Annotated in this window: 50 protein-coding genes (2 of these 50 running past the window's edge); 18 read left to right on the top strand and 32 right to left on the bottom strand. The window is 58.5% G+C overall.

The window, feature by feature from the left end; translation table 11 throughout:
• Positions 1-1,840, top strand: partial view of a hypothetical protein gene (locus AC2TDA_RS08010; protein ID WP_480877465.1) — the 3' portion only. Its footprint begins 317 nt before the window's first position; only the last 1,840 of its 2,157 coding nucleotides appear in the window; its start codon lies off the left edge, out of view; the stop codon is at positions 1,838-1,840.
• A gap of 228 nt (positions 1,841-2,068) precedes the next feature.
• Here AC2TDA_RS08010 and AC2TDA_RS08005 read toward each other — a convergent pair whose 3' ends face one another.
• Complete coding sequence (locus AC2TDA_RS08005) at positions 2,069-3,430, bottom strand: MmgE/PrpD family protein (RefSeq protein ID WP_480877467.1); 1,362 nt, start codon at positions 3,428-3,430, stop codon at positions 2,069-2,071.
• On the bottom strand, positions 3,427-5,871 hold the full coding sequence (locus AC2TDA_RS08000; RefSeq protein ID WP_480877468.1) for a GcvT family protein: 2,445 nt from the start codon (positions 5,869-5,871) through the stop codon (positions 3,427-3,429). The genes AC2TDA_RS08005 and AC2TDA_RS08000 overlap by 4 nt, the downstream gene beginning before the upstream one ends.
• Positions 5,872-6,298: 427 nt before the next feature.
• On the opposite strand from AC2TDA_RS08000, the gene AC2TDA_RS07995 reads away from it, so the two are divergent.
• The gene (locus tag AC2TDA_RS07995; RefSeq protein WP_480845271.1) at positions 6,299-6,628 is read left to right on the top strand and encodes a hypothetical protein; all 330 of its coding nucleotides are present in this window, start codon (positions 6,299-6,301) and stop codon (positions 6,626-6,628) included.
• 15 nt (positions 6,629-6,643) lie between these two features.
• On the opposite strand, the gene AC2TDA_RS07990 is transcribed toward AC2TDA_RS07995, so the two are convergent.
• Both AC2TDA_RS07990 and trhO read right to left on the bottom strand, forming a co-directional pair.
• Complete coding sequence (locus AC2TDA_RS07990) at positions 6,644-7,144, bottom strand: ion channel (protein WP_480845270.1); 501 nt, start codon at positions 7,142-7,144, stop codon at positions 6,644-6,646.
• Between the two features lie 65 nt (positions 7,145-7,209).
• Positions 7,210-8,115, bottom strand: a complete 906-nt coding sequence (trhO, locus tag AC2TDA_RS07985) for an oxygen-dependent tRNA uridine(34) hydroxylase TrhO (protein ID WP_480877471.1) — start codon at positions 8,113-8,115, stop codon at positions 7,210-7,212.
• 96 nt (positions 8,116-8,211) lie between these two features.
• Here trhO and pncA point away from each other — a divergent pair, with 96 nt between their 5' ends.
• Positions 8,212-8,805 carry a bifunctional nicotinamidase/pyrazinamidase gene (gene pncA, locus AC2TDA_RS07980; protein WP_480845267.1) on the top strand — a complete coding sequence of 198 codons (594 nt, stop codon included), beginning with the start codon at positions 8,212-8,214 and terminating at the stop codon, positions 8,803-8,805.
• A 3-nt stretch (positions 8,806-8,808) separates the two neighbouring features.
• Here the strand turns inward: pncA and AC2TDA_RS07975 are convergent, their stop codons facing one another.
• Positions 8,809-9,342 carry a hypothetical protein gene (locus tag AC2TDA_RS07975; protein ID WP_480845266.1) on the bottom strand — a complete coding sequence of 178 codons (534 nt, stop codon included), beginning with the start codon at positions 9,340-9,342 and terminating at the stop codon, positions 8,809-8,811.
• 165 nt (positions 9,343-9,507) lie between these two features.
• Between AC2TDA_RS07975 and pncB the strand changes: the two genes are divergently transcribed.
• A complete protein-coding gene (pncB, locus tag AC2TDA_RS07970) occupies positions 9,508-10,800 on the top strand; it encodes a nicotinate phosphoribosyltransferase (RefSeq protein ID WP_480845265.1) in 1,293 nt (430 codons plus the stop codon).
• 3 nt (positions 10,801-10,803) lie between these two features.
• On the opposite strand, the gene AC2TDA_RS07965 is transcribed toward pncB, so the two are convergent.
• From AC2TDA_RS07965 to AC2TDA_RS07940, 6 genes are all read right to left on the bottom strand, one after another.
• Entirely contained in the window at positions 10,804-12,255 is a 1,452-nt protein-coding gene (locus AC2TDA_RS07965; protein ID WP_480877473.1) for an aldehyde dehydrogenase family protein, read from the bottom strand.
• Positions 12,256-12,268: 13 nt separating this feature from the next.
• Entirely contained in the window at positions 12,269-13,888 is a 1,620-nt protein-coding gene (locus AC2TDA_RS07960) for an ABC transporter ATP-binding protein (protein ID WP_480877475.1), read from the bottom strand.
• The gene (locus AC2TDA_RS07955) at positions 13,885-14,700 is read right to left on the bottom strand and encodes an ABC transporter permease (RefSeq protein WP_480877477.1); all 816 of its coding nucleotides are present in this window, start codon (positions 14,698-14,700) and stop codon (positions 13,885-13,887) included. The genes AC2TDA_RS07960 and AC2TDA_RS07955 overlap by 4 nt, the downstream gene beginning before the upstream one ends.
• Complete coding sequence (locus AC2TDA_RS07950; RefSeq protein WP_480877479.1) at positions 14,697-15,644, bottom strand: ABC transporter permease; 948 nt, start codon at positions 15,642-15,644, stop codon at positions 14,697-14,699. The genes AC2TDA_RS07955 and AC2TDA_RS07950 overlap by 4 nt, the downstream gene beginning before the upstream one ends.
• A gap of 40 nt (positions 15,645-15,684) precedes the next feature.
• Entirely contained in the window at positions 15,685-16,755 is a 1,071-nt protein-coding gene (locus AC2TDA_RS07945; protein ID WP_480845260.1) for a ligand-gated ion channel, read from the bottom strand.
• Positions 16,756-16,818: 63 nt separating this feature from the next.
• On the bottom strand, positions 16,819-18,306 hold the full coding sequence (locus tag AC2TDA_RS07940; protein WP_480877481.1) for an ABC transporter substrate-binding protein: 1,488 nt from the start codon (positions 18,304-18,306) through the stop codon (positions 16,819-16,821).
• Between the two features lie 170 nt (positions 18,307-18,476).
• Here AC2TDA_RS07940 and panB point away from each other — a divergent pair, with 170 nt between their 5' ends.
• From panB to glpK, 3 genes are all read left to right on the top strand, one after another.
• The gene (gene panB, locus AC2TDA_RS07935) at positions 18,477-19,316 is read left to right on the top strand and encodes a 3-methyl-2-oxobutanoate hydroxymethyltransferase (RefSeq protein ID WP_480877483.1); all 840 of its coding nucleotides are present in this window, start codon (positions 18,477-18,479) and stop codon (positions 19,314-19,316) included.
• Entirely contained in the window at positions 19,313-20,164 is an 852-nt protein-coding gene (gene panC / locus AC2TDA_RS07930) for a pantoate--beta-alanine ligase (protein ID WP_480877485.1), read from the top strand. The genes panB and panC overlap by 4 nt, the downstream gene beginning before the upstream one ends.
• A 70-nt stretch (positions 20,165-20,234) precedes the next feature.
• The gene (glpK, locus tag AC2TDA_RS07925; protein ID WP_480877487.1) at positions 20,235-21,713 is read left to right on the top strand and encodes a glycerol kinase GlpK; all 1,479 of its coding nucleotides are present in this window, start codon (positions 20,235-20,237) and stop codon (positions 21,711-21,713) included.
• Here glpK and smpB read toward each other — a convergent pair.
• From smpB to AC2TDA_RS07875, 10 genes are all read right to left on the bottom strand, one after another.
• Positions 21,710-22,186 (bottom strand): SsrA-binding protein SmpB, encoded by a 477-nt coding sequence (gene smpB, locus AC2TDA_RS07920; protein WP_480845254.1) that lies wholly within the window; start codon positions 22,184-22,186, stop codon positions 21,710-21,712. The genes glpK and smpB overlap by 4 nt on opposite strands.
• A gap of 58 nt (positions 22,187-22,244) precedes the next feature.
• Positions 22,245-22,787 (bottom strand): isopentenyl-diphosphate Delta-isomerase, encoded by a 543-nt coding sequence (gene idi / locus AC2TDA_RS07915; RefSeq protein WP_480845252.1) that lies wholly within the window; start codon positions 22,785-22,787, stop codon positions 22,245-22,247.
• 157 nt (positions 22,788-22,944) lie between these two features.
• The gene (locus AC2TDA_RS07910; RefSeq protein ID WP_480845251.1) at positions 22,945-23,358 is read right to left on the bottom strand and encodes a c-type cytochrome; all 414 of its coding nucleotides are present in this window, start codon (positions 23,356-23,358) and stop codon (positions 22,945-22,947) included.
• Between the two features lie 113 nt (positions 23,359-23,471).
• Complete coding sequence (locus tag AC2TDA_RS07905) at positions 23,472-24,488, bottom strand: P1 family peptidase (RefSeq protein WP_480877489.1); 1,017 nt, start codon at positions 24,486-24,488, stop codon at positions 23,472-23,474.
• A 29-nt stretch (positions 24,489-24,517) separates the two neighbouring features.
• Positions 24,518-25,264 carry an SDR family oxidoreductase gene (locus AC2TDA_RS07900; protein ID WP_480877491.1) on the bottom strand — a complete coding sequence of 249 codons (747 nt, stop codon included), beginning with the start codon at positions 25,262-25,264 and terminating at the stop codon, positions 24,518-24,520.
• Positions 25,265-25,324: 60 nt separating this feature from the next.
• On the bottom strand, positions 25,325-25,744 hold the full coding sequence (gene arfB / locus AC2TDA_RS07895; RefSeq protein WP_480877493.1) for an alternative ribosome rescue aminoacyl-tRNA hydrolase ArfB: 420 nt from the start codon (positions 25,742-25,744) through the stop codon (positions 25,325-25,327).
• A 263-nt stretch (positions 25,745-26,007) separates the two neighbouring features.
• Positions 26,008-26,652, bottom strand: a complete 645-nt coding sequence (locus AC2TDA_RS07890) for a queuosine precursor transporter (protein WP_480845246.1) — start codon at positions 26,650-26,652, stop codon at positions 26,008-26,010.
• A gap of 90 nt (positions 26,653-26,742) precedes the next feature.
• Positions 26,743-27,627: an esterase-like activity of phytase family protein gene (locus AC2TDA_RS07885; protein WP_480877494.1), complete on the bottom strand. Its 885-nt coding sequence runs from the start codon at positions 27,625-27,627 to the stop codon at positions 26,743-26,745.
• Complete coding sequence (gene mepA / locus AC2TDA_RS07880; RefSeq protein ID WP_480845244.1) at positions 27,600-28,463, bottom strand: penicillin-insensitive murein endopeptidase; 864 nt, start codon at positions 28,461-28,463, stop codon at positions 27,600-27,602. The genes AC2TDA_RS07885 and mepA overlap by 28 nt, the downstream gene beginning before the upstream one ends.
• Positions 28,460-29,827 carry an MFS transporter gene (locus AC2TDA_RS07875; RefSeq protein ID WP_480845243.1) on the bottom strand — a complete coding sequence of 456 codons (1,368 nt, stop codon included), beginning with the start codon at positions 29,825-29,827 and terminating at the stop codon, positions 28,460-28,462. Before AC2TDA_RS07875 ends, mepA begins: the two co-directional genes overlap by 4 nt.
• Positions 29,828-29,956: 129 nt before the next feature.
• Here AC2TDA_RS07875 and AC2TDA_RS07870 point away from each other — a divergent pair, with 129 nt between their 5' ends.
• From AC2TDA_RS07870 to yaaA, 3 genes are all read left to right on the top strand, one after another.
• Complete coding sequence (locus tag AC2TDA_RS07870) at positions 29,957-30,244, top strand: YggT family protein (RefSeq protein WP_480845241.1); 288 nt, start codon at positions 29,957-29,959, stop codon at positions 30,242-30,244.
• 78 nt (positions 30,245-30,322) lie between these two features.
• Entirely contained in the window at positions 30,323-32,362 is a 2,040-nt protein-coding gene (gene recQ, locus AC2TDA_RS07865) for a DNA helicase RecQ (RefSeq protein ID WP_480877496.1), read from the top strand.
• A gap of 33 nt (positions 32,363-32,395) precedes the next feature.
• Positions 32,396-33,166, top strand: a complete 771-nt coding sequence (gene yaaA, locus AC2TDA_RS07860) for a peroxide stress protein YaaA (protein ID WP_480877497.1) — start codon at positions 32,396-32,398, stop codon at positions 33,164-33,166.
• Here yaaA and AC2TDA_RS07855 read toward each other — a convergent pair.
• From AC2TDA_RS07855 to AC2TDA_RS07835, 5 genes are all read right to left on the bottom strand, one after another.
• Positions 33,157-35,373 carry a response regulator gene (locus tag AC2TDA_RS07855; protein ID WP_480877499.1) on the bottom strand — a complete coding sequence of 739 codons (2,217 nt, stop codon included), beginning with the start codon at positions 35,371-35,373 and terminating at the stop codon, positions 33,157-33,159. The genes yaaA and AC2TDA_RS07855 overlap by 10 nt on opposite strands.
• 66 nt (positions 35,374-35,439) lie before the next feature.
• Positions 35,440-37,482, bottom strand: coding sequence for a hypothetical protein (locus AC2TDA_RS07850; RefSeq protein WP_480877501.1), 2,043 nt, complete (start codon positions 37,480-37,482; stop codon positions 35,440-35,442).
• Positions 37,479-40,241 (bottom strand): DUF4159 domain-containing protein, encoded by a 2,763-nt coding sequence (locus tag AC2TDA_RS07845; protein WP_480877503.1) that lies wholly within the window; start codon positions 40,239-40,241, stop codon positions 37,479-37,481. The genes AC2TDA_RS07850 and AC2TDA_RS07845 overlap by 4 nt, the downstream gene beginning before the upstream one ends.
• The gene (locus tag AC2TDA_RS07840; RefSeq protein WP_480877504.1) at positions 40,238-41,113 is read right to left on the bottom strand and encodes a DUF58 domain-containing protein; all 876 of its coding nucleotides are present in this window, start codon (positions 41,111-41,113) and stop codon (positions 40,238-40,240) included. The genes AC2TDA_RS07845 and AC2TDA_RS07840 overlap by 4 nt, the downstream gene beginning before the upstream one ends.
• Positions 41,110-42,117 (bottom strand): AAA family ATPase, encoded by a 1,008-nt coding sequence (locus AC2TDA_RS07835; RefSeq protein ID WP_480845231.1) that lies wholly within the window; start codon positions 42,115-42,117, stop codon positions 41,110-41,112. The genes AC2TDA_RS07840 and AC2TDA_RS07835 overlap by 4 nt, the downstream gene beginning before the upstream one ends.
• Before the next feature lie 64 nt (positions 42,118-42,181).
• Here AC2TDA_RS07835 and AC2TDA_RS07830 point away from each other — a divergent pair, with 64 nt between their 5' ends.
• Positions 42,182-42,763, top strand: a complete 582-nt coding sequence (locus AC2TDA_RS07830) for a DUF1285 domain-containing protein (RefSeq protein ID WP_480877506.1) — start codon at positions 42,182-42,184, stop codon at positions 42,761-42,763.
• Here AC2TDA_RS07830 and AC2TDA_RS07825 read toward each other — a convergent pair.
• Entirely contained in the window at positions 42,732-43,694 is a 963-nt protein-coding gene (locus AC2TDA_RS07825; protein WP_480877508.1) for a DMT family transporter, read from the bottom strand. The genes AC2TDA_RS07830 and AC2TDA_RS07825 overlap by 32 nt on opposite strands.
• A gap of 180 nt (positions 43,695-43,874) precedes the next feature.
• Between AC2TDA_RS07825 and AC2TDA_RS07820 the strand changes: the two genes are divergently transcribed.
• Entirely contained in the window at positions 43,875-44,630 is a 756-nt protein-coding gene (locus tag AC2TDA_RS07820; protein ID WP_480877510.1) for a hydroxypyruvate isomerase family protein, read from the top strand.
• A gap of 91 nt (positions 44,631-44,721) precedes the next feature.
• On the opposite strand, the gene polA is transcribed toward AC2TDA_RS07820, so the two are convergent.
• The 3 genes from polA to AC2TDA_RS07805 form a co-directional block, all read right to left on the bottom strand.
• Positions 44,722-47,526 carry a DNA polymerase I gene (gene polA / locus AC2TDA_RS07815; RefSeq protein WP_480877512.1) on the bottom strand — a complete coding sequence of 935 codons (2,805 nt, stop codon included), beginning with the start codon at positions 47,524-47,526 and terminating at the stop codon, positions 44,722-44,724.
• A gap of 115 nt (positions 47,527-47,641) precedes the next feature.
• Positions 47,642-48,325: a YrbL family protein gene (locus AC2TDA_RS07810; protein ID WP_480877514.1), complete on the bottom strand. Its 684-nt coding sequence runs from the start codon at positions 48,323-48,325 to the stop codon at positions 47,642-47,644.
• Between the two features lie 47 nt (positions 48,326-48,372).
• Positions 48,373-48,552, bottom strand: a complete 180-nt coding sequence (locus AC2TDA_RS07805; protein WP_480878095.1) for a zinc-finger domain-containing protein — start codon at positions 48,550-48,552, stop codon at positions 48,373-48,375.
• An 87-nt stretch (positions 48,553-48,639) separates the two neighbouring features.
• On the opposite strand from AC2TDA_RS07805, the gene AC2TDA_RS07800 reads away from it, so the two are divergent.
• Positions 48,640-49,629, top strand: a complete 990-nt coding sequence (locus AC2TDA_RS07800; RefSeq protein ID WP_480878097.1) for an ABC transporter ATP-binding protein — start codon at positions 48,640-48,642, stop codon at positions 49,627-49,629.
• On the opposite strand, the gene AC2TDA_RS07795 is transcribed toward AC2TDA_RS07800, so the two are convergent.
• On the bottom strand, positions 49,626-50,090 hold the full coding sequence (locus AC2TDA_RS07795) for a DUF1203 domain-containing protein (protein ID WP_480877516.1): 465 nt from the start codon (positions 50,088-50,090) through the stop codon (positions 49,626-49,628). The genes AC2TDA_RS07800 and AC2TDA_RS07795 overlap by 4 nt on opposite strands.
• Positions 50,091-50,200: 110 nt before the next feature.
• Between AC2TDA_RS07795 and AC2TDA_RS07790 the strand changes: the two genes are divergently transcribed.
• The 3 genes from AC2TDA_RS07790 (at position 50,201) to AC2TDA_RS07780 (ending at position 54,674) form a co-directional block, all read left to right on the top strand.
• Complete coding sequence (locus AC2TDA_RS07790; RefSeq protein ID WP_480877517.1) at positions 50,201-53,119, top strand: error-prone DNA polymerase; 2,919 nt, start codon at positions 50,201-50,203, stop codon at positions 53,117-53,119.
• A gap of 50 nt (positions 53,120-53,169) precedes the next feature.
• Entirely contained in the window at positions 53,170-53,583 is a 414-nt protein-coding gene (locus AC2TDA_RS07785) for a group III truncated hemoglobin (RefSeq protein ID WP_480877519.1), read from the top strand.
• Positions 53,584-53,738: 155 nt separating this feature from the next.
• On the top strand, positions 53,739-54,674 hold the full coding sequence (locus tag AC2TDA_RS07780) for a DMT family transporter (protein WP_480845222.1): 936 nt from the start codon (positions 53,739-53,741) through the stop codon (positions 54,672-54,674).
• Between the two features lie 74 nt (positions 54,675-54,748).
• Here the strand turns inward: AC2TDA_RS07780 and AC2TDA_RS07775 are convergent, their stop codons facing one another.
• Complete coding sequence (locus AC2TDA_RS07775; RefSeq protein ID WP_480877521.1) at positions 54,749-55,861, bottom strand: S-(hydroxymethyl)glutathione dehydrogenase/class III alcohol dehydrogenase; 1,113 nt, start codon at positions 55,859-55,861, stop codon at positions 54,749-54,751.
• A 130-nt stretch (positions 55,862-55,991) separates the two neighbouring features.
• Between AC2TDA_RS07775 and AC2TDA_RS07770 the strand changes: the two genes are divergently transcribed.
• The gene (locus AC2TDA_RS07770) at positions 55,992-56,279 is read left to right on the top strand and encodes an I78 family peptidase inhibitor (protein WP_480845220.1); all 288 of its coding nucleotides are present in this window, start codon (positions 55,992-55,994) and stop codon (positions 56,277-56,279) included.
• 72 nt (positions 56,280-56,351) lie between these two features.
• Positions 56,352-57,541 carry the 5' portion of a DUF6504 family protein gene (locus AC2TDA_RS07765; protein WP_480845218.1) on the top strand. It continues 463 nt past the right edge of the window, so 1,190 of the gene's 1,653 nt are visible here — the first part of the coding sequence; its start codon is at positions 56,352-56,354; the stop codon falls past the right edge of the window.

Below are 57,541 nucleotides of genomic sequence, written 5' to 3'. Positions count from 1 at the left end.
GCACCGCCAGACAATGGTCGTCGTGGATATTGCGCCGGGTAAATACGCGCCACCTCCTGAAACCGCAGCCCTCCCGCCAATTTTGCCGGGAAGGGGCGGCGGCGGGCGCAAGACCGAGCCACCAAAATCCCTGCGCTCGGATCTCTCGGTCTTGTTGCTGCAGACAAAGCGTCGTGGATTTGAAACCCAATTGATGTCGCGGATCTTGCAAGGGTCCGACCGAGAGGTCGTTGATTTGGATCTGGCCGGTGTCGGCACGCGGCAGTCGGGATACTTTGGGCCGACACAGATTCCCGTTGAACTGCCGCGCAACCTGAAGGTTTCGTCGATTCTGGATGAGTTTTCAGGGTCAAAAAAATCTCCGTTGCAGCAAGTTGACACACGGCCAACCTGCATCGCGAACGCAGAGTTGGGGTTTGAAAACTGGTCGGATTCTCGACCTTTCCCGCAACAAGTGGCCGAGTTGAGAACTAGCTTGTTCCAGGAATTTGACCGGCTGGACACGACAAGAGCGGAAATGCTGGCAAAACTCTATACCTACTATGGCTTTGGCGCCGAGGCGGTTCAGGTATTGAAACTGGCTCCTCAGCGTATCGAGACATGGGACCGGATCGAGGCGATTGCACGGATAATGGACGGCCAGAAGGCAGTCAGTCCGAACCCATTCGCGGATCAGCAGCGTTGCGGAGGCGACGCAGCTTTTTGGGCATTGTTGTCGGAAGGCCGTTTGACTGCGGATGACCAGTCAAACGCAATCGAGCATTCCTTTGCTCGTCTTCCCCCTCACTTGAAACACCATCTGGGACCGATCCTGTCCGATACATTCGTAGAAGCCGGAAAGCTGGAGGCATCGCGACGTGTATTGCGGGCGATCAAACGGCTTGATGGGAATGATCGGCCTGAACTGGCATTGGCCAACGCTGGCGTGGCGGCAGCCGAAGGAGACAGCGAACAAACCGACTACTTTTTGACCGCGGCAGCGACGGCCCCGGACGCTACCATAGAAGCGCCCCTTGCGCTGGCTCGTTTGATCGACAAAAGATGGTCCGATCGAGGTGCGATTACGGGACAGGAACTGGATCTTGCAGCGGCTTATGCGGTTCAGTTTCGTAGATCAGAGATTGGTCCCATGATGGCCCGCGCGCATGCGGTGGCCTTAGGTCTTAATCAGGAATTTGAAGCCGCAATGAAACAAGTTCCGTCATCCCCGAATGACAAGGGTTGGCGCAGAACGCACAATCAAATCTTGCTACTTCTGGCCGAGCGCGCGGACGACGTGACTTTTCTGAGTCACGTATTGAGCCTTTCGGAAGAACGGCGTGAAGCCATGAAGACGGATACAGCCATTTCCCTTTCTGAACGTCTGACAAGTTTGGGATTTGCAAAGCTTGGGTTTACCCTGGCGAACCGGAAAACGGACAACGCGCGCCGCTTGGACAGATCTCACCTTCGTGCCCGTGCGTCACTACATCAGGCGCGACCGCGACAAGCCTTGTTGGAGCTATCCGGGGATAACTCGGAGGCCGCCCAACGTATACGGGCGCAGGCGCTCGTGGTCAGTCAGGATTTTGCCGGCGCGGCGATGGTTCTGAAAGATATCGGCGAAACCACTGAAGCCGACCGAAACTTCTGGCGGGCAGGGTTGTTGGAGAACACCGAGAGTGATGCCTCAGGAATGTACAGCGCTCTGGCCAAATTGAGTCTATTGCTGGAAAAACCGGTTGATCGCCAGCCAGATAAGCCGATGGCCGATGCGATGGAATTGTTGCAGGATAGCGCGACTGTTCGAAGGAAAATCGGCGAATTGTTCGCCATTCTGGGCGAAGATACAGCTGATTAGATAGCAGGAAACGTTCTTAGAATCCGCCGAAATCAAAAGCTGATCGCAATCCAAGCCAGTTCGGCATTCCTCGTAAAACTTGGGGGCACGGTGCGTTCTTTTGGAAGTTCTGTTCGGTGTCGCACCAGCAATTTTTCGCGGAAAGTCCGGCGCACAGCCCAAACAAACTACTAGTTTCTGAAACAGTGAAAACAGACACTAACGCTGGCTTTTTGACAAGTAACCGGCTTAGGCGCTTCGTCCTTCCGGCGGATCGAAAAGCAGCTTCGATAACTCGGAATACCGTGCGTTCGTCTCAACAAGCCCAAGGATAGCTGCCTCGATCTTGTCCGCACGCGTCTCACCGATGAAAGGAACCGAGAATTCCTTGAACTTCTCGACAATTTCCTGCCGGCTAAACGGCACGTCGGGGCCGCCTCGGGCATTCAGATCTCCAGAACGAAGGTTCCGACCATCTTTGGTGATAATTTGGACATCGGCCCAACGTCCTTGCGGGAAACGCGCGTTGTGGCGGTCACTTTCGGCGACTTGAATGCGCTTGATCAGGTCTGCAACAACCGGATCTGACAGGCCTGTTCCTGAAATATGCTCGACACCAATTCGACCGTGAATTGTTTGAACCGCAACAGCGAATGGCAAGGAATACTGTGCCTGGGATGTGGTTTCCGGCAGGCCCGGAAACAAGCAGGCGGCTTCGTGGAAACTGTTGATTTGAATGCTTTCAATCTGCTGGTGGCTCAGGTCGTGCTGCCGCATCAAAAGCCGGGCGCCGTCTATGGCCGCATGAGCCCATCGGCAGATCGGATAGGGTTTCACATACTGCTGACTCATCTGCCAGACTGTGCCCAGATCGTCCCAGAAGGGAGCTGCACGATCTTCTTCTATAGTAATCGCCGGCGCACCGGTGAATCCGCGTTCTGCTAGAATTGCAGCCGACATGCCCGCCAAGGCACCCCAACCTGATCCGTCATGCAACATGGTAGGATTGGAGATCTCGCGCATCATCTGACTGCGCGGTCCGTGATACTCCGCAATACCAAAAGCCTGACGCAGCTGATCAGGCGAAAAACCACGCAGCCGCGCGGCCATGGCCGCAACCCCCAGTGCATTCCAAGCACCCGAAGTGTGGTAATCACTGACGGTAGCGTGCAACGCCAGACCCGCGCGTCCAGCAATCTCATACCCGGTTATCACCGCAGATAGCGCGTCGCGACCGGTCAGATCAGGGCAATGCTCGGCCAGTGCTGCAAGGGCAGGTACCACGACCACGCCGATATGGCCTTTGGTCGGATTGAAGCCGTCATGGGCGTCGAGATTATCAGTCTGGGTCGCGGCCGCGTAAGCAGCGCCGGCCAGACTGACCGTGCGGCCGTCAAACAACATGCGCGCGCTGTAAGTCGGGTCGGAGCTGGCATAAAGTGACGCCGCCGTTTCGCGGGCAATAACTCCTGCCTCCATCGGACCTGCAGCGATCAGAACACCCATCGTGTCCAGCAACATCAGCGCGGCTGCCTCGTGGGCGCTGTCGGGCATCTCGTCAGCAGGACGGGACAGCGTGAATTCTGCGACGCGATCAAAAGTGCTGGTCATTCGGCTGTTTCCATCTGAGCGGTTGAGATTCCCCTAAGACGGTTTCCTTTCGGGTCGAATGGCGCGTTTGAGAGGATCTTGGCTGTGTGTGGTTTTCCGAGGATGAATATCTCGACGGTGTCACCTGGTTGTGCTGCGTTCGGATCGGCATAGCCGATGGCAAGGGATTTACCTACCGAATAGCCATAAGCGCCAGAGGTCACGCGGCCTACAGGCTTTCCGTCGGCAGTAAAGATCGGCTCGCCGCCGGTCGCGTCTGCGTTGTCCTCTTCAACTTCAAAGATCGACAACACCTCGCGCGGTGCGTTGTCCTTGACCGCCAGATACGCCTCCTTGTGCAGGAAGTCTTTGTCGAGCTTGATCAGCCCGGACAATCCGACCTCTTGCGGCCAGTATTCCTGTGAATACTCGCGACCCCACGATCCATAACCCTTCTCGATCCGCAGCGAACCCAAAGCTCGGCCCCCAACCGGACCGCCGTCAAATCGTCTTACAGTCTCCAATAGCGCGGAATAGAGCCTGATCTGGTCTTCTTCGACGCAATGAAGCTCCCATCCCAGATCACCGGAAAAGCTGACTCGGATCGCCAGGCAAGTGACGCCGGCAACTTCGATGGTTGACGAGCGCATGAATCGGAACGCCTCGTTCGACAAATCTGCGTTGGTCAACTGTTGCAGGGCATCCCGCGCCCTTGGACCAGCGACGTTGAAGCCCGCGATGCGATTGGTGGCGACCTCGAGCGTTGTGCCTTCCGGCAGCTTCACCATGTTGAAGAACCGCTGATGGTAACGCTCGGCCATACCGGACCCGATCATCATGTATTCGTCTTCGGCCACCTTGGTGATCGTGAAATCACCGGCCACCCCGCCACGCACTGAAATCAGCGGCGTCAGGCACGAGCGTCCTACCTCGGTCGGCACCCGGTTTGCGACGAGGGCTTCCAGCCAGTCATGGGCACCCGGTCCCTTGATCGTGTAATTGGCGAAATTCGAGATATCGATGACACCAACATGTTCGCGCAGCATTCGGACCTCCCGCCCGACGGGTTCCCACCAGTTCTGGCGAGTGAAGCCGTTGGTCTCAACCGTGCCGGGTTGATCTGCGAACCATAGCGGGTGCTCCCAACCGCAGTTCAGGCCGAAGACGCAGCCCATGTCCTGCTGCATCCGGTAGGCGGGCCGCACGCGCGCGGGGCGACCTGCGCTGCGTTCCTCGTTTGGGAAGTGAATCGCGAACCGGTGTGTATAGGCATCTTCGACACGTGCCTTGGTGAAGGCCTTATCAGCCCAGTCGCCGAAACGGGCCAGATCCCACGCGAACATGTCGTATTGCGGCTCGCCCTCGATCATCCACTGCGCGGCCAGCAGGCCCAGACCGCCGGATTGCGAGAAACCGGGGATGATGCCGGTACAGCAGAAGTAATTCTTCAGCTCTGGCACTGGCCCCCAGATTGCGTTCGAATCCGGCGACCAGATCATCGGGCCGTTGATCACCCGTTTGACGCCGGCCGTGGCAGCGGCCGGCACCCTTTCAGTGGCACGAATGACGTTTTCCATGATCCGGTCCAGATCGTCGGGGAACAGGTCATGGGCAAAGTCCAGCGGTGTTCCGTCTTCGGCCCAGAACCGCATGTCCTTCTCATAGGCGCCGATTAACAGACCGTTGCCTTCCTGGCGGAAGTAATACTCGCCGTCTCGGTCGGCGATGGACGGCAAGCGACGGCCTAGGCTTGCGACCTCATCAATTGCTTCGGTGACGAAATACTGATGCTCAGTCGGTTGCAACGGCAGTTCGATCCCGGCCAAAGCCGCGACTTCGCGCCCCCAGAGACCGCCCGCATTGACCACCCATTGCGCGTGAATGTCGCCCTTCTTTGTGCGAACGATCCATGACCCATCGGGCTGCTGATCAGTCCCTATTACGGGGCAAAACCGCTCGATCGTGGCGCCCATTGCCCGTGCCCCCGCGGCATAGGCCATGGTCACGCCGGACGGATCGACATTGCCGCCATCGGGTTCATACATGATGCAGCGAATGTCATCGAACTGCGCCAACGGGTGCAGCTCTTTCGCCTGCGCGCGGCTGATTTCATAGAAGTTCAGACCATAGAACTTTGCCTTCGCCTCTTGCAGGCGCAATTGGTGCTCGCGATCTTCGGTCTGCGCCAAATAGAGCGATCCGGGCTGAAAAACGCCGCAACCCTGCCCGGTTTCTTTCTCCAGCTCTTTGTACAGATTCATCGTGTAGTGCTGGATGCGCGTCACGTTGTTGTTGTCATGCAGCCCGTGAATGTTCGCCGCTGCATGCCAGGTCGAACCGCTGGTCAGTTCATCCCGTTCCAGCAAAACAACATCGCGCCAGCCCAGCTTTGCAAGATGATACAGGATTGAACAGCCGACCAGACCGCCTCCAATCACTACCGCCTGCGCATGGGTTTTCATGGGTTCTCTCCTGAATGCATCCATTTCCGAAAGTCAGCCACAGACCGCACCCCACTGATGCTCTGTTCCCGACGCGAAATGTCGGGAACAGAGCATGAATGGCCGGAAGTGAAACAAACACGACGGGCTGGTCTTCTTCGAATGGGTGTTCTGCCAGTCTATCCCAGCGCGCCATGAGCGGAGCACCGCCGCTTGTGCCATCGGGCGCGAAGATATGACCGACCGTGGGTTGAATTATCGGAAGATCACTCATTGATAGGTATTGAGCGCGTGGAAAACGCGCCGTTGTTGGCCGCGTGACGGTGGGACAAGTTGGATTGAGAATGGCGCGACAAGTGCCTCCGCCAGCTGAAATCTTGAAAAAGTTCCTAAAATGTTCTATATTTGTTCCACAAGGTGTCGCAGGTGGAACGGAGGTTTTCGAGCTATGGCCAACGCAGCCCGTCAAAGCTGGTTCGATGCACCCAGCAACGATTACTACCTTCTTCCGGTCACGGATCGGCAGATGCGATATGCCCGCGCAATCGCACAACAATCGGCCCTGGAAATTCCGGTCGAGGCGCAGCGCGATCGCAAGTCTATGTCAGACTGGATTTCGGCGCACAAACCGCAGGACACGTCGCCCTTTTCCAATTACCCGACCGGCAAACAAGTCGCCTTCGCCGAGCGGATTTCCCGCAGCAAACGCCGCCCGATTCCAAGCGAGTGTTTTCGCGATAAACAGATGATGTCACAATGGATCGATCTGAATAAATAGCCCCGGTTTAGAGCCTTATTTGCCGTGATTGCGAGCGTAGAGGGCGACCGCAGCAGCGACAAACATGCCCAGCAGGATATACCCTGTCACGGCTTCGGCCACGGCCAACCCACGGCACAAGCCTGTAGGTGACATGTCGCCATATCCGACCGTGGTGAAGGTGACGTACGAGAAATACAAGATGTCGGCCGGTCCATGAGCGCCGATGACACAATGCTCGTTATACCCGAACGCGCCATAAACGGCTGCGAACAGGAAAGGTACAACCTGGATGAAGGACACTCCCATCAGGAACAATAGCCGTCGTGGCGATTCCACCTGGGTCATGTAGTACCAGGACTGTGACACGATCCAGATTACCAAACCCACCGCGGCGATTGTGCCGATCGTGTCCCCAGCGGTGGCTTCGCTAAGCCGCGACAGCCCGAACCACGCAAGAAAACTGGCCAGAACCAGCCCGAGTGCCGCCAAAAAGGTCGATTTCCATTCTTCCAAGGTTCTGGGCTCGTGGGACATTAACGATCCATCATGCTGGTTTGCGTGGGATCATCCGGTTTCCTGCACCAGCCTGCAAGCCGAAATCAATCCGAACCCAGATGCTCGTTCCCTCGCGAACGCGCCAACAGAATTTGCTTTTGCCGTTCGCGGAACCGCATCTTATCCGCCTCGGAGGTTTCATTGATGCATTGGTGACAAGACACGCCATGCTCGTATTCCGAGCGTTTCATGTCTTCGGGCAGGATCGGACGACGGCAGCCATGGCACAGTTTATGCGGCCCCTCAGTCAAGCCATGACCAACCGAGACGCGATTGTCGAACACGAAGCACTCGCCTTGCCACGTACTGTCTTCTTCAAGCATTTCCTCGAGATACCGCAGAATGCCACCTTTCAGGTGATAGACATCCTCGACCCCCTGCCCCAGCAGATAGTTCGTCGACTTCTCACACCGTATTCCGCCGGTACAAAACATGGCGACACGTTTGTTGTGAAACCGGTCTTTATTGGCCTCCCACCAGGTGGGAAATTCACGAAAACTGCCAGTATTAGGATCTATCGCACCTTCAAAAGTACCAACGGCCACTTCATAGTTATTACGTGTGTCGATCACCACTACGTCGTCCGAGCGGATCAGATCATTCCAGTCCTCGGGCTCGACGTAATGGCCTACGCTGGCGCGTGGATCGATATCCGGCTGGCCCATCGTTACGATCTCTTTTTTCAGACGTACTTTCATCTTGCCGAATGGAGGGTGTTCGGAAGTGGCTTCTTTCCAATCCAACCCGTCGCATCCGGGCAAGGCGCGGATATGTGCCAGAACCGCGTCAACTCCTGCGCGTGGGCCGGCTATCGTGCCGTTGATCCCCTCATGCGCCAACAGCAGCGTGCCCCTGACGGACTGCGCGCGACACAGGGCCAACAGCCCGGGACGCAAAGCTTCAGGGTCCGAAAACCGGGTGAAATGGTATAGTGCGGCAATCATGTACATGGGCGCGATTTAAGACCCGCGCGGATCAGACGCAAGAGAGCGGATTGACGACCACTGCCCCTCCCCATACCGATAGACCTTATACAGGAGGCCTCCATGACCCATGCTCTGATCGTTATCGACGTCCAGAATGACTTCTGCCCCGGCGGAGCCCTGGCCGTATCTGGAGGGGATCAGATTGTTGCCCCGATCAATGAGATGATGGACCAGTTCGACGCCGTCATCCTGACGCAGGACTGGCACCCGGCGGGTCATACCTCGTTCGCAAGTTCGCATCCGGGCAAGGCTCCGTTTGAGATGACCGAGATGTCCTATGGCCCGCAAGTGCTGTGGCCCGACCATTGCGTTCAGGGAACTGAAGGCGCAGCGTTTCACCCAGACTTGCGCACGGATGCCGATCTGATCCTGCGAAAAGGGTTTCGCAGCGCTATCGACAGCTATTCCGCGTTCTTTGAGAACGACCGGGAAACCCCCACAGGCCTCAAAGGCTATCTGGATACGCGCGGGATCCGACAACTGACACTGGTTGGGTTGGCCACCGACTTCTGTGTGTATTACTCGGCTGTGGACGCTACCCTGCTGGGCTTTGACGTGACGGTCAATATGGCCGCCTGCCGTGCAATCGACATGGACGGGTCGCTGGCCGCAGCAGAGCAAGCGATGCGCGCGGCTGGTGTATCGCTAGTTTAGCGGTTAAGGCGCCGCGCCGCGTTCGGCCAAGTATTTCAGGACAATAAACAGAATAACTGCCGTCGCCAGTGCAAAGCCGACGCGTCCAACGACCGTCCGGCGCTCTGGCGGTGCGCTGACTGGCTGCTGAAGCTTTGGCAGTTTTTCTGGCTTGCCGTTTACACGCACCTCACCAGGCTTTGCAGTCCTGACATGATGCAGGAACTCCCAGAAATCGAACTCACCGCAATATTCACCCTGCAGGCCCATGTTTCTGATATTCGTGAACAACCGCCTGAGAATGCGATCACGATCAACTGAATCTTCGGGCGGGTAATAGCCGCGGCGCCCACCGCCATTGCGCGTTTCCAGGCTGAACCCGGATTCCAGGAAGATCCTGCGAATCTTGGGCGACGCCGATCGCAATGCCTGAGCGGTGTGGAAATCCCGAAACAACGCGCGCACCGGTCGCGTGCCGGTCATGGCCGCAAACCCATGTTCCGGGTCAACTTCGTCAGGTGCAATCGCAACTATGTCAAAATCGTACTCAAGACCCATTCACAAAACTTAACCTTTTCTACCATCCCCACCCCCTCACTAAATGGTGAAGAGAACTCATAATAAGCCCGCAATGTGACTTGACCTTGGCATTGTTACCAATTTGGCGACTCTTGCCAATCACCGCTTCGATTGATCTAACAACGGAAATCGCAGGAGCTCCTCATGGTCGACATCGCGACGCGTGTGTACAATCATAAATGGAAAATAGACCCAATTATCAGGTCTTTAATCGACACGGACTTCTACAAACTGCTGATGTGCCAGTCAGTGTTTCGAAATAAGCCTCAAACCGATGTTGTTTTTTCGCTGATTAACCGTTCGAATCACGTCCCGCTGGCCCACCTGATCGACGAAGGAGAGCTGCGCGAACAGCTTGACCACATTCGATCACTCAGCCTCAGCCGAGGCGAAAGCACATGGCTGCGTGGCAACTTGTTCTACGGCAAAAGACAGATGTTTCGCTCGGATTTCATGGAGTGGTTCGAAAATCTGCGCCTTCCGCCCTATCACCTTGAACGCAAGGGAGATCAGTATGAACTGACTTTTGAGGGTAAGTGGCACGAAGTCATGTTGTGGGAAATCCCGGCATTGGCCGTTCTGATGGAGCTGCGGTCACGTGCGGTGTTGAACGACATGCGCAGGTTCGAACTACAGGTACTCTATGCCCGTGCGATGACACGGGTTTGGGAAAAGATCGACCAGCTGCGCGATGTCGAAGGTCTCAGCATCGCGGATTTCGGCACTCGGCGCCGACACTCCTTCCTGTGGCAGGACTGGTGCGCGCAGGCGATGATTGAAGGATTGGGATCGGCCTTTACAGGAACATCCAATTGCCTGATCGCCATGCGGCGCGAGGTCGAGGCAATCGGTACAAACGCACACGAACTGCCTATGGTCTATTCCGCCTTGGCCGAAACAGACGCGGAGCTTGAGCGCGCGCCCTATGACGTTCTCAGCGACTGGCATGAAGAGCATGATGGCAATCTGCGTATCATTCTGCCGGATACCTACGGCACCAAGGGTTTTCTGGACAACGCACCCGACTGGCTGGCCGGATGGACCGGCATCCGTATCGACAGCGGAGACCCGGCTACCGGTGCAGAAATCGCAATCGACTGGTGGAATTCACGGGGCGAGGACCCGCTACAAAAACGGATCATCTTCTCGGACGGCCTGGACGTGGGCAAAATTCGCGAACTGCACGCCCAATTCTCCAATCGGACAAAGGTGTCCTTTGGTTGGGGAACGTTGCTTACCAATGATTTCAGGGGGCTGGTTCCCAAAGATGCGCTCGCGCCGTTTTCGCTGGTGTGCAAGGCAGTGTCGGCCAATGGGCGGCCAACCGTCAAACTGTCGGACAACCCGGAAAAAGCCATGGGCCCGGCTGACGAAATAGCGCGATACAAAAAAGTGTTCGGTGTCGGCGAACAAGAAGCGTTCGAAGTAATCGTCTAAGGTCTACCCATGATACGCAGCGACCGTTTTTAGCTGAGAAAAACCATAAAGCGCCTCGAACCCCTTTTCGCGGCCATGACCGGATTTTCCGACACCACCAAAAGGCAGCTCAACACCGCCGCCTGCACCGTAATTGTTGATGAAGACCTGCCCCGAATGCAGGCGTTTCGCCAGCCGCATCTGCCGGGCGCCGTTGCGGGTCCAGATACTGGCGACAAGGCCATAATCGGTACTATTTGCTATAGTTAGAGCCTGTTCTTCGGTTTCGAACGGTATCAGAACCTGAACCGGACCGAATACCTCGTCCCTTGCCAACACGTGATCGGACGGGACATCAGAAAACAATGTCGGGCGTACATAAGCACCTGCGTCCGGAGCCTGTTCCACGATCTGCCCTTGTGCGGTTATGGTAAGGTCGGATCCTTTCTCGACAAAGCTGGTCACGATCTGTTTCTGACGCTCGGAAATCAGCGGGCCAACGCGCAGATCCTGAATCGCCGGGCCTACAGTAAGTTGCGCATAGGCTTCAGACATCATTGCTTTTACCTGCTCGTACACGCCGCGTTGCACAAGAATGCGCGAAGAAGCTGAACAGGTTTGCCCCGCGTTCTGAATGCCTGCGTTCACCAGAAATGGCAAAGCGGCCTCAAGATCGGCATCGTCAAAGACCAGTTGTGGCGATTTTCCACCCAGTTCCAGTGTTACCGGTACAACATTGCGCCCCGCCGCCTGCTGCACCAGCACGCCCGTCGCCACCGATCCGGTGAAAGATACATGATTGACGCCAGGATGCCCCGACAAAGCCGCGCCTGCCTCAGTTCCCAGTCCGGGAACGACGTTCAACGCACCAGCAGGCAATCCTGCCTCGACTGCAAGATGGGCAAAGGCCAACGCTGTAAGACAAGCCTCCTCAGCTGGTTTCAACACGCAGGCATTGCCCATCGCCAGCGCCGCCCCGACCGAGCGGCCGATGATCTGCATCGGATAGTTCCACGGCACGATATGGCCCGTCACCCCGTGTGGTTCGCGCAGAGTGTACACCGTGTACCCATCCAGATAGGGAATCGTTTCCCCCATCACTTTGTCTGCGGCACCCCCGTAAAACTCGCAGTACCGCGCCAATGCCAACGCGTCGGCGCGGGCCTGCGTCAACGGTTTGCCGACATCCATTGCTTCGATCAAAGCCAAGTCGTCGACACGCTCCAGCACCAGCTGCCCCAGACGCGACAGGACGCGACCCCGCTCCAAAGAACTCATACGACCCCATTCGCCATCCAGCGCTGATCGGGCAGCATGTACGGCCAACTCGACATCCTTTGCCCCGCCACGCGCAATCTGGCAAATCTCCGTTCCATCCGACGGGTTTACCAAAGGCAGAGTCGCAGAGGACTTGGGTTTAACCCATGCCCCACCGATCAGGCACAGGCTGGGATCGAACCAAAGAGGGTGAGACATGAGATGCTCCTGTTCAGGCTCTAACATAGGGATTTGGCGGTATTTCTTGGCTGACATCAGGCAAGGTTGGCGCCGCTTCGATCAGTTTTTGGGTATAGGGATGAATTGGGTTCGCAAAGACCTGTTCGGTTTCGCCTTGTTCCACAATCTTGCCCGCCTGCATCACCATAACGCGATCGGTGATTGTGCGTACGACACTCAGATCATGGCTGATGAACAGATAGGTCAGATCATAAGCTTCACAGAGTTCAGCCAGAAGGTCCAATATCTGCGCCCGGACCGAGACATCGAGTGCAGAGACCGCTTCGTCAAACAGAATCAGTTCCGGCCGGATCATCAGTGCGCGCGCGATGGCGATACGCTGACGCTGACCACCTGAAAACTCGTGGATGTATTTCCCCGCGTCATCCGGGTTGAGACCAACGGCCGTCAGCGTTTCTGCTATGCGGTCCTGACGTTCTGAACCAACCGGAGCGGTCTCCAACAAGTGGAACGGCTCGGTAATCAGGCGGGCAACGCGATGTCGAGGGTTAAAGCTGCCGAACGGATCCTGAAACACCACCTGCATCTTGCGGCGCACGGCAAGGTTGGGCTTGTGACCAGTGTACACGGACTTCCCGTCCAACAGAATTTTGCCACCTTGCACTTCCTCTAATCCCAGAATCGCCCTAGTTAGGGTCGATTTCCCGCACCCAGACTCGCCAACCAAACCCAATCGTTCGCCCCGGTTCAGGGTAAAACTGACCTGATCCACAGCGCGGTGATGATCTGGCGCAGCAAACAGGCGCTTGCGTGGCAAGCGGTAGTCACGGACAACATCAGCGACCTCAAGCAAAGGACGCGGGTTCAATGTCTCGGGCAGCGAGACCTGATGGCTGGACGCTTCAAACAACATTCGGGTGTAGGGGTGTTGCATATGCCGCAGCAGATGGTCGGTCGCACCTGATTCAACAACCTCGCCGTGACGCATGACGACGATCTGATCTGCCATGTCTGCCACAACTGCCAGATCGTGAGTAATCATCAGCAAGCCCATACCATATTCACGAACCAGCCCCTTCAGCAGGTTCAGGATTTGAGCCTGTGTTGTCACGTCCAAGGCCGTGGTCGGCTCATCCGCGATCAGCAGCCGTGGGCGCAAAGCAATGGCCATCGCGATCACGACACGCTGGCGTTGACCGCCGGATAGTTCATGAGGGTAGCGGGACAGCGGGAACTTGTGGGGGGGCATGCCGACCCGGGTCAGAACCTCCTGCGCGCGCAAACGCGCCTCGGGCGGCGGCATGGCTTTATGAATCAGGATGGTTTCGGTTACCTGATCCCCTATCGTCTTGACCGGGTTCAGGGCGGTCATCGGCTCTTGGAACACCATCCCGATCGACGCACCGCGCAGAGCACACATCTGTGATTCAGAACAGTCCAGCAAGTTGATGCCATCCAACAAAATGGCTCCGCAAGGCTCTGCTCCGCTTGGTAACAGCTGCATGACAGCCAGCGCGGTCATCGACTTGCCCGACCCACTTTCCCCGGTCACAGCGGCGATCTGCCCCGGTTCAATCGCCAGGCTGACCCGTTTGAGAATTGGCGCCCCGTGAATCGTCAGCGAAAGGTTATCGATCTGCAGCAAACTCATGCGCGGGCCACCCTGATGCGCGGGTCCAGCCAGTCTCGCAGACCATCTCCCAACAGGTTCAGGCCCAGCACTGTCACGATGATGGCTAAACCCGGAATCAGAGCCAAATGCGGGGCAAAACTGACCATTGTCTGCGCGTCGGCCAACATTCGACCCCAGCTAGGCGTCGGGGGTTGCGCACCTAGGCCCACATAGGAAAGGCCAGCTTCGGCCAGGATTCCCAGCGAAAACTGAATCGTTCCCTGTACGATCAGCAGGTTTGCCACATTGGGCAGGATGTGCTCTGCCGATATCCGCGCCGCTCCCTTACCCGCGACACGGGCGGCAAGAATGTATTCACGCTCCCACAATGACAGCGCTGCGCCGCGGGTGATGCGGGCGAAGACAGGGATGTTGAAAATACCGATGGCGATGATGGCGTTGATCGCGCCAGCACCGAAGACCGCTGTAATCAGGATAGCGATAACCAGCGAAGGGAAAGCGAAAACCAGATCGTTGCCGCGCATAATTACCTCGTCCACCCAGGAGCCCTTACGCGCTGCCGCGGCCAGACCCAACGGCACGCCCAGCGCCATACCGATCCCGACAGCGACCAGAGCAACCGCAATCGACGTCCGCGCACCCACCATGATCATCGAAAACATATCGCGCCCGAAATGATCCGTTCCGAACCAGTGCTGCGCGTTGGGTGGTTGCAACTTGGCCGGGATGTTGAGCGCGGCATAGTCATAGGGCGTCCAGACAAACGACACCAATGCAGCCAGCAGAACCAGCGAAGACAGGCACGCGCCAAGGATCAGGTTACGGCTCATGTCCTGCTCCTTAGCCTGGGATCAACTGCGGCATAGGCCAGATCGACCAGAAAATTAACGGTGATGACGGCAAAGACAAGCAGCATGACGACCGACTCGACCACGATCAAGTCGCGGGCAGAAATGGCCTGAAACACCAACCGCCCAAGGCCGGGCAGGTAGAACACCTGCTCGATGATGATCGAGCCCGCCAACAGGAAGGAAAACTGCAACCCGATGATAGTCAGAACCGGGATCAACGCATTGCGTACCCCGTGCCGCCAGAGCGCCTGTCGGCGGTTGAGACCCTTGGCACGGGCGGTACGCATGAAATCCTCGCCCAGTATATCCAGCAGGGCCGACCGCATGACACGCGCCAGAATGGCGGCTTGCGGCAGGGCCAGCGCGATGGCTGGCAAGGTCAGAGAGTGCAGCCCGGTCCAGATCCCCGTTTCCCAGCCGGAAAAGCCGCCAGCATTGAACCAGCGCAGGTTGATGGCAAAGATCAGCACCAACATCATGGCAAACCAGAAATTCGGGACTGCGATGCCCAGCTGCGTCGCGCCCATAACCGCCAGATCCCCCGGTTTGCCGCGGCGGGCGGCAGCGTAGATCCCGGCTGGGAAGGCGATCAGAGTCGATAGAGTCAACGCGTAAAGTGCGAGCGGCAAAGATACCCACAAGCGGTCGGCGATCATCTGCGACACCGGTGTGCGATAGGTATAAGAAGTGCCAAAATCTCCAACCATCATCCCGCCAACCCAGTTGAAGTATCGCTGCATTTTGGAGACATCCAATCCGAGCTCGGCCCTCAACGCCGCCAGAGTATCCGCCTGCGCATTTACACCCAGCATGAACGACGCCGGATCACCCGGAGCAACTTCTATAACTGCAAAGATTACCACCGAAGCGACAATCAGGCTGATCACCAGCGATATCAGGCGTTTGAGGGCATAGCGGAGCATGGTTCAGACGTTAGGCGCACATACCGCGCGGGTCCAGCATCTAAGGCACCAGAAGATAGGCAAAAACCGCGTACCCGACGATTGCGGCGTACCCCAGTGGGTAAATCCACTTGATCGCGTAATTGTCCAATAGTCTGGCCGCTCCTTCGCGCCCGGATACCTTGAGCTTGCGCAGGGCGACATTGAAAACAATCAGTGCCCCCGTCATCAGAAACATGCATTGCAGGATGAAATCCAGAAACGTCAGATAGCCCAGTTTCGGTAGATCGGCGGAGATCGCCCAGTTAAACGCCACGAAAACCAGCAGGTTGCCCCCTGCGATTTCGATACGCCTCCGGTATTCATCAAGGAAAAACAGCGCCCAGCCGACCGTTATCAGAACCAGCATCGGCAGAAACACCCGAATAACGTAATAGGTCAGGTGGCGGTTACCGTCGAAGATCAGGGCAACTTGATCACTTTCCCGGCCTGACAAGCCGACAACACTGGAAGCTTCTACCCGAGCATTGTCCAGAATCCACTCTTCCTCGCCCAGCAGATCGCCAAGGCCCGAGAATTCATCCAGCGGGTAATAGGACACGTAGTCGGATGGGAAGATCGACACGACGTCAAAATGGAACTCCTGCGTATCGAAAGGGTACTTACGAAAATCAAAATGCGGTGCCTGCAATGTCAGCGAAGATTTCTCGACATACACAACTTTCCCGTTAGACCGCAGAGAAGCCGCAGATTCATGAATCCACTTATTCGATTGCTGATTGTGGATGACGAAAGCAGGCAGCACAGTGCCGATTTCAGCGGCGTGATCCGCAAGCGCTGGTGGGTTGAAGACCTTGATGTCACGCCCCAGCTCTTGCGCGTCAAACGCCAGTGCAGGGTCGGTCCATTCGACCCGCAGCACAACAACGGCACCGTAGTTTTCAGCCTTTTGGTCAACGCTGGTGATCTGGTCGATCTTTATGCCTATGCCAACGTCCAGGGGGTTCTCTGGGGTCCCAACCAATGCGTCCAATCGGCTGTCGAGAACGTTCTGGGCTGCTGTCTGCCCAACAGATACGAAAGTCAGGCAAACTGTGAAAACAAACAGAATAAGGACACGGAACACGGTCATAACCAAGCTTACACTAAAACGGGAACTGGCCGGGGCCGCAGGCTGCGGCCCCGACTTTTTTTGTTATTCGGACCAGCTGATTGCTGTCAGGTCTATTGCCGCGGTGGGCGCGTTTTCCCAAAGACCCTGAACGCCCGCCTTAGCCACGCCTAATTTGGCCAGCTGAAATAGGTATCCGTTGACGTAATCGGACGAGATCAACCGCTGTGCTTCGCCCAGCAGTCTGGACCGTTCCTCAGGGTCTGTTGTGGAATTCAGAGTATCCATCAGAGCCTGAAAATCAGTGCTGTCATATTGAAAATAATAGTCAGGCCGCGCATAGATGCCGATATCCATCGGTTCGGTATGGCTGACGATGGTCAGGCCGAAATCCTTGCCCTTGAACACCGATTCCAGCCATTGCGCCCATTCGACATTGATGATCTCGGCCTTGATGCCGACATCGGCCAGTTGAGCCGCGATGATCTCTCCTCCACGGCGCGCGTAAGAAGGCGGCGGCAGGTGCAGCGTGGTTTCGAAACCTTCGGCAAACCCGGCTTCGGCCAATAACGCACGGGCCTTTTCAGGATCGTAGGCGGACTGCCCGGTCAGATCGACATAGGCCGGGTTGTGCGGAGCGAAATGCGTACCAATCGGGGTGCCGTATCCGAACATGGCGCCGTCGATGATCGCCTGCCGATCAATCGCATGGGCCACTGCCTGACGAACAAGGATGTCGTCGAACGGGGCCTGCTTGTTGTTGGTTGACAGGATCGTCTCACCTTCGGTGGACCCGACGAGCACCTGAAAACGAGGATCGGCCTCGAACTGAGGCAGGTTTTCCGGTGCGGGAAAATTGTCGAACACGTCAATATCCTCGGCCATCATTGCGGCAAAGGCGGCGGTAGGGTCAGAAATGAACTTGAACGTTGCCGTCTCTAGCGCGGGTTGATCACCCCAATAGTCCGGGTTGCGGTTCAGAGTAATGCTGTCGCCCTGAACCCAATTGCCAAAGGTAAAAGCGCCTGTTCCAACCGGGTTGGTCTTGATATTATCGATGCTCTCGGAGGCGACGATAACTGCGTCCCCCCAGGCCATGTTGAACAGGAAATTTCCGTTAGGCTCGGACAGGGTCACTTTGACAGTCAGCGGATCGACAGCTTCGACACTCTGGATTCCCGCGAACAGAGCTTTCTGAGCGTTGGCGCTATCTTCCGCTATGGCGCGATCTAGACTGAACTTGACGTCCTCGGCATCCATGGTGGTGCCATCATGGAAAGTCACACCGTCACGCAGCTTGAAGGTATAGACGGTGCCATCTTCAGATATTTCCCAGCTTTCAGCCAACCCCGGAACAACTGAACCATCGCCCATGAATCGGGTCAGGCCTTCGAAAATGTTGGTGTAGACCACCGAATCGATGGCCTGTGCGGCCGCGCTGGTCGGGTCCAAATGTGGCGGCTCGAGTTGCATCGCAATCGTAATGTCGGATTTGGCCAAAGCCTGCGATGCGAACAGACTTGCGCCAAGCGCCAGTGCGGATGCAAAGGGCCGAAACACCTGCATTGTCATGAAAAACTCTCCCTTATTGAAATTACGCGCCGGCTGTTTTGCAGGCTTTTCTCGTACCAATGTCCCTTTAAACCTTGGGTCATTCAAGGAAATGTTCGCGCAACCGGGGTTTCTATGGCCGGTCGCAATCTGCTATGCCGCACTGCAACATGGACCCCGCAGGAGCGAGTATGAGCGCCACCGCCCGCAAAAAAGCCCCGAACGCCGAGGATATCCGCGCCCGAAAAGGCACTGAACCTCTGGTCAGTCTGACCGCTTACACGACACCGATGGCACGGGTGATGGACGCTCATTGCGATTTCGTATTGGTGGGCGACAGTGTCGGCATGGTGCTGCATGGCATGACGTCGACCCTGGGCGTGACTATGGAAATGATGATTATGCACGGTCAGGCTGTAGCACGCGGTCTGGACAAGGCGATGATGGTTATCGACATGCCCTTCGCCAGCTATGAACACGACGCCTCGGGCGCTTTCCGAAATGCAGCCCGGCTGATGTCGGAAACCGGCGCAGGTGCCGTCAAGCTGGAAGGCGGGGTCGAAATGGCAGAGACGATCCGTTTTCTGGTCAAGCGCGGCATCCCGGTAATGGCGCATATCGGGCTGACGCCGCAATCGATCAACACTTTGGGTGGCTATAAGGTTCAGGGCCGCGACGAGCAGGCCGAGGCTGTGATGGCGGATGCTCGCGCCGTGACTGAGGCCGGCGCGTTTTCGGTCGTATTGGAAAAGGTCCCGCAGGTTCTGGCCGACCGCATTACCGCCGAGGTCGCGATTCCGACCATCGGTATCGGTGCCTCGGCTGGATGCGACGGGCAAATTTTGGTCGTGGACGACATGCTGGGCTTTTTCACCGCATTCAAACCAAAATTTGTCAAACGTTATGCCGATCTGGGCCTGCAGGCGGAAGCAGCTATCGCCGAATATGCAACCGAGGTTCGCGCCCGCAATTTCCCGGCAGACGAGCATGTCTTTGCGGATCAGGCCCCGGCCAAGGGACGTAAAACATGACCGCACCGATCCTACGGCGCCTGGCCGATCTGCGTGCGCTTACTTCTCAATGGCATCGCAAGGATGCGGTGATCGGCGTTGTGCCGACGATGGGCGCTTTGCATCAAGGGCATCTGTCACTGGTCGAGGCTGCCAAGGCGAATTGCGATCGCGTGATCGTCACGATCTTTGTGAATCCCAAGCAGTTCAACAACCCCGAGGATCTTGCCAAGTATCCCCGGACCGAGTTGGACGACGCGGAAAAGCTGACCCCTTACGGCGTGGATGCGATCTATGTTCCCGACCCGGAAGAGATATATCCCGAAGGTTTCTCGACGACAGTTCTCGTCTCTGGCCTGACTGATGTAATGGAAGGGCCATTCCGCCCAGGCCACTTTGACGGAGTGGCCACCGTGGTAGCCAAACTGTTCCTGCAGACCCAGGCTAATCGAGCCTATTTCGGGGAAAAAGACTATCAGCAGCTTCTGGTCGTCCGCCGAATGGCCCGCGATCTCAACATCCCCATCGAAGTGATTGGCTGCCCAACCGTACGTGAACCTTCAGGGCTGGCCATGTCGTCCCGAAATCTTCTCCTGTCACCCGACGGGTTAAAAGTTGCCGCAAAGAAAAGCGAAATCATGCGGGATGTTGCCGCCCGATTGACGGCTGGCGAAGCATTCCCCTTACTGGCGCAAAAGGCCGAGGCCGATTTGATCGCAGTTGGGTTTACCGAAGTCGAATACATCGATCTGCGCTGCGCCGAAACGCTAGAGGCGCTTTCAGCTGCTTCTCGTCCGGCACGGCTGTTTGTCACGGCCTGGGCGGACGGGGTCCGTTTGATTGACAATATACCGGTAACTCCCGCCTGAAATCCGCTCTGGTCCGCGCTCGGCTGTTTGCGCTAAAGTCCTGCAAAACGAAACGAGGAGGAGCGCAGGCATGACCTATGTTTTGGCAATCGATCAAGGCACCACGTCGTCACGCGCCATTCTGTTTGACGCGCAGATGCAGCGCGTTGGAACGGCTCAGCGAGAGTTCCCTCAGCATTTCCCTCAGGAAGGCTGGGTGGAACACGACGTTGAAGACATTTGGGACAGCGTTCTGACCGTCTGCCGCGAGGTGATGGATAACACTGGCGTCTCAGCCCAGCAGATCGCCGGTATCGGCATAACCAACCAGCGCGAAACCACCGTTGTGTGGGATAAGGCGACAGGCAAAGCCATCCACAACGCAATCGTCTGGCAGGATCGCCGTACCGCCGACATCTGTTCGCAATTACGACAAGCCGGATGCGAGGATGACGTGACCGCGCAAACCGGGCTTCTTCTGGATCCCTACTTCTCGGGGACCAAGGTCAAATGGCTGCTGGATACCGTCCCCGGCGCCCGCGAACGCGCCATCACCGGAGAGCTGCTTTTCGGTACCATCGACACGTTCCTGATCTGGCGGCTGACCGAAGGCCGCGTGCACGCCACGGATGCGACCAACGCGGCCCGAACGTTGCTGTATGATATTCACAAAGGCGATTGGAGCGCTGAGATTTGCAATCTGCTCGACATCCCGATGTCTGTGCTACCCCAAGTGCACGATTGCGCGTCTGATTTCGGGCAGACCGGCCTGTTGGGTGGGGCCATCCCAATTCTGGGCGTTGCCGGAGATCAACAGGCCGCGACCATTGGACAGGCCTGTTTCCAACCGGGGATGATGAAATCAACCTATGGCACCGGGTGTTTTGCGCTGCTCAACACAGGCAAACAGCCCGTTCTGTCCAAGAATCGCCTTTTGACCACGATTGCCTATCAACTGGACGGACAGCGCACCTATGCGCTGGAGGGGTCAATTTTTATTGCCGGTGCTGCAGTGCAATGGCTCCGCGATGCGGTGCAAATTATCGACGCGGCCCCGCAGAGCGGCGACTTGGCTGCGCAAGCTGATCCAACACAACACGTTGTGCTGGTACCGGCATTTACGGGGCTCGGCGCGCCCTATTGGAAACCCGATTGCCGGGGCGCCATGTTCGGGCTGACACGGAACTCGGGCCGGGCCGAGATCGCACGGGCCACACTTGAAAGCATCGCGTTCCAAACCCGCGACCTTTGGCACGCCATGCAAGGCGACTGGGGCGCCGAGGCCGATGTCATCCTGCGCGTCGATGGCGGGATGAGCGCATCCGACTGGACCATGCAAGGGCTGTCAAACTGCCTGGGCGCTCCTGTAGACCGACCAGTGATGCAGGAAACCACTGCCCTTGGCGCGGCATGGCTGGCGGGAATGAAGGCCGGCGTCTACCCGGATCAGGCCGGATTTGCCGAAACATGGGAACTGGATCGGAGATTCGAGCCTAACCAAGGCGATAAAGACCGCGACGCCGCCTATGCCCGCTGGCAACGCGCGGTGCAGGCGGCGATGGCGTTTTAACTGTGGTCCTTCATCAGACGCTGCTTTTGCCGTGACCAGTCGCGCTTGGCTTGGGTTTCGCGTTTGTCATGGGTTTTCTTACCCTTGGCGATCCCGATCTTCACCTTGGCCAGGCCCTTGTGGTTGAAATACAAAACCAGCGGCACCAGCGTCATGCCCTTGCGCTGGGTCGCGTTCCAAAGATTCGACAAATCTTTGCGCGACACCAATAGTTTGCGGCGGCGGCGTTCCTCGTGCTTGAACACCTTGGCCTGTTCATAAGGCGCGATATAGCTGTTAACTAGCCAAAGCTCTCCGTTCTCGACCGAGGCGTAGCTGTCGGCAATGTTCGAACCACCCGCACGCAGGGATTTGACCTCGGACCCTTCCAGCACGATGCCGCACTCGAGGTCGTCCTCGATTGCGTAATCGAAGCGGGCGCGCCGGTTCTCGGCGATTACCTTGTAATTCGGATCTGTCTTCTGCTTGGCCATGACGCGAAGATTTAGGCGGCTTGCGTGGCCCTTGCAAGGCAGGGTTTCACCCTGCGCCTCATGTTTTGGCGGAAATGATCAGATCCGGGCCGAAAATCGTGTCGGCGTGGTTGTGCAGATAGATCTTGAGCCACGGCGTGAACCGATCCGGGTGACGCTGAACCTCAGCCAGCAGATCGTGATAGTCGACCCAGCGGATATCCATGACTTCGTCAGGGTTGGGCGTAATCTCCAACGGGCCACGTGCGTGGGCCAGAAACACATCGACCACTTCATTCTCGACCATGCCGTTGCCCACATCTGCGTGGTATTCCAGACGATGCCGGTACTCGGGGTACAGACCCTTGATACCCAGTTCTTCCTGCAGGCGCCGCACAGCGCAGGCAGAAGCGTTTTCGTCCCAGTCGGGATGCGTACAGCACGTGTTCGCCCATAGACCCGGCGTATGGTATTTGCCCAGCGCCCGGCGCTGCATCAGAATTTCGGTCCCCCGCACGACAAAGACCGAGACCGCCTTGTGCTTGAGACCTTTTTCATGTGCTTCAAGTTTGTCGACGGGCGCAAGCTTGCCCTCGACCCAGGCCGGGATCATGATTCCCATCTGTCGTCTCCTGTTGCCGGTGGGGCGGTTCGCACAGGTATTCCACCAGGTACCGGTTTTCCACCAAGGTGGCCCTGATCGATCCCCTGATCAAGCGCACGAAAGGCCGCAGGGGCTGCGGCCTTTTGTACATAATCTCACGGTTTGGCAGTAGGCGTTATTCGCCGGAAACGCTCACGATATAGGCGTAAACGTCTTCGCCACCCTTCTTAAGTTTGAAGGTCATCTTGGATTTGGCTGCGGTGTCGTCCAGATATGTCTTCAGGAACGTTTTAGGATCCTGAGCGTATTCGACAAAAGTGGTTTCGTCCCAAACCAGGCCGTTTTCACCGGCAGCAACGATGCTGTCACCGTATTTAAAGCCTTCCACAGTGCCCGCGGTACGCCCGGCGATTCCATAGAGGTTTGGACCAGTTTTACCGCCTTTGACGATAGCCTCACCCGCAGGGTCGGCGATCATGTGGCAGGACTTGCACTTGTTGAAAGTCTTCTTGCCGGCCTCGGCATCACCTTCGGCATAGGCGGGAACGGCCAACAGGCTGACAAGTGCTGTTGCGAGGATGCGATTCATAGATTTTGCTCCGATACGAATTGGCTGCCCCGAATGGAACTCCGGCGCATGAAAGAGTCAACGCGCAGATTGCCGCGCGAAGGCACTGTGCCACTGCGGCATGTAGCTCGTCCTTAACTTAAGTCATGTACACCGGACCAACACGGCAAAAGATCGCCGGAGGCCGGAGTCGCAAGATACACCGCCCGTGCAATGGCGCGCGACAGGCACAGCGACGCTGCGTGTCCGAGTAGCCCCAGATCAGCCTCAGTCTCAACTTCGCGATCACCTGTGCTGACGCCAAATACCAGATCCCCGTCGCCCGGAGTGTGGGCCGGAACAATCGCTCGTGCGATGCCGTCATGCGCCGCCACGGCCAGACGCTGGCATTGCGGCTTGGTCAAGGCTGCGTCGGTTGCCACGATGGCAATGGTCGTATTGGTCTGTTCCGGGGCAGCCGGCTTCATCGCCGCCGCCTTTCGGCTCGTGTGGATGCGGCCCAATCCAGTGGCCATATCAGGGCCTAACCCTCCGAATTCGCTGCCTTGCTCGAAAGACGCGGCCCAGAAATGTCGGTCGCCCGGTGTGGTAACACTGCCCAGCGGGTTGGCCGCGACCAGCGCCCCAACCGTAACGCCATTGTCCATCACGAACGAGGCCGAGCCCAGTCCGCCCTTGTGCATGGCCGATAGCGCACCGGTGCCTGCACCAGCCGTTCCCAATGCGAAATCCTCTGCCGCATTTTCAAACGCCGCGCGACCAAGCGCGCGATACGGGTTCTCGACCCATTCTTTGTCACCGCCATTTAGCAGGTCAAACAGTATGGCCCCCGGTACAATCGGCACAATCGTGCGGCCGACCGGAAAACCCCGGCCCTTTGCGCGCAATGCATCAGAGACACCGGAACAAGCGTCCAGACCGAAAGCAGACCCGCCAGACATGGCAATTGCATCAATTCGGTTAACAGTCTTGTCCGGCGCCAGCAGATCGGTTTCGCGCGTTCCCGGCGCACCGCCCATCACATGGACTGAAGCTGTGAACGCCTCGTTGGCTGTCAGGACGGTTGTGCCCGATTTCAACACGTCATCCTGCGCGTTGCCGACCTTCAGGCCGGGAACATCAGTGATCAGGTTCTTGGGTCCGGGAGTCATCTTGGTCTCACTGTTAGACGCGTGTCTGGTCAGATACACCGGCCACCGTCGACCTCGAGGGCCGTTCCGGTAATCATGCTGGCCTCGTCCGAGCACAGGAAACAGGCAGCGTTGGCCATGTCTTCCGGCGTCGAAAAACGGCCCAGCGGAATCGTCGACAGAAATTTCGCGCGAATCTCGGGGGTGTCCTCGCCCATGAAGGACTTCAGCAACGGTGTTTCGCCCGCCACCGGACAGATTGCGTTCACCCGTACACCCGAAGGCGCCAATTCCACCGCCATCGTCTTGGTCGCGGTGATCATCCACCCCTTTGAGGCGTTGTACCAGTTGAGGTTCGGGCGCGGTGACAGGCCTGCCGTTGAAGCGACATTCAAAACCGCGCCGGTTCCACGCGATTTCATATGAGGCATCAGGGCACGGGCGGTCAGATAGACGGATTTCATGTTGACGTTGTAGACACGGTCGAAATCTTCCTCGCTGACATCTTCCAGTGGGGTCGGCAGATGGGTCACACCGGCATTGTTCACCAGTATGTCGAGATGCCCGAACCCTCCGATCGCTGCATCCGCCATGGCCTGCACCGAAGTGCCGTCGGCAACGTCGACCTGTTGCGCGATGACCTGAGGGCCAAGTTGCGAGGCCAGGTCACTGGCTGCTTCGCCGTTGATATCGGCAATCATCACACGGGCACCTTCGGTCAGGAACTTCTGTACGATCCCGGCGCCGAATCCGGATGCGCCCCCGGTCACGATTGCGGTTTTTCCCTCTAACCTCATGATCTTGCCCTCTCGCCGCTTTTCGGGGTCAGAGTAGCAACGGATCGGAAAGATACCAGATCAATCTTCGGAGACTTTTCCGCGCAGGGTTTTGACATCAGAACGCGCCTTTTTCGCCGCCAACCGGCGCTTGACCGAACCATAAGTCGGCTTGGTGGCAATACGCCGCTTGGGTTTGACCAATGCACGATTGATCAATTCGGCCAAACGCGTGCGCGCAATTTCGCGGTTGCGCGCCTGCGAGCGGGTCTCATCGCATTGGATGATGATCGCGCCTTCTTTGGTCCAACGACGACCTGCCAACCGTTTCAACCGGGTCTTGACCGGATCGGGCAGCGAAGGTGAGCGCGCCGCCTCGAACCGCAATTCCACTGCGGTTGAAACCTTGTTCACGTTCTGCCCGCCGGGACCGGACGAGCGCATGAAGCTTTCGGTCATTTCCCAGTCCTGCAGGGTGATATCGTCGGAGACGTGTAACATGAGCCGAACCTTACAGGTCGCTTGCAGAAACAAAAAGGGCCGCCCCGGCGGGACGGCCCTTCGAAAGTTCAGGAGGTTGGGTCGGTTAGATCATTCGACCAGCCGGAGCGAGCGCTCCGCCAAGGGCTGCCTCAGCAGGTTTTCCCCCCGGTTGTTCCAACACCTCTCTCCAATCTCTTTCTCGACACTGGATCACCTCCTTTTCTATCTGTTGCGGTTAACTTTGAGCCTGACACAAGATGCGCCAATCTCAAAGCGTTTTTTTACGCAGGCTGCGCTGTCAACCGCGCAACGATCACCTTGAACGGGATCAGCGCGATCAGGGCCAGCGATAATTTCACCAGCCAGTCAGCGAACGCGAGTGTCACCCAAAGCGGTGCCATCGGGCCGGACAGCATGAAGGGAATGGGCTCCCATGCCCAGCTGATCGCGGCATCAGCATTGGCGCCAAAGAACGTGACCGAGGCCGAGAACGCGATGGTAAAAAACAGCGCCGTGTCCAGAGCCGAACCCACCAGCGTCGAGACCAGAGGCGCACGCCACCAGCGGCCGCCGCGCATCGCGTTGAACACGGTGACGTCGGTCATTTGCGCAATCAGGAAAGCGGTGCCCGAGGCTACGGCGATCCGCAGCGGTACGGCGGCATAAGTAAAGCCATCGCCCTGCAGCATGATCTGGCTGCCGATCAGCGAGCAGATGATACCGGTGACAAACCCGGCAAACACGACCTTGCGGGCCGTGGCCACACCATAGACGCGGTTCATGATGTCGGTGACCAGAAAGGCCAGCGGATAGGTGAAAGCACCCCAGGTCAGCAGACCGTCAAGAATCAGGAACTGGACCAGGATGTTCGAGGCCACGACAATGGCGGCCATGGCAATGATGCCGGGGATAAAGCTGCGTTGCATTTTTGATGCCCGTTTTGACAAGGTAGCGGCGACTTGGCCAAGGGTTCATCCCAAGGCAAGCCGCGCTTCTAGCCATTTGAAATCGGCAAGTCAATCGGGCAGCAGGTATTCCACCAGTTCCGTGCGCTGCAGCGCCATGAAATTGTCATCCGACACCATCATCGCGCGCAATCGGCCCTGCCTGTCGCGCCAGACTGACACCCCTTCGAGGTTGTCATGCGCGCCGGTGCCGGTCTCGAACAGGATTTCCTCGGCCTCCAGGTTGTCGCCATCTAACTGCCAACGTCGCAGACGCGAGCGAAACCCGGTCAGGGATACCGAACGCTCGAGCACATAGAACCGCCCATCCGGACCAATATCGGCGGAAACAGGCAGAAACTTGCCCCGCTGCGGCAATACAAAGGGTGTCGACCAAACCCGGCCATCCCAGCGGTACACCGGGATATCACCCTGCGCAGTCCGGTTTTTCTCGGTCAGAGTGTAAAGACGGGCCTGATCGTCAATCGCCAGCCCTTCAAAGGACCCGTTTCGATCAAGGGATTCAAACGCCTTAGGGCGTGGCAACACGCGGGCCTTGCTATCGGGGCCGGTGTAATGGGCCACACGATGGACACCTTCGAATGAAATGTAGAAAGACCCGTCCGGGGAATACGCGATCCCTTCGGAATCTCCGGCCCGGCCCGTCATGATGCGGCCTGTGCTGGACAGAACCGGCCAGCGATCCAGCATATCAATTCCGGTAATCTTATCCCCGTCACGTTCGATCCGGGCGGTAACGACGCTGGCCCGATCACTGACCACTGTCATGCTGTGCCCGTCATCCGAGATGTGGAGGGCCGAAAACCCACCGAACCAGTCGGCGTTGTTGCGCCACGCAAAACTGCCCAGATGGGTGGCGGTTTTGACGTCAACCGCCCAAACCGATCCCGCCATCAGCAGAGCAGCAATCAGTTGGACTGCAGAACCGAGGCGCATTGCTGGGGCAAATCTGCCAACCGGTACTCACGGCGTTTCTTGGGCGGCGGTGCGTTCGGGTCTGGCGGCGGCGGATTCAAGATATTGCGCACCCATTGCTGCGCTTCGGCGCAGCCATCCCCTTGGGGCGGCGGATCCTGATTGACGCAACCGCGTGATCCTTTCGGGCATTTCAACCGAACATGGAAGTGATAGTGATGGCCCCACCACGGCCTGATTTTGCGGAGATATGCCCGGTTGCCTTTCTCGTCATTGCACATCTGAACCTTGGCACCCGGGAAAACAAATATCCGGGCTACGCGTTTATCCTTGGCCGCTTCGCGCAGAACAGCGTGGTGCTGTTTGGTCCAATTGCCGTTGACGTAGGCCCCGTTAGACCGGCGCAGGGAAATGGACGAGATATTCTCGCGCGCCTTGCGTGACATACGCATGTTGTCGCCCGGCAGCATCCAGATATCGATGTCTAGGCCCAGTTGATGGCTGCGGTGGCCGGATGTCATCGGCCCGCCCCTTGGCTGGCTGATATCTCCAATATAGAGACCATTCCATCCCGGTTGCTTCGCGGCGAATTTGCTGAGGTCCTGCACGTAGTCAATTGCTTGCGGGTGACCCCAATTGCGATTCCGCGACAGGCGCATTGCCTGCCATGTCGGCCCGGTTTCGGGCAGTTGCACTGACCCCGCGGCGCATCCGCGCGAATAACTGCCGAAAGCAGCAGATTTTTGTTGAGAGCTTTGTTTTTGCGCCCCGAACAACTGCTTTGCCAGGGGCTGTGCCGTGGCGGTGCCCGCCAGTGTTACAAGTGCCAGTATTGCCAAAAAACGTCGTAAAATCATCTGCTCTGATCCCCTTCCGGTCTGACCCAGCGCATCAGGAATAGACCCAGAATAAACAACAGAATGATCGGTGACACCCCCAGACGCGCACTGCCGGTGACTGTTGTGGTAATTCCGATCAGCAGCGGCGCGGCAAAGGCGGTGGCGCGACCGGACAGGCCGTATAAGCCAAAGCTCTCAACCGGGGTTTCGGGGTCGGTATGGCGCACCATCATCGACCGGCTGCACGATTGCAGAATACCGCCCATACCTCCGATCAGTATACCGCAGCCAAAAAACACCAGATCCGGCAGGCTTGATCCTTCGGGCAAGGCAATGCCGTAGATCTGCGTCCTGTCCATCATGACAACAGTCGCGCAAACGAAGATAAGCACCCAGATGGCCACCAGAATGACCGGTTTAGGGCCATATTTCTTGTCCATTTTGCCACCAGCCCACGCAAATATGGCCGAGGCCAGCACGCTGACAATGCCAAAGACGCCGATCTTGATCAGATCCCACTCCAGCACCAGCCGCGCGTAGACGCCTCCGAAACTGTAAAGCCCGTTCAGAGCATCGCGGTAGAACATGGACGAGCCAAGATAGGCCGCCAGACTGACCCGGTAACGCAGTGCGGATATAGATTTTGCCAAAAGGCTCAGCGCCTCGCCCACGCTGCCTTTCTTGTCCGTTTGCGCGTCGTCCCGCACCCACAGGAAATAGGGCACCATGAACAAAACAAACCAACCGGCGGTAAAGGGCCCGACAAAGCGTGTGCCTTCGCGCGCAGCGGCATTCAGACCAAACATCGGGTCCATACCTATCAACGTCTTGCCATTGGGTTGTTCAACAAACAACGCCAACATGATCGCCAACGAGATCAGACCGCCGAAATAGCCAAAGGCAAAGCCCGAGCCGGAAATCTCGCCCACCTCATTGTCGTTGCCCAGATCGGGCAGCTGCGAGTTTATGAAAATCAGCGCGTATTCCGCACCGACAAACCCCAGCCCAAAGGCCGACAGCATCAGCCACATGTTCGATCCGTCCGGCATCGTGTACCACAGCGCCGCAGAGCCGACCGCATACATCACCGAAAAGGCGAATATCCAAGGGATTCGGCGTCCCGAAACATCGGCCATGGCTCCCAAAAGCGGCGCGCCAAAGGCGATAATCAGCCCGGTAATGGTCAGGCAATTTGCCCAGACCGTTTGTGCCTGTGCTGCGGCAGCCTGTGCGTCCAATCCGGAATTGGTATAAAATCCCGCCGCTACTCCGGCGAAATAGGGGCCAAAAACAAACGTGACGAGCAGAGTGTGATACGGCTGGCTTGCCCAGTCAAAAAACCACCAGCCCCAAATGCGCTTGCGCCTGGAAATCTCTGCCATCTCTGCCCCTTGTGTTCTTTGTCTTTATAAGACGGACCTTTGGGGCATTTCGCAAGCGTTCTATTCGGGCGCACTTGCTCTTTGCCGCCCGGGCGCTTAGGTCTCTGCAGATATGAAAACGGAGTGCCCATGCTGTCGCTGATCCAAATCCTGCTGCTGATCCTGGACATTGTCTGGTTCATCATCCTCGCCCATGTAATCATGAGCTGGCTGATCAACTTCCAGGTGCTGAATCTGCACCAACAGCTGGTGGCGCAAATCTGGTATGGTTTGAACCGGATACTAGAGCCTATCTATGGCCCGATCCGGCGCATTCTGCCCGCAATGGGCGGGCTCGACCTGACACCCCTGGTGGTGCTGGTCGCGGTCTATGCGTTGCGGATCGTCCTGATCAACAATGCGGTCTATTTCTACTGACCTCTTGTTCACCGAATCTTAGTATGTGATTGTCCTGTATTAAGAGCAGATAAACCTTAATACAGGGCCACCCCGCACATGTTCGACGCCGCACCGTTGCTGCGAGATGTCTTTGGATTCGACGACTTCCGCCCCGGGCAGGAAGAGATCGTGGATGCCGTGACGGCAGGTGAGAATGTGCTGGCCATCATGCCCACGGGCGGCGGTAAATCCTTATGTTTTCAACTGCCTGCCCTGTTGCGCGATGGCGTGACGGTGGTGATTTCCCCCCTGATCGCCCTGATGCGCGATCAGGTACGCGGGTTGCAAGAGGCCGGGGTCGAGGCCGGAGCACTGACCTCAGGCAACACGCCCGAAGAAACCGATGCCGTATGGGAGGCACTGGAGGCCGGACGGCTCAAACTGCTCTACATGGCGCCGGAACGATTGGCCGCCGGGTCGGCTCTGGGGATGCTCCGCCGGATCGGCGTCAGCCTGATCGCCGTGGACGAGGCGCATTGCGTCAGCCAGTGGGGCCACGATTTCCGCCCCGATTACTTGCGGATCGGAGAGCTGCGACGGGCGCTGAACGTGCCTCTGGCGGCCTTCACCGCGACGGCGGATGCGGAAACGCAAGACGAGATTGTCGAGAAGCTGTTCGACGGCACTCCCCCTCGCAAATTTCTGCGCGGGTTCGACCGGCCCAACATCCATCTGGCCTTTGGCGCCAAGGACGGTCCACGCAAGCAAATCCTCGACTTTGCCGAGGCGCGCAAAGGCCAATCCGGCATCATCTATTGCGGCACCCGCAACAAGACCGAAGTACTGGCCCAGGCATTGCGCGCAGAAGGTCATACTGCCTGCCACTATCATGGCGGGATGGAAGCCGAGGATCGCCGCATCGTCGAAACCCGTTTTGCCCGCGAAGACGGGCTGATCGTGGTCGCAACGGTCGCTTTCGGCATGGGGATCGACAAGCCCGATATCCGCTGGGTCGCCCACGCAGACCTGCCCAAGTCCATCGAGGCTTACTATCAGGAAATCGGTCGCGCCGGGCGCGATGGCGGGCCTGCCGAAACGCTGACTCTATACGGGCCGGAAGATATCCGTTTGCGCCGCTCGCAAATCGACGAAGGGTTGGCCCCGCCAGAACGGCGCATGGCTGACCATGCACGATTGAATGCCCTTCTGGGACTGGCCGAAGCACTGGAATGCCGTCGTCAGACTCTGTTGGGCTATTTCGGGGAACACACAGAGCCTTGTGGCAAATGCGATCTCTGCGATACGCCGCCCGAGGTGTTTGACGGAACCACGCCAGTCCGGATGGCCCTGTCTGCGATCCTGCGCACCGAGGAATGGTTCGGTTCTGGCCACCTGATCGACATCCTTTTAGGGAATGAGACCGACAAAATCCGGGCCCGCCGACATGACAACCTGTCCACCTATGGCATCGGCAAGGACTGGTCACGCCCGCAATGGCAGGCGATTTTCCGGCAGATGATGGGGCATGATCTGGTGCGCCCCGACCCAGAACGTCACGGCGCGCTGCGTATGACCGAGGCCGCGAAACCCATTCTGAAAGGTGAGACGCAGATCAACCTGCGCAAAGACACGATCCGTAAAGCGACCCGGCGCCCGGCCGTCAAAATGATGGTGTCCGAAGAAGACGCGCCGCTGCTGTCCGCACTCAAGGCGAAACGCCGCGCGTTGGCTGAGGCCGCGCGAGTCCCGGCTTATGTCATTTTCCCCGACCGCACGCTGATCGAAATGTCCGAGAAGCGTCCATCGACGCTTGACGATATGGCGCGTATTGGTGGCGTGGGGGCGAAAAAGCTGGAACGCTACGGCGATACATTCCTTGAAGTGATCGCCGGAGCGGTCGCGGCCATACACCCGGCGCGGCGCAAGCTGGCCGGGCGCGATCAGGGCGAAATCTATGACCGCCTGCTACAGGTGCAAAGTCAGCTGTCGCGTGGTCCCGAGGGGATTGACAAACCGCTGACCTGTTCCGCCTCGCAACTGGCCAAAGTTGCGCAAATGCGGCCCGATGACCCTCGCATGATGGAACAGCTGCTGGGCGATCGCCGTCACGAAAGGTTTGGCACCGCTTTTCTGGACGTGCTGCGACAAGCGGGCTAGATACCCATCGACAGGCAATAAATGAGGGCGGATATGCTGGTAGTGATTTCCCCAGCCAAGCGGCTGGATTGGGCAGAACGAGATGTGGACGTCACGCAACCAGACTTTCAGGATGACGCGATCCGCCTGTCAAAGACCGCGCGCAATCTGACGCTGGGCGACCTGAAAAAACTGATGGATCTCAGCGACGACCTGGCCCGCCTGAACCGTGACCGCTATCGCGCCTTTTCCGAAGCGCCTTGCGCCACTGTGACCCGGCCAGCCGCACTGGCTTTTGCCGGGGACACCTATCAGGGGCTTGAAGCTGCATCGCTGGACACCGAAGAAATGGCCTGGGCGCAAGACCACCTGCGCATCCTGTCTGGGCTTTACGGCGTATTGCGCCCGCTGGATGCCATTCAGGCCTATAGGCTAGAGATGGGCAGTAAACTGAAAACCCGCCGCGGTAAGAACCTATATGAATATTGGCGCGATCAGCTGAGCAAAACGCTGAATGCTCAGGCAGAAGAAGTCGGATCTCAGGTTCTGGTGAACTGCGCCAGCCAGGAATACTTCGGGGCAGTCGATCTTGGGGTCCTGAAACCACGCGTGACCACTCCAGTCTTTATGGAAGACAAAGGCGGTTCACCCAAGATCGTCAGCTTCTTTGCCAAAAAGGCGCGTGGCGCAATGGCGCGGTACATTGTCCAGCACCGGCTGACCGATCCCGAAGGCCTCAAGGATTTTGACACTGGTGGCTATGAATACCGCCCCGAACTGTCATCCGAGGACAAACCCGTCTTTTTGCGGCCTTATCATGCCTGATCACAGTTCTCTTTGCGCGCGGGCGGTTGCGCCTCGGGCGGGCAGTGGTCGACGATCATTTGCAAAATCAGATTTTTGTGCAGTGGTTTGGTCAGGTAATGATCCAATCCCGCCGCCAAAATTCCCTGATCATCTCCCGCCATAGCGTGGGCAGTGAGGGCAACGATAGGCACCCGATGTTGTGTGCCGATCTCGCGCCGCCGTATTTCTCCGGTGGCTTCTTTGCCGTCCATTTTGGGCATTGAGATGTCCATGAAGATTAGATCGGGGTCAAATTCGGCATAGGCCTCAATTGTCTCAAGCCCGTTGGCGACAATCCTCAAATCTATGTTCAGATCCTTGGTCATCTTTTCCAGTATCAGCTGATTGGTCCGGTTATCTTCAGCGGCTAGAACGCGCATCAGTCTCTGACCCTGGGGTTTTGGCGCAAATTCGTCGGCGCCACCAACTTCTTCTAATTGACCCTTCTGGGCGAAAACCGGCGCGCCGAGTGCCGTCAGCCGTGAATAAAGCTCTGACCGCGGGATGGGTTTTTGCAGAACGCCCTCTATCAGGCGATGCCCAGGATCGGCATGGATCACGCCCGGGTTGGCTGACATGACAACGATCGGCAGTTCGCCCCAGCCCCGGTCACGCAAGGTTGTAGCCAACTCAAGCCCGTCCATATCCGGCAGGTCCTGGTCACAGAGAACCAGATCAAACGAGGCGTCCACCACCTTCAGCGCTTCACGACCGGTATTGCACACGGTCACACGAGACCCGAGCCGTCCCAGTTGTTTCGTCAGGATGGCGCAATTCACTACCAGATCTTCGACCACCAGCACATGGCGCAACCGCCCGGCCAGATCAGGCGGTGCCGGCTGCGGTCCCTCGGCTGTTGGCAACGAGATACGAAAACCAAAGCAAGATCCTTTGCCCACCTCGCTTTCGACCCAGACTTTGCCGCCCATCATGGTGATCAGGCGTTTGGTTATGGCCAGCCCCAGCCCCGTTCCTTCAAACTGGCGGTTCCTCTCGTCTTCGACCTGATTGAACTCACCGAATATATGCCCAATTTTTTCGGGTTCGATGCCGATACCTGAATCTTCAATCGCCACGTGGATATCACAGCGTTGTGCGTCCATATCCGGCACTCCGGTGACGCGAATCAACACATGCCCATGTGTAGTGAACTTGACTGCGTTGCCCACAAGATTGGTCATGATCTGCCGTATTCGACCCGGGTCGCCAACAAACAGAGTTGGCAGGAACAGGTCGTAATCCACCAGCAGAGTCAGCCCCTTGTCGCGCACGCTGGGTTGCAGCAGCATCGCCACTTCGAGGATACAACGCTCGAAGTCGAACTGTTCCGGGTGCAGGGTAAGCTTGTCAGCCTCGATCTTTGAATAGTCCAGCACATCATTGATGATGACCAGTAGCGCCTCACCCGAGTTTCGAATTGTATTGACGTATAGCCTCTGCTCCTCGCCCAATGGCGTTTCGGTCAGCAGCTCCGTCATGCCGACGATACCGTTCATGGGGGTGCGTATCTCATGGCTCATATTGGCCAAAAAGGCGGATTTCGCTCGGTTGGCGGCCTCGGCCCGTTCGCGAGCAGCGTGCAGTTCGGCCTCGTGCCGAACGGAAGACGTAATGTTCAGCGCCAGACTGACGACGTCACCACCGCTGCCACGCTGATCGATCAGCCGGATATACTCGCCGTTCCACAGCAGGATCACAACCGGCTCGGGGTTGGCACTGGACCAGCGTGCCAGCATACGTTCTCGCCACTGCGAGACTGGCTCCGCCCCGATATCTACGATGCCTTCGTCCGTCAGCAGTTCAAGAATGCGGCGATAGTCGATTCCGGGCGCCACCTCGTCCAAGCCTTCGAACACACTCAGATACGCTGTATTGGCACTGATCAGCTGACTGTTTCCGTCAAAGAAGGCAAAACCGTCCTGAATGGTCTGGATCGAATGCCACAGCCGCCGCTCGGCCAGTTCGATCTTGGCATTGGCGACCGTCAGGTCAGATTTGACCTTTGCATTCTCGTCGCGCACCGTCTCGACTTCGGCTTGTGTCTCACCAATCTGACGGGTTAGCGCGATAGCGTGGCGACCAAGTTTACGATTTGCTGCCGACAGCTCGGCCTGTTTGAGGTGTAACAACCGCTCGGCCGCAAGACGCGCGCGCCGTTCCTGGGCTAGTTTTTCTGCTAGGCTCATCGCTGGACTTTCCGGGACTGTTTGCGCACAGCATCCCGGCAGACGATGAAAAAGTGCTTAAACTGTCTAGTGTCGCCCCTCTCGCAGCCAACCGGCCAGCAGGAACCCACCGGCCAGCAACAGAACCAGCCAGGGCGGCAACAGTCCTGCTTGGGTGACATCGCGGGTCTCATAAGCGTTGCGCGGAGTCAGCCCAATCCACCCGCGCCCGGCAGCCGGTCGCCCGGCGCGGACGTTGCGGATCACAGGCAGACCGTCCTCGACGCGAATCGCGCCGCCACGCATACCCGCCAGAACCGGGCTCAAAACCTCATCGGTGGCGATGGTATGCTCGAACTCTTTGGGCGCGGCGGGGCCTAGGCCGATCACGGCTGAGTGTTCGCCCTCCTGCAAGCGGTAGAGACCGATCTCGGGGCCAAAATACGTTGCCTCGAACCGACCAGGAGACACCTCCTGCAGCTCGACCTGTAGAGCTTCGCCATTCGGGCGAGTAACGGTCACTTTGCCGACCTCGTCGCTCAGGGTTTGGCGAATGATGCGCATAGACTGGCCGGTGGCTTCGGCCCACAGAGCTTCTTCTTCAAGCTCGGGTTCTTTCATCATCCAATGCGCCAGCCTGCGCAGCAGTTCCAGCTGCGGGCCGCCGCCTTCGAAGCCGCGACTCCACAGCCAGGCGTGGTCCGACGCCAAAAGCGCCACGCGCCCTTCGCCGACGCGATCAAGCACCAGCAGCGGGCGCTCGTCCACGCCCGTCATCAACACTTCGCCAGTACGGTGGTTCACATCAATCTGGCGCAACCACGCACCCCAACTGTCGGCATCGCCCAGATTCGTGGTCACAGGGTGACGTTGACCCAGTTCTGAAACCATAGGGACATACCGTTCCTCAATCACCCGCGCAGTGGGTTGTGCAGGCAGCAACGGTGCAAGCGGTGACCGAAAGATACTGTCGGCTGAGGCGAAATCAGGCCCAGCAGCGATCAGCACGGCGCCACCGTCGTTTATATAGTTGGTGACGTTGTCCAGGTAGATCGCCGGCAAAATGCCCCGCCTTTTGTAGCGGTCAAAGATGATCAGATCGAAATCGTTGATCTTTTCCAGAAACAGCTCGCGCGTGGGGAAGGCGATCAGCGACAGCTCATCCACCGGCACACCGTCCTGTTTCTCAGGTGGGCGCAGGATTGTGAAATGCACCAGATCGACGGAACTGTCCGACTTCAGAAGGTTGCGCCAGGTGCGCCCGCCCGGATGCGGCTCGCCCGAAACCAACAGAACGCGTAGCCTGTCGCGCACGCCGTTGATCTGGATCAGCGCGGTGTTGTTACGGTCGGTCAGCTCACCCTCGGCCTGAGGCACGGTGAACTGGATAACGTTGCGCCCGCCATGCGGCAGCGCAATAGGTACTTCGACGTCACGCCCAATGGGCATGGCAAAGCTTTCGGGTTCGCCGCCATCAACCGAGACTTCCAGCGGTGCGGTGACGGCACCGGGCGGCACGGCACCGCTGTCTTCGACCCGCAAAGTCAGAGTTACAGGCTCACCAATGATGGCAAAGGCCGGGGCGTTTCGAACAATCAAACGGCGATCCCAGTCGGCAGCACGTCCCGTTTGCAGCAGGTGCATCGGTGCCGGCAGGTCCGGGGCCTGATCGACGTCGTGGACGATGCCATCCGAAACGACGAGGATACCGGCGATGCGCGCGCGCGGTTCTTCGGCCAGCGCCGCGTTCAAGGCAGCCATGATCTGTGTACCTTCGTCCCCGTCCCCGTCGCCTACGCGGATGCGGCGCAGTTCGGTGTTCTCGCGGCTTTCGATTTCGGCCGCCAGTTCTTCGGCGGCTTGTGCGGTTTGATCCGCACGGTCCGACAAAGCCTGACTTGCGCTTTCATCCTCGATCATCAGAACAATGTCCGTCAGCGGCGCACGGTCTTCGATCTGATAGACCGGACCGGACAACGCCGCGATTACGACCAGAGCTGCCAGTCCACGCAACGCCCAGCCCGAAAGGCCGCGCCACAGGGCAAGCAACACTCCGCCCAGCGCGATAGTTGCGACAACCGCAAGAACCGGCCAATAAACGAGGGGATCAAAAATTACGGTTCCGGTCATTGTCCCAACCTGTCCAATAACGCGGGCACGTGGACCTGATCGGATTTGTAGTTCCCGGTCAGCACGTGCATCACCAGATTGACGCCAAAGCGATTGGCCAGCTCACGTTGGCGTTCCCCCGCATAGCCACGCCCAACCGGCAACAGCGCCTGACCATTACGATCCACGGCCCAGGCTCCGGCCCAGTCGTTGCCGCCGATCACCACCGGTGTGACATTGTCATTCAGGTTGCGGAAGGGCATCCCCTCGATCTGTTCCGCATCCAGCGGGGCCGCTTCGACCCAGATCTCGGTGCCGGAATAACGGCCGGGGAAATCCTGCAGCAAATAGAACGCGCGGGTCAAAACATGGTCACGCGGAACAGGCTCTAACGAGGGGATATTTAGCGGTGCCGCCAACTGCTGAAGCTTGCGGCCGTTTGCGCTGGAGGTGCCAAACCCAGCGATATTCGCGTCGCGCGTGTCGAACAGGATCATACCGCCTGAGCGTAGATATGCGTTCAGTTTGGCATAGGCCTCGGACGAGGGTTGCGGCTGATCCGGGGTAATTGGCCAGTAGAGAAGCGGGAAAAACGCAAGTTCATCACGTTCAAGATCGACACCAATCGGTTGGGCAGGCTCAACCGACGTGCGATAATATAGGGTCTGCACCAACCCACGCATCCCGGCCAGCGCGATTTCGTCCACCTCTGCGTTACCAGTCAAGACATGTGCCAGAACAAGTTCATGAGTGGCATCAAGCGCGAACTCGGTTTCCTCCGGCGTTTGCGCCTGCGCCTGCGGTACCACCAACAGAACACCCAAGGTCACGACCGCCGCGCGGGCCAGCCCCAGACGACCCGACAGGGATAACGAAGCGATCACATCCACAGTCAACAGAATCAGGGCCAGACTCAGCAGAATTCCTCCGACAGGCGTTTCGGTGCTGACTTCTTGCCCCTTGATCGGAATGTCCTGCGGCCAGACAACTGGGCTCAGAACAGCATCATCCGACAGAACATTCAGAGCAAGCTTCTGCTTGCCGCTTTCGTAAAGACCGGGACGCAGATCAGGCCCAATGGTTCCAGAAACCAGATCGACTCCGTCCACCCCCGGCAGATTTCCAGCTTCCGACAGGGTTCCGAACCCGTCCAGAATCTGGATCGGCTCCCACGTCGTGCCTTGCAGTTGTTCCACCTGCCGGGATTTGGCAGCAGAGGCCACTGCAAGTCGGTCCAGCATCTCAACGAACAGGCCGGATAACGGCAGGCTGGACCATTCCGCATCCGCCGTGACATGGAACAGAACCACCTGACCCAGCCCCAGCGACTTGCGCGTCACCAGAGGTGTGCCATCGGACAAGGACGCCACGACCCGATCCGCAAGGTTGGGATCTGGTTGCGCCATGACCTGAGTGATCACGGTAACGTCTTCCGGTATTTTCAGCCCATAAAACGGAGAGCTTTCCGGGAAAGGCGCCAATCCCTTGGCCTCACCCCAACTCATCGCGCCACCGACGGACCGCCCACCGCTGCGCAGGCGGACAGGCAGCAAAATGTCCTCTTCGTCCCGCCCCAGGTCACTGGCGGCCATGCGGGGACCGGCAAAGCGCAGCAGCAATCCACCCTGCTCGACCCATTCAACCAGCTCGGTCTGTTCGGTGTCGGACAATTTGGCGACGTCGGCCAGAACAATCACATCCGGATTGGCTGGCAAGACGTCCAGCAGACCGCCTTCAACGAAATCGGCGGTCGGGATCAGGACCTGTGTCAGGTAGTGCAACGGAGACAGCAGCTCCAACCCCTCACGGTTCAGCGTTCCTGCAATCAGGGCGACCTCGCGGCGACGCAGGCTGTCATCGATCAGAGTGACCGCGCCGGCGGATCGCTGACCCTGTATTTCGAATCGTGTAATTCTAGCCCGCAACTCGGACGGCAGCGCCAGCTCGGTTTGCGCCTGATTAGAGCCTTTTTCGAACTGCATTTCCGTAGAGTGCAATACCCGCTTGGCGCCGGCCGGGTCGCGCCCTTGTGCCAACAAAGTGACCGTTTCCGGCTCACTGGCATCAGCCCTTAGTGCGGTCAATTGGATTGCACCGTCCTGATAGGAGGCCGGGGCCACTGCGACAACCTGCGTCGCAGACATATAAGCTGTGACCGCACCCCGCGATTGCAAAGCCGAAAGCAACCGGTCATGCCCATCATAGGACAGGCGGTCACTGAACCAATGCGTGTCGAAACCGCCGGAAACTTCGTCCAATGTGGCAATGGCAGCGGCAATCTGCGTCTCGGTTGGTTGCCAAGGCATCGGAGTCAAACCGGGCAATCGCCCACGCCAGGCTTCGGCAGCTTGAAAAATCGGTGCCTCGGGCTCGGTCAAGCGAATGATCGACACGGGGCGTCCCGCCCGACCGGCCTCTGTCAGTTGCGCGTCGATCTGATCCAGGGTTGAGGACCAGCGCGTCGCCCCGGCCCAGCTGGCGTCTAAAACCAATAGCAGCGGTCCCGAACCTGTTTCGTCGCGCGCCGGGTTCAGAACCGGACCCGCCAGGCCAATGATGATCGCTGCTGCCGCCAGCATCCGCAAAAGAAGGAGCCACCAGGGCGTTCGGTCCGAGACGCTTTCATCATCTTTCAGACCCAGCATCAGAGTGACCGCCGGGAACAGACGGCGGATCGGCGCAGGCGGCACTGCACGCAGGATCAACCAGAGGATCGGCAAGGTCAGAAGACCCAGCAATATCCACGGGGCGGTAAAGCCGATACCCGCCAGAACCGTCATTGTGCCCCCCCATCCAATGCGCGATAGAGCCACAATAGAGCCGATTGTGCACTGTCCCCGGTGTGATGCAGACCCAGTTGCCAGCCAGTCGCACGGCACAGCTGCGCCAGCGCGTCCTTGCGTTCTGCCAGCCGATCCAAATACCGTTGACGCAGATCGCCGGCCTTGAGTGTTTCGTGACGGACAGTGCCGCCTACGCTTTCGAAAATGGTTCGGCCACGATAGGGGAAGGCCTCTTCACCCGGATCAAGGACCTGCAGCAGGACACCACGTACGCCCCGGTCAGCGGATTTGGTCAGGGCCAGTTCGACCTCATCCAGTGGTCCCAGAAAATCGGATATGAACACGGCACGCGCATGCGGAATCATGGCGCGGTGCTCCGGCGGAGCATAGTCGGTCTCGGAATCCTCGGTCCACGCTTGTGCCAACCGGATAATCTGAGCATTGCCCCGGCGCGGTGGTAGGGTGGTACCGGTCAGGCCCACGCGCTCGCCCCCACGCACCAGCAGAATAGCAGTTGAAAGGCCCAGTAGACGTGCCCGATCCGCCTTGGTCGGAAGCACTTTGTCTGATGCGAACCGCATCGAAGCCCCCTGATCCACCCATAACATTATGGATTGGGCAATCTGCCATTCCCGTTCACGCACAAATTGCTGATCCCCGCGCGCCGAGCGCCGGTGATCAATCAACCGGCGGCTGTCACCGATCTGAGCCGGACGGTATTGCCAGAAATCATCGCCAAGCCCCGAGCGTCTGCGTCCGTGATCGCCCAGCAACACAGTGCCTGCCAGATGCTCGGCCCGCGCCAATAGCGGCGGCAGCCGGGATGCCTCGGCTTCGGATCGTTCGCGAAGGGTCAGCGCGGCATTCACGCCGCTGCCTCTGTGCGGGTCAATCCGGTTGCCGTGGTTTCGATCAGATCGGCCAGGCTGTCACCACGCGCCCGTGCCGCAAAGTTCAGAGCCATCCGGTGGCTGAGCACCGGCCGCGCCATGTCCAGCACATCTTCGGCATTGGGCGCCAAACGGCCTTGCAACATCGCCCGGGCCCGCACTGTCATCATCAGCGCTTGTGCCGCACGCGGTCCCGGACCCCAGGCCACGGTTTCAGCAACACGATCAGATACGCCCGGTTCTTCCGGACGGAATGCGCGCACCAGATCAAGGATCAGTTCAACAACCGAATCCCCCACTGGCATACGACGCAACAAAACCTGGGCCGCCAGCAATTCGTCCTTGGTGAAAATCTGGCTGGCCTCTTCCTCTTCAACCCCGGTCGTGGCCAGCAGGATGTCGCGTTCTGTCTGGCGGTCGGGATAATCCACATCGATCTGTACCAAAAAGCGGTCCAGCTGGGCTTCGGGCAGTGGGTAGGTCCCTTCTTGTTCGATCGGGTTTTGCGTGGCCAACACGTGGAAAGGCACACCCAACGAACGATCTTCGCCCGCAACCGTGACCGTACGCTCTTGCATCGCCTGCAGTAGCGCTGATTGAGTCCGCGGGCTGGCGCGGTTGATCTCATCCGCCATCAGCAGCTGGCAGAAAATGGGCCCCGAGATGAATCGGAAGTGCCGGCTGCCGTCCTCGGCGGTGTCCAGAACCTCGGATCCCAGTATGTCGGCCGGCATCAGATCGGGCGTGAACTGGATTCGATTGCCATGTAACCCCATCACGGTGGACAATGTTTCAACCAAGCGGGTCTTTCCCAGCCCCGGCAGACCGATCAACAATGCGTGACCGCCGCACAAAAGAGCGGTCAAAGTCAGATCCACGACCCTCTCCTGTCCGATAAAACGGCGCGTGATCGATAGTTTGGCCTCTTGTAGCTTGTTTTCCAGCGCTTCGATCTCGGCAACGAGGTCGGCAGGTTCGGTCATGACTTTCCCTTCCGTGGACTATTATGATTGAAGTGTATCGCGCTGAGAGGAAATGGCAAAAGCAATGAGCGGACAAAAACCTGTGACACCCTCACCCGATGGTCTGGCGGCATCGGTCAAAGCGGCCAAAACTAGGGGTTTACCGCCCGTTCACCTGTGGAATCCTCCGTTTTGCGGCGATCTGGACATTCGGATCGCCAAAGATGGTACCTGGAGTTATTTAGGGTCGCCCATCAACCGGTTCGAGCTTGTGAAGCTATTTTCCTCAATTCTTAAGAAAGAAGAGAACAAGTATTACCTAGTAACCCCGGTCGAAAAGGTGGGAATCACCGTCGATGATGCGCCTTTTGTTGCCGTGGATTTCGAACGCGCTGGGGAAGGCGATACTCAGACCCTGACATTCATTACCCAAGTGGACGATAGGGCAACGGCCGGTCCAGATCACCCGATCAGGATTGTCAACAATCCGGATACAGATGAACCTTCACCCTATGTATTGATCCGCGCGAACCTCGAGGCCCGGATCGACCGCAAAAGCTTTTACCGCCTCGCAGAGATAGGCGCCCATCACGATAACTGGTTCGGTGTCTGGTCTGGCGGCCAGTTCTTTCCCCTCATCGCGTCTGACAGTCTGGTGGAAGACTAGGCGACCGCGGCCTGCGGTCCTGGGCCAAAACGACGGCAAGCGCCACGACGCCGGCCCCCATTGCGCGGGTCCAATTCCATTCCTCACCCAGCACAACCAGGATCACCATGACATAAAATGGTGCGATATTGATGTGAAACGAAGCAAGAGCAACGCCGAGCTTGCCGATTGACGCCACAAACAGAACCTGGCTGAGCCCAAGCGCGACAAGAGCGTAGATTGCCAGCATCCCCGCCTGCTGCGTGTCAAACGGTGCTGTTGGCAAAACCTCCATTCCGAGCTGGCCAGCCCCTATCAGCAGAATCGAGGTCATAAAAAGACCACCGACCAGCGTAATCGTGCTTCGCCCGACCTGGCTGAGCTCGGGGAAGTCGCGCGCCGTAGCCATGCAGGCCCAGCAGAACAACGCTGTCGACAAAACGGCACAGGTGGCACCCAGCCCTAGCTGTGCCGGAGCAACAGCGCTGGTCGCAATCAGACCTCCGACGATCGAGGCTGCCAAACCAAACAGAAAATTCAGTTTCAAACGCCGTGTTCCTGCCAAAAGCTCTAGCAGCGTCGCAATGATCGGGGCTGATGAGGCAATTATCGCTACTGTGACCGGGTCGGTTAACTTCTGAGCAACAAGAAGCAGAAACATTCCCAATCCTAGCCCCAAACCTCCGACGCGCATCGCATGACCCCAACGGGCGCGCAAAACACGGTCTGGTCCGTCGAGCAAAAACCAGATCGGCACCATCACTGCGGCTGCCAGCGCCAATCGCGCCACGATCAACGTGATCGGCGGCCAACTTTGCAAGAGGATCTCTGCTGCTGGAAAGCCCGCAGCCCAAGTCAACATGGACGCAACAGCCAGCGTATTCCCGGACAGCGCGGATTGCCGCCCATCAGACGCAACTAGGGTGTTCCCGCGAACGGGTTCAGGGCTCATAGCCATCGCATACAGACCTTTTTCTGACACGGCGCCGTTGAAATGATTCGCCGCGATAGGCCGAATGTCTCTGATTTGAAACTGGCGATCTGGCTAATTTTCGACACTCTGTCGTTTTCAGGCTCTTTCGCGAAAAACACCTGAAAGCTAAGATCCGTTCATCACGACCTGAGACCCAGCATGCCCAGATTTGCCGCCAATATTTCGCTGCTCTTCCAAGAGCTCCCCTACCTTGATCGGTTTCAGGCAGCAGCGGAGGCAGGTTTCAAAGCGGTCGAGGTCTTGTTCCCTTATGACCTGGCCGCAAAGGAAACGCGCCGGGCACTGTTGGCCAATGGGTTGGAGCTTGCGTTGATCAATGCGCCGCCACCCAACTACACGGGAGGTACGCCAGGTTACGCCGCGATACCCGACGGCCAGGCGCGCTTTCAGTCAGATATCAAACGCGTCATGCGGTATGCGGACGTGCTGCGTCCCGGGCTGATCCACATCATGTCGGGCTATTCATCAGGCCCGCTGGCGCTGGATTGCTTTGTGCAAAACCTGCAATGGGCCGCAGATTTCGCCCCGCAACAGAACTTCACAATCGAGCCACTCAACCCGGTTTCTCAACCGGAGTACTTTCTGAACGATTACGCTCTGGCGGCCGACGTTCTGGACCGAGTGAACCGTCCTAATGTCGCCCTTCAATATGACAGTTTTCACGCGCATATGATCCACGGTGACGCAATTGCCATCTGGAAGGCCTACCGGGATCGGATTTCACATGCCCAGATCGGCGCTGCCCCAGATCGCTCGGAGCCGGGGCGCGGTGAAACGGATTTCCCAACACTATTCGCCAAAATGGACGCCAGCGGATACACGGGTTGGGTCAGCGCGGAATACACTCCGTCTACGCGCCAAACCCAAGCCAGTCTGGGTTGGATGCAGCCATAGCATCTGCTACGCGCCCGGTCGGGCCGCAGGCCTGACCCGCTGCGAAGATGGCCCGTTGGGCCTGATGAGCAGCGTACCAATTGGCTTGATCTCAATGTGCCTCAGCCCAGTTGGCACCCTGACCTGCGTCAACCACCAGCTTTACATCCAGTTTCACAGCGGGATCCGATGCGCCCTCCATCACGTCACGTGCGGTCGCGATCACCTGATCCACGGCGTCTTCGGCCACTTCGAACAGAAGTTCGTCGTGCACCTGCAACAGCATCTTTGCGGGCAGACCATTGATGGCACCCGGCATCCGCACCATGGCCCGCCGGATCACATCGGCTGCCGTCCCCTGAATCGGTGCGTTGATGGCCGCACGGCGCGAGAACCCGGCATGTGGGCCCTTGGCGTTAATTTCGGGCGTGTGGATTTTTCGTCCAAACAGTGTCTGCACATAGCCATTCTCTTTGGCGAAAGCGACAGTGTTATCCATATAGCGCCGAATGCCGGGGAAGCGTTCGAAATAGCGGTCGATGAACCCCTGCGCCTCGGCCCGAGGAATGCGCAGATTGCGCGCCAGCCCAAAGCCGGAAATCCCATAGATAACGCCAAAGTTGATCGCCTTGGCCTGACGGCGAATGTCAGGGGTCATCTCGTCCAATGGTACATCGAACATCTCGGACGCGGTCATCGCATGAATGTCCAGACCATCCGAAAACGCCTGTTTCAGAGCCGAAATATCCGCGATATGCGCCAAAATCCGCAGTTCAATCTGGCTGTAGTCCAGGCTGACCAGCACATTTCCAGGTTCGGCGATGAACGCTTCACGAATGCGTCGCCCTTCCTCAGTACGGACGGGTATGTTCTGAAGATTTGGATCGGTCGAGGCCAAACGCCCGGTATTCGCACCGGTGATCGAGTAGGACGTATGCACCCGGCCTGTATCGGCGTTGATATGGGTCTGCAGCGCATCTGTATAAGTCGATTTAAGTTTGGACAGTTGCCGCCAGTCCAGCACCCGGCGCGGCAACTCATGCTCGGTCGCGAGGTCTTCCAGAATATCAGCACCCGTCGAGTATTTCCCGGTCTTGCCCTTCTTGCCGCCTTCCAGGCCCATCTTGTCGAACAGGATTTCACCCAGTTGCGCAGGGGAGCCGACGTTGAAATTCTCGCCCGCCAACTCATGAATGTCAGCCTCCAGCCCGGCCATCTTTTGCGCAAATGCGTTAGACATGCGGCTCAGCACATCGCGGTCGACCTTGATGCCATGCATCTCCATCTCGGCCAGCACCGGGACCAGCGGGCGTTCCAGCGTTTCGTAAACTGTAGTCACCTGCACCTGATGAAGCTGCGGCTTGAACAGCCTCCACAGGCGCAGCGTGATATCCGCATCCTCGGCCGCATAGGCGGTGGCCTCGTCAATCGGCACCTTGTCAAACGTGATCGCTGACTTGCCCGAACCCAGTAGCGGTTTGATCGGAATCGGCGTGTGGTTCAGATAGCGCTCGGACAGCGTGTCCATGCCATGCCCATGCTCACCGCCATGCATCGCGTAAGACATCAGCATCGTGTCGTCGATCGGGGCAATGCTCACACCATAGCGTGCAAAGATCTTGGCATCATATTTCATGTTCTGCCCGATCTTCAGGATCGAGGGATCCTCAAACATCGGTTTCAGCAGTGTTAGAGCCTCATTCAGCGGCATCTGCCCCTTGGCCAGCGCATCCGTCCCGAACAGATCATCCGTCGCGCTTTCGCGGTGGATCAGCGGAATATAACAGGCCTCACCCGGCTCGATGCACAGCGAAATCCCGACCAGATCTGCAATCATCTCATTCAGGCCGGTGGTTTCGGTATCCACCGCAACCCAACCCCGTTCATAAGCCTGGGCAATCCATTTCTGCAAAGCGTCCGCGTCGCGCACGCATTCGTATTTCGATGCGTCGAAAGGGATGGCTTCGGCGCCGGCATCTTCAACGGCGGGCGCGGGTGCATCTGCTATTACCGGAGCCTCGGCGCCCAGCTTGTCCGCGATCCGCTTTGTAAGGGTGCGGAACTCCATCTCGGCCAGAAAACCCAAAAGCGTCTCCGGCTCAGGGTCTTTAACCTCAAGATCGTCCAGCGTGAAATCCAGTGGGGTTCTCTCATCAAGCTGCACCAGCTTTTTCGACAGTTCTATCTGATCCCGCTTTTCGATCAGCGTCTGGCGACGCTTGGGCTGCTTGATCTCCTCGGCCCGGTCCAACAGCGTTTCCAGATCACCGTATTCGTTGATCAACAGGGCTGCTGTTTTTACCCCGATCCCCGGCGCACCCGGAACATTATCGACGCTGTCCCCGGCAAGAGCCTGCACATCCACAACACGCTCGGGACCAACCCCAAATTTCTCGAACACACCATCGCGGTCGATGCGTTTGTTCTTCATCGCATCCAGCATATCAACCCCGTCGCCCACCAGCTGCATCAGATCCTTGTCAGAGCTGACGATGGTCACACGGCCGCCCGCATCGCGGGCCTGAACAGCGAGGGTCGCGATAATGTCGTCGGCCTCATACCCCTCCAACTCCTTGCAGGCGATATTGAAGGCCTTCGTTGCCTCACGCGTCAGGGGCATCTGAGGGCGCAGATCCTCTGGCATCGCTTCGCGATTAGCTTTGTACAAGTCGTACAGATCGTTGCGGAACGTGTGTGAACCCTTGTCGAAGATCACCGCAACATGGGTCGGCGCATCTGACCCGGCGTTATCCTCAACATATTTCTGCAACATGTTGCAAAAGCCAGAAACCGCGCCAATCGGCATTCCGTCAGATTTCCGCGTTAACGGCGGCAAAGCGTGATAGGCCCGAAAAATAAAGGCTGATCCATCGATCAGATGCAGGTGGCAACCTTTTCCGAACTTCGTATGTGACATGTATGGCTCCGGCATAGGGTTCGGGGAACATCTAAAGGACGCGGGTGGAATTGACGAGCCTGTTGACTATTCAAATCAACGAGTCGAGACATTCACGTTCTGATCTCGGCGCAGTTCAACTAAATGCAAAAGTCCGGCGATTTTTGTTCCAGGCAAGGCCAAGCTTGCCCGCCAGGATTTCAAACCGGCGATTAAGTGACCGGTCATTCAATCGCCGCGACAAGCTTCTCAATGGGATCAGGTTGTGCTCTCCATACCCGTCAACCAGGAAAAAGCCGGATTCTGCCCCCCGATTCCCGTAAACGATATTTCTTGCATTCAGGTCGCGCGCAACAATTTGAAGATCATACATTTTGTCAACAAAAGCATTCAACTGATCCAGCTTCTCGGTGGTCAACTCATTGCGCTTGCACATTTTGGCCAGATGCAATGCCAAGCCGTTGTCTTCGCCGCATATTTTTTCGACGACAACCCCAGGCCCGCGATCCGTTTGCACGATCCCAAGCATTCTGGGCAAAGGCGAGCTTTTGATCTGCTCGCCAATTTTCATCGCGACCTTCAGTTCACACTCGACCTCATTCAACATATTGCGATATTTCGCATCCGCGAAAACACGCCATGCAATGCGCTTTGCAAGGCCGCGAACTCCATTCCGTGCGTCTGCATTTCTTATCTTAATCAGTAAATCCGACCGCCCGGGAAAGGTGTATACTTCCCGCACCCAACCCGTCGTCAAAAGCGCCAAATCTGACACCATGATAACGTCGGCCATTAGAAAACAATCTGATCTCGCGCTCATGCTTCAATGTACCCTTGCCCACACCAGGCGAGATCGTCGGATTGGTCTCAACCGTTAGGTTCGAACGTGTTTAATACATACCTGCAATCGCAATACGGACATTCAACCCAACCCGTATCCTCAGGGATTTGCAGCCAGACACGCGGGTGGCCCAATGCGCCTTCGCCGCCGTCACAGGCAACACGGGCGGTTTCGACGATCTTGGTTTCCGGCGCTTCAAGTGTCACGGCTGGCGATCCTTCCATGGTTGTCGGCCTCGCGGGCATGTAATAGGTGCGTTTATGAGCGATGAGGAAACCGGGGGCAAGAGCCACATGACCGATGCGGCAATCAGGATCGAAGGTCTGCGCAAGACTTATCGTGGCGGCAAGGGACAACCTGAGAAACACGCTCTGAAAGGCATCGACCTTACGGTTCCGCGCGGGTCGGTTTTTGGATTGCTGGGGCCGAACGGGGCGGGAAAATCGACTCTGATCAACATTCTGGCGGGGCTGGTGGTCAAAACCTCGGGGCACGTCTCAATCTGGGGCTTCGACCAGGATCGCAATCCACGGCAATCCTGCGCTGCAATCGGCGTCATGCCGCAAGAACTGAACCTTGATCCGTTCTTCACCCCTCGCGGCGCTTTGGAAGTGCAGGCAGGGCTTTACGGCGTTCCGAAATCCGAGCGGCGCAGTGATGAGATTCTGGGGCTTGTCGGTCTCAGCGACAAGGCCGACGCCTACGCCCGCACTCTGTCGGGCGGTATGCGGCGGCGGCTGTTGCTGGCCAAGGCGCTGGTGCATCATCCGAAAATTCTGGTTCTGGACGAGCCCACGGCAGGCGTCGATATCGAACTACGCCAGATGCTCTGGACCAATGTACGCAAGCTGAACGAACAGGGCATGACAATCATCCTGACCACACACTATCTGGAAGAAGCGCAGGAGATGTGCGACGAGATTGCCATCATCAACCACGGCGAGAAGGTTGCACAAGACAGCACCGCCAACCTTCTGGGCCGGATGGACAGCCGGACTATGGTGATCCTGCCCGACAATCCGATTACCGATTTGCCAATCACCGAGGGTGTCGAGGCCATGCTGCGCGACGACGGCAACCTCGTTCTGCAGTATCGCAGCACCCAGACCAGCGCCGAGCAGGTCCTGGACTCGATCCGTCAGGCCGGTATTCGCATCCGCGATGTCCGCACCGAAGAGGCGGATCTGGAAGATGTGTTCCTCGCTCTTACCTCGACCCGCACGGATGTCCCGGTGGACGATCTGGATCAACCGCGTCGGGGCATGCACCGCGTCAAGCTTTAGATTCGGTCGATCCGCGCCTGATAGCAATTGTTGCGGGCGGACCGGACGTGGATATAGGCGATGTCCGGACGGGCAAAGATGTCTCTGACTGCGGTGCCGATCTGATCCGCAGGCGTGATCGCCCCGGTGCCATAAACGATCCGGTCATCCTCGCCATAGCCTTTGATCAGATAGTCGGGCGAGGTCGTCAGAATTTCGGGTAACTCTTCACCTTCGTACCGCTCGCAGGGGGCAGCACACAGAAAGATCGGGCCAGTTTCCGCGTAAGGATGTGTCTCTAAAAAAGGGCGATGTGCCAAAATCAGCATGTCGTCCCCTTCGGGAGTGTTCTGCAAACAATGGCGGCAAGGGTTACCTGTTCCCGTCGAAACAGCTCGCTCGGGTGTGGCGCCGTAGGCATCCCGGCCGCCAGCTTGCAGGGTGCGTACTTCTTCGGTGGGTAGTGCTGTGATCTTGAACATCTCGGGTCCCCTTTTTCCCCGACCATGCCCACCGGATCAGCCCCAAGCGACCCGTTTCCTGCGCAAAGGACTCGAAAAAGAACAAAACGTGAATATAATACTGAATCACCATGTATGCCGAACTGTCGATCACGTCGAATTTCACCTTCCTCACCGGGGCCTCTCACCCCGAGGAGTATATGGAGCGTGCCGTCACCCTTGGCCTGCCTGCCATTGCGATTGCCGATGACAACTCGGTCGCCGGGATCGTCCGCGCCCACACCCAAGGGCGCGAGATCGCCCGCAAGGTGCGAGAGCGCGTGGAGTGGGAGGCACAGAACACCTCGACCGGCCCACCCTGCCCCGATCACATCCCCAAACCACCCTCTTATCCGATCCACGCGGTACCGCGCCTGATCCCGGCGGCGCGGCTGACTTTTACCGACGCGCCGACCGTCACCGCTCTGCCCCTGAACCGGCAGGGCTGGGCCAATCTGTGCCGTATCCTGTCCAAAGGCCGCCTGCGCGCCGAGAAAGGCGATTGCATCCTGCACCTGTCGGACCTTTTGGAATTCTCCGACGGTCTCCACCTGCTGCTCTGGCCACAAGCGATCCGACCCCCGGACGGCGCGAGCGTATGGCGGACACAGGCGCAACAGCTGACGCGCCGCTTTGCCGGGCGGATGCATCTGTTGATGCATCCTCGGTATGATGGCGCAGATAGCACATATTTCTCTTTATTAGAGACTGAATCAAGGCGGATCGGCATCCCCACACTCGCCAGCGCCACGCCGCTGATGCATCACGGCACCCGCCGCAAGCTGGCCGATGTACTGACCGCCATCCGCCTGCGCCGCAAGGTGGATGAGCTAGGCCGCGAGGCACTGGCCAACGGCGAACAGCGTCTGCGGTCTGAGGCCGAGATGCTGCGTATCTTCAAAGGTCACGAGGGTGCCGTGGCGCGCGCGCATGCACTCAGCCAACAGCTCACATTCTCGCTCGACGAGCTGCGGTATGAGTACCCAAGCGAGGGCAGTGAACAGGAAACCCCTACCGAACGCCTGCACCGCCTGGCGCATGATGGGTTGGCCTGGCGCTATCCGGCAGGCGCTTCGGAAAAGACGAAAAAGATGCTGGCGCATGAGCTCACCCTGATCGGTAAGCTCAAATACGAACCCTACTTCCTTACCGTCCGCGATATCGTTAGTTTTGCCCGTTCTCGCGGCATCCTGTGCCAGGGACGCGGGTCGGCGGCCAATTCGGTGGTCTGCTTCTGCCTCGGCATCACCGAGGTCAGCCCCGAGATGGGCACGATGGTGTTCGAACGGTTCGTCTCGGAAGCCCGTGATGAGCCGCCAGACATCGACGTGGATTTCGAACATGAACGCCGTGAAGAGGTGATTCAGCACATCTATGACCGCTACGAACGCCACCGCGCGGGCCTCTGCGCAACGGTCGTGCATTACCGCGGTAAACGCGCCATCCGCGAGGTCGGCCGCGCCATGGGTCTGACCGAAGACACCATCTCGGCGCTCTCCTCGCAACTCTGGGGCTTCTTCTCGGCCTCTGGCCTCGAAGCCCAAAGGATGCGTGAAATCGGCCTCGACCCCGAAGATCGGCGGCTAAAACAGACTCTAATGCTGGTCTATGAGATCGACGGCTTTCCCCGTCATCTCTCGCAACATGTCGGCGGCTTCATCATCACCGAGGGGCGGCTGGACGAGCTTGTCCCCATCGAAAACGCCACGATGGAGGATCGCACGGTCATCTGCTGGGACAAGGACGACATCGACAGTCTGGGCATCCTCAAGGTCGATGTGCTCAGCCTCGGGATGCTCACCTGCATTCGCAAGGCGTTCGACCTGATCGGGCAGCACCACCAGACCAGCTATACGCTGGCCACCCTGCCGCCCGAGGACCCTGTCATCTACGACATGCTATGCAAGGCGGACAGCATCGGCGTGTTTCAGGTGGAAAGCCGGGCGCAGATGAACTTTCTACCCCGGATGCGACCGCGCAATTTCTATGATCTGGTGATCGAGGTCGCCATCATCCGCCCCGGCCCCATTCAGGGCGATATGGTCCACCCGTATATCCGCCGCCGCAATGGAGAGGAGGAGGTCAGCTTCCCCTCGGACGAGCTGGGCGAGGTGCTGGGCAAAACGCTGGGCGTGCCGCTGTTTCAGGAACAGGCGATGCAGATCGCCATTGTCGGCGCGGGCTTCACCCCGGAACAGGCCGACCGGTTGCGCCGGTCTCTGGCGACGTTCAAGAAGCACGGCAATGTCAGCGAATTCCGCGCCCTGTTCCTGCGCGGCATGAAGCGTAACGGCTATGAACAGGACTTCGCCGAGCGCTGTTTTTCCCAGATCGAAGGCTTCGGCTCGTATGGTTTCCCCGAAAGCCACGCGGCCAGCTTTGCCTTGCTCGTCTATGCCTCGGCCTGGATCAAATGCCACCACCCGGGGATTTTCGCCTGCGCGCTGCTGAACTCGCAGCCGATGGGGTTCTACGCCCCGGCCCAAATCGTGCGTGATGCGCGCGAACACGGGGTGCAGGTGCGCCCGGTCTGCATCAATGCCAGCTTCTGGGATAATGTGATGGAACCCGACGGCCAGGGCGGGCTGGCCCTGCGGCTGGGCTTCCGCCAGATCAAGGGCCTTAGCGAGGAAGATGCCAGCTGGCTGACCGCCGCGCGCGGCAATGGCTACCACCAGGTCGATGACGTCTGGCGCCGGGCGGGGCTGGGACCGTCGGTGATCGAACGTCTGGCCGAGGCGGATGCCTTCGCCGCCTGCAACCTGACCCGGCGCGAGGCGCTGTGGCAGGCCAAGGCGATTGCCACCACCAAACCGCTGCCGCTGTTTTCTCAGGATCTGGAAGGTGAGGCACTAGACGAGCCTGAAGCCTATCTGCCGCAGATGACGCTGGGCGAGCAGGTGGTCGAGGATTACGTCGCCACCCGTCTCAGCCTCAAGGCGCACCCGGTGGCTTTGCTGCGGCATCTGTTGACGCCGGACCAGCGCGACAAAACCACCCCTGTAGCATGATCGTGGAACGGGTTATTGGCCTTGAACAGAGTCGAAATCCGAGACCGCCCATGTCCAGACCAACCCTGCCACCGCGCTTTCCCGCGACGCCCGAACAGATCAACGCGCAGGTCCGCGCCTTCTACGCCCGCGTCCGGCAGGACACGCTGTTGGGCCCGGTATTTGCCAACCACGTCACCGACTGGCCTGCGCATGAGGAAAAGATCGCCGCCTTTTGGCGCAACGCCATTCTGTTCGAGCGTAGCTATGATGGTAATCCGCAGCGCGTGCATATCGAACGACCCGACGTGAAACCGGAATTCTTCGCCCACTGGCTGGATCTGTTCGAAGAGGTCGCCACCCAGACGTTGCCGCCCGAGACCGCCACGCCATGGGTCGCCCTGGCCCGCCGCATCGGCGTGGGGATGAAAGCGGGCGTGCAATCCGCGCGTCAACCCAAGGACGCGCCGCCGATCCTGCAATAATCTTGGACCATGTCGGCAATGACATGTTAGCGGTAAAATAAGGGCTACCCGCCTCAGAAAAAAATAGTTAAGCAGCGATAAAGACAGCCGGGGAATCCGTCCGCGCTGCTATGGCATGCCGCCACCACACCGACCCATTGACCGAGGCCAGACTGATGAGCGCTCAAAACACCATCCTGCGGGGACTTGGCTATGCATTTCTAGGCTTTGCAGTCTTTGCCAGTCATGACGCGCTGATCAAGGTGCTGGGCGGGACCTATTCGGTGATGCAGATCATCTTTTTTGCAACGCTGTTTTCTTTTGTCCCGATGGCGGTGACAATCCTGACCGACCGGACGACCGGCAACTTCCTGCCCAATCATCCGTGGCTGGTGTTGCTGCGATCCGCCTTGATGGTCACGTCAATGGTCTGCGCGTTTTATGCATTCTCGGTCCTGCCGCTGGCCGAAGTCTATTCGCTGCTGTTCTCTTTCCCGCTGATCGTCACCGTCCTGTCGATCCCGATTCTGGGCGAGGTGGTCCGCGCCCAGCGTTGGGCCGCAGTCGGTGTAGGCCTGATCGGGGTGCTGATCGTCCTGCGCCCGGGCGCAACGGATATTACTCTTGGTCACCTGGCCGCCCTGACAGCCGCCTTTTGCAGCGCCTTCGGTTCGGTTCTGGTGCGCAAGATCGGGAATGAGGAACGCTCGGCCGTTCTGATCCTTTACCCGATGCTACTGGCCATAGCGGCCATGAGCCTCGCGCAGCCGGCAGTTTACCAACCACCATCTTTGTTGCATTTGGCGATGATGGCTCTGGTCGGCGTGTTCTCGGTGATCGCTCAGCATCTGATCATTCTGGCTTATCGCGCCGCTCCGGCCGGGGTAATCGCCCCCAGCCAGTACAGTCAGATCATCTGGGCCACGCTGTTCGGCATGATCTTCTTTGGCGAAAAGCCGGACGGTTGGGTCGCCATCGGGGCCAGCATCATCATCGCTTCGGGCGTTTTCGTCGTCTGGCGCGAGAGTCGGGCGAATACGTCTGCCAACACACCGGTTCTACGCGTGCGATCACCCCGGTCGGATACAGGTGTGACACGGTCGGGAGAGTAACCGATGTAGAAAAACGGCGCGCTCGAAAGCGCGCCGTGGACATCCGCTTAAGCGGTTTTAGCCTATTTAGAGCCTTAGTAGACTACAACGGAACGGATGCTCTCGCCCTTATGCATCAGGTCGAAACCGTGGTTGATGTCGTCCAGACCCATGGTGTGGGTGATCATCGGGTCGATCTCGATCTTCCCTTCCATGTACCAGTCGACGATCTTCGGCACGTCGGTCCGGCCACGGGCGCCGCCGAATGCGGTACCGCGCCACGAGCGGCCAGTAACCAGTTGGAACGGACGGGTCGAGATCTCGGCCCCCGCCGGCGCCACGCCGATGATGACCGATTCACCCCAGCCCTTGTGCGCCGATTCCAGCGCGTCGCGCATCACGCCGACATTGCCGGTGGCGTCGAACGTGTAATCCGCACCGCCGTTCGTCAGATCGACCAGATAAGGCACCAGATCGCCCTCGACCTCTTTTGGGTTCACGAAATCGGTCATGCCGAACCTAGTGGCCATTTCCACCTTGGACGGGTTCAGATCGACGCCGACAATTTGATCGGCTCCGGCCAGGCGCAGGCCCTGGATCACGTTCAGACCAATGCCGCCCAGACCGAACACGATGGCGCGGCTGCCGATTTCTACCTTGGCTGTGTTGATCACCGCGCCGATGCCGGTGGTCACACCGCAACCGATGTAGCAGATCTTGTCGAACGGAGCGTCCTCACGCACCTTGGCCAGCGCAATCTCGGGCAGTACCGTGTGGTTCGAGAAGGTCGAGCAGCCCATGTAATGCAGGATCGGGTCGCCATCCAGCGTCGAGAAACGAGACGTCCCGTCGGGCATCAGACCCTGGCCCTGCGTCGAACGGATCGCCTGACACAGGTTGGTCTTGGGATGCAGACAGTATTCGCATTCGCGGCATTCGGGCGTGTAAAGCGGGATCACGTGATCGCCCGGCTTCAGGCTGGTGACGCCCGTGCCGACCTCGACCACCACACCGGCGCCTTCATGGCCCAGAATGGCGGGGAACAGACCTTCGGGGTCAGCGCCCGACAGGGTGAATTCGTCAGTGTGGCAGATGCCTGTGGCTTTGATCTCGACCAGAACCTCGCCCGCCTTGGGGCCTTCAAGGTTCACGTCCATAACTTCCAAAGGTTTGCCCGCCTGAACGGCAACGGCGGCACGGGTGCGCATGGTGTTAATCTCCCTGTCAATTTTGACCCGACCCTGCGTCAAATACAGGGTGTTTTCAACTGTGCTTTCATGGCAGGTTGGCTAATTATTTGATATTGCAGAAACGACATTGCCTGAAAAAGGAACGCCAATGCACCGTTTGATCCCGATCCTGATCCTTTTGGCGGCCTGTGCCGAGACGACCGTTCCCGAAACGACCGCAACCGCAACCGACAACCCGCCGGTCGATCTGGCCTTCTGCAAGGGCGAGGCCTTTGCGGATGCGGTTGGTCAGCCAGTGTCGTCGATTCAAGCAGACTTGCCAGAGCGATCCCGTGTTTTGGGACCGAATGACATTGCGACCCAGGATTACCGCATCGACCGGTTGAATGTGTTCGTGAACGGTGCCGGTGTCATTCAGCGTTTGACCTGCGGGTAAACGCAGTGCGGACTCGACTCCAGACATGATTCTCGCCTAAGAACAAAATGAGAACATTTGAATGTCTGCCCGATGCCGAAACGCCGAATACTCTCGCTGTGGTTTCCCCATCTTGGGGCTGAACGGCTGGTGCGCGCCGCGCGTGGCCTGCATGCCGGACCTTTGGCCGTGGTCGCCGAGCAATCGAACATGCAGGTCGTCACTTCGCTGAATGCCGACGCTCAGGCCGCCGGTCTGCGTGTGGGCCAGCCCGTGCGCGACGCCCATGCCATGTGCGCGAGCCTCATCACCCGCCCCCGCAACGCTCCGGCCGAGGCCGCGTTCCTGACCGCATTACGACGGTGGGCGGGCAAGTTCAGCCCGTGGGTGGCCGAAGAGTCGCCGGACGGGCTGATCGTCGACCTGTCGGGCTGTGCGCATCTGTTTGGGGGCGAAGAGACGTTGCTGAGCGTGATCGAAACCGATTGCGCCGATATGGGCCTGAGCGTGCAGATGGGCATCGCCGACACATTGGGCGCGGCCTGGGCGCTGGCGCGCTATGCCGGGCAAGAGGCCACATCGGACCGCAGCGGTGATGCCATCAGTCAGGAGGCGCGTGCCACGCGCGCCCGGGCGGGTAAACGACGGCACTGGACCAAGGGCGGGGCCGCACCGCAGGTGATGGCCTTGGGCGGCGGCGCGCGGATCGCCGCGCCGGGGCAGGCCTATGGCGCGCTGAGCCCGCTGCCTATCGCCGCGCTGCGGCTGGAAGATCAGACTGTGGCGCAGCTGAATCGGCTGGGCCTGCGCCGGATCGGTGATCTGCTGGGCCAGCCGCGCGCCAGTCTCGCCCGCCGCTTCGGGCGGGGGCTGGTGCTGCGACTGGATCAGGCGATGGGCAGCGCGCCCGAACCGGTCTCACCCGCCCGCCCGCCGCATCACTTTGCGGTGCGGATGACCATGCCCAACCCGATCGGCCTGATCGAGGACGTGATGGCCGCCATCGACCGGGTCTTGCCATCGCTCTGCACCAAGCTGGAGGAGAAGGCGCGCGGCGTCCGCACGCTGCGGCTTGAGGCGCATCGCGCCGATCAGGCGGCCGAGATTATTGAGGTTGGATTGGCCCGCCCGACATTCGACAAACACCGCATTCGACCTTTGTTAGAGATGAAAATAGACAAGATCGATGCTGGTTATGGCATCGACATGCTGCGGCTTGAGGCGATCCAGACCGAGCCCATCCACGCCCGCACCGTGGCCGGCCATGCCGAGGCGCGTCGCGT

This window comes from Ruegeria sp. HKCCD6426, from assembly GCF_057221115.1.
This window is presented reverse-complemented; position numbering and strand designations above follow the sequence as displayed.

Coding starts and splice junctions, on each gene's coding strand:
- AC2TDA_RS07775 (WP_480877521.1), bottom strand. CDS start 55,861: ATGCGCACCCGTGCCGCCGTTGCCGTTCAGGCGGGCAAACCTTTGGAA.
- AC2TDA_RS07850 (WP_480877501.1), bottom strand. CDS start 37,482: ATGACCGGAACCGTAATTTTTGATCCCCTCGTTTATTGGCCGGTTCTT.
- panB (WP_480877483.1), top strand. CDS start 18,477: ATGAGCGCCACCGCCCGCAAAAAAGCCCCGAACGCCGAGGATATCCGC.
- AC2TDA_RS07995 (WP_480845271.1), top strand. CDS start 6,299: ATGGCCAACGCAGCCCGTCAAAGCTGGTTCGATGCACCCAGCAACGAT.
- AC2TDA_RS07950 (WP_480877479.1), bottom strand. CDS start 15,644: ATGCTCCGCTATGCCCTCAAACGCCTGATATCGCTGGTGATCAGCCTG.
- yaaA (WP_480877497.1), top strand. CDS start 32,396: ATGCTGGTAGTGATTTCCCCAGCCAAGCGGCTGGATTGGGCAGAACGA.
- AC2TDA_RS07780 (WP_480845222.1), top strand. CDS start 53,739: ATGAGCGCTCAAAACACCATCCTGCGGGGACTTGGCTATGCATTTCTA.
- AC2TDA_RS07785 (WP_480877519.1), top strand. CDS start 53,170: ATGTCCAGACCAACCCTGCCACCGCGCTTTCCCGCGACGCCCGAACAG.
- AC2TDA_RS07975 (WP_480845266.1), bottom strand. CDS start 9,342: ATGGGTCTTGAGTACGATTTTGACATAGTTGCGATTGCACCTGACGAA.
- idi (WP_480845252.1), bottom strand. CDS start 22,787: ATGGGAATCATGATCCCGGCCTGGGTCGAGGGCAAGCTTGCGCCCGTC.
- AC2TDA_RS07990 (WP_480845270.1), bottom strand. CDS start 7,144: ATGTCCCACGAGCCCAGAACCTTGGAAGAATGGAAATCGACCTTTTTG.
- AC2TDA_RS07960 (WP_480877475.1), bottom strand. CDS start 13,888: ATGAGTTTGCTGCAGATCGATAACCTTTCGCTGACGATTCACGGGGCG.
- AC2TDA_RS07890 (WP_480845246.1), bottom strand. CDS start 26,652: ATGCAACGCAGCTTTATCCCCGGCATCATTGCCATGGCCGCCATTGTC.
- AC2TDA_RS07875 (WP_480845243.1), bottom strand. CDS start 29,827: ATGGCAGAGATTTCCAGGCGCAAGCGCATTTGGGGCTGGTGGTTTTTT.
- smpB (WP_480845254.1), bottom strand. CDS start 22,186: ATGGCCAAGCAGAAGACAGATCCGAATTACAAGGTAATCGCCGAGAAC.
- trhO (WP_480877471.1), bottom strand. CDS start 8,115: ATGTACATGATTGCCGCACTATACCATTTCACCCGGTTTTCGGACCCT.
- AC2TDA_RS07945 (WP_480845260.1), bottom strand. CDS start 16,755: ATGACCGTGTTCCGTGTCCTTATTCTGTTTGTTTTCACAGTTTGCCTG.
- AC2TDA_RS07810 (WP_480877514.1), bottom strand. CDS start 48,325: ATGAGCGCGAGATCAGATTGTTTTCTAATGGCCGACGTTATCATGGTG.
- AC2TDA_RS07965 (WP_480877473.1), bottom strand. CDS start 12,255: ATGTCTCACCCTCTTTGGTTCGATCCCAGCCTGTGCCTGATCGGTGGG.
- pncB (WP_480845265.1), top strand. CDS start 9,508: ATGGTCGACATCGCGACGCGTGTGTACAATCATAAATGGAAAATAGAC.
- AC2TDA_RS07830 (WP_480877506.1), top strand. CDS start 42,182: ATGAGCGGACAAAAACCTGTGACACCCTCACCCGATGGTCTGGCGGCA.
- AC2TDA_RS07790 (WP_480877517.1), top strand. CDS start 50,201: ATGTATGCCGAACTGTCGATCACGTCGAATTTCACCTTCCTCACCGGG.
- AC2TDA_RS08000 (WP_480877468.1), bottom strand. CDS start 5,871: ATGAAAACCCATGCGCAGGCGGTAGTGATTGGAGGCGGTCTGGTCGGC.
- AC2TDA_RS07905 (WP_480877489.1), bottom strand. CDS start 24,488: ATGACTCCCGGACCCAAGAACCTGATCACTGATGTTCCCGGCCTGAAG.
- AC2TDA_RS07795 (WP_480877516.1), bottom strand. CDS start 50,090: ATGTTCAAGATCACAGCACTACCCACCGAAGAAGTACGCACCCTGCAA.
- AC2TDA_RS07800 (WP_480878097.1), top strand. CDS start 48,640: ATGACCGATGCGGCAATCAGGATCGAAGGTCTGCGCAAGACTTATCGT.
- AC2TDA_RS07940 (WP_480877481.1), bottom strand. CDS start 18,306: ATGACAATGCAGGTGTTTCGGCCCTTTGCATCCGCACTGGCGCTTGGC.
- panC (WP_480877485.1), top strand. CDS start 19,313: ATGACCGCACCGATCCTACGGCGCCTGGCCGATCTGCGTGCGCTTACT.
- AC2TDA_RS07835 (WP_480845231.1), bottom strand. CDS start 42,117: ATGACCGAACCTGCCGACCTCGTTGCCGAGATCGAAGCGCTGGAAAAC.
- AC2TDA_RS07845 (WP_480877503.1), bottom strand. CDS start 40,241: ATGACGGTTCTGGCGGGTATCGGCTTTACCGCCCCGTGGATATTGCTG.
- AC2TDA_RS07885 (WP_480877494.1), bottom strand. CDS start 27,627: ATGCGCCTCGGTTCTGCAGTCCAACTGATTGCTGCTCTGCTGATGGCG.
- AC2TDA_RS07870 (WP_480845241.1), top strand. CDS start 29,957: ATGCTGTCGCTGATCCAAATCCTGCTGCTGATCCTGGACATTGTCTGG.
- AC2TDA_RS07825 (WP_480877508.1), bottom strand. CDS start 43,694: ATGAGCCCTGAACCCGTTCGCGGGAACACCCTAGTTGCGTCTGATGGG.
- AC2TDA_RS07770 (WP_480845220.1), top strand. CDS start 55,992: ATGCACCGTTTGATCCCGATCCTGATCCTTTTGGCGGCCTGTGCCGAG.
- AC2TDA_RS07900 (WP_480877491.1), bottom strand. CDS start 25,264: ATGAGGTTAGAGGGAAAAACCGCAATCGTGACCGGGGGCGCATCCGGA.
- recQ (WP_480877496.1), top strand. CDS start 30,323: ATGTTCGACGCCGCACCGTTGCTGCGAGATGTCTTTGGATTCGACGAC.
- pncA (WP_480845267.1), top strand. CDS start 8,212: ATGACCCATGCTCTGATCGTTATCGACGTCCAGAATGACTTCTGCCCC.
- mepA (WP_480845244.1), bottom strand. CDS start 28,463: ATGATTTTACGACGTTTTTTGGCAATACTGGCACTTGTAACACTGGCG.
- AC2TDA_RS07910 (WP_480845251.1), bottom strand. CDS start 23,358: ATGAATCGCATCCTCGCAACAGCACTTGTCAGCCTGTTGGCCGTTCCC.
- glpK (WP_480877487.1), top strand. CDS start 20,235: ATGACCTATGTTTTGGCAATCGATCAAGGCACCACGTCGTCACGCGCC.
- polA (WP_480877512.1), bottom strand. CDS start 47,526: ATGTCACATACGAAGTTCGGAAAAGGTTGCCACCTGCATCTGATCGAT.
- AC2TDA_RS08005 (WP_480877467.1), bottom strand. CDS start 3,430: ATGACCAGCACTTTTGATCGCGTCGCAGAATTCACGCTGTCCCGTCCT.
- AC2TDA_RS07955 (WP_480877477.1), bottom strand. CDS start 14,700: ATGAGCCGTAACCTGATCCTTGGCGCGTGCCTGTCTTCGCTGGTTCTG.
- arfB (WP_480877493.1), bottom strand. CDS start 25,744: ATGTTACACGTCTCCGACGATATCACCCTGCAGGACTGGGAAATGACC.
- AC2TDA_RS07820 (WP_480877510.1), top strand. CDS start 43,875: ATGCCCAGATTTGCCGCCAATATTTCGCTGCTCTTCCAAGAGCTCCCC.
- AC2TDA_RS07855 (WP_480877499.1), bottom strand. CDS start 35,373: ATGAGCCTAGCAGAAAAACTAGCCCAGGAACGGCGCGCGCGTCTTGCG.